The sequence below is a fragment of the Streptomyces sp. NPDC033270 genome (genome assembly GCF_055576575.1).
On sequence record NZ_JBVIRA010000005.1, the window covers coordinates 67,244 to 121,618 of the forward strand.

Genomic DNA, 54,375 nt, shown 5'->3' on the forward strand with positions numbered 1-54,375 from the left:
GGAGGGCGCTGTCCTCCTCTGCGGCCAGAGCGGGGGTGTGTTGTTTCCTCCTCCCCCCCCCCCCCCCCCCCCCCCGGCCCGTTCCAGCCCCCGCTCTCGGGCCGTTCGCCGTGGTGGACTGTCCGGGTGCGAAACGACTCGGATCAAGACTCGCGCGGCGCCGAGGGCGAACGGCCGCCGCCCGGCAAGCCGTTGCTGCCGATCGAGGCCCGCCGTGCCGCGGCCTGGTGCGGGGTGCTCCTGCTGATCGTGGCCGTGCTGGCCCTCGGGGTGTGGCTGTGCGTCGTCCTGAGCGCCGCGGTCACGCCCGTGCTGCTGGCACTGCTCGGCAGCGCGCTGCTCGGGCCGCTCTACCGGCGGCTGGTGGCGATGAAACTCAACCGTTCGCTGGCGGCCGGGCTGACCTGCGCGGTCCTGGTGGTGGTGGTCGGCGGTGCCGGATACATCGTCGTCAGCGCGCTGGTGGACACCGGCGACCAGATCATCGCCTCGCTCAAGGACGCCGCCAAGGGCCTCTCCCAGCACTTCGGTACGGCCGGCACCTCACTGGACGACCTCGCCTCCAACGCCAAGGGGCTGGTCACCAAGTTCGGTGGCACCGCGGCCTCCGGGGTACTGGCGGGCGTCAGCATCGTCGGCCAGTTCCTTGCCGCCTCGGTGCTCGCCCTGCTGCTGACCTTCTTCTTCCTGCGCGACTCCGACAAGGCCGTACGCGCCCTGCACGACTGGGCGCCCGGCAAGTCCGCACCCCAGCTGGAGCGGATGGCCCGCCGCGGCTTCCAGTCCATCGAGGGCTTTATGCGCGGCACCACCTTCATCGCGCTGATCGACGCCCTCTGCATCACCGTCGGACTGCTGATCCTCCAGGTGCCGGGCGCCGTCGGGCTGGGCGCGCTGGTCTTCGTCGGCGCCTATATCCCCTACCTCGGTGCGTTCATCTCGGGGGCGGTGGCGATCCTGGTGGCCTTCGCGGACCGCGGCTTTGTGATCGCGCTGTGGGCGCTCGGCGTCGTGCTGGCGGTGCAGGTGCTGGAGGGCCATGTGCTGCAGCCGATGATCCAGAGCCGCACGGTCCAGATGCATCCGGCGAGCGTGATGCTGGCGATCACCGCGGGCGCCAGCGTCGGCGGCATCCTCGGCATGCTGCTGTCCGTCCCGCTGACCGCGGCCGCCACCGGCGTGCTGCACGAGCTGCGCAAGCACTACGCGGCGGGCTCGGACTCCGACTCCGACGCGGGCTCCGGCGACACCGGGCCGGCCGCCTCCCCCGCGTCCTCGTAGAGCTCGAACCACGTCGACTTGCCGTCCCCGCGCGGGTCCACGCCCCAGGCCCCGGCCAGCAGCTCCAGCAGCACCAGCCCGCGCCCCGAGGACGCCAGCTCGCCGGGGCTGCGGCGGTGCGGCAGCTCATCGCTGCTGTCGGAGACGTCGACGCGGATCCGCCGGGCGCCCCGGGGGCCGGAGATCTCGGCGACCAGCAGCGCATCGCCGTCGGTGTGCATCAGCACATTGGTGACGACCTCGGAGACCATCAGCACCGCCGAGTCGACCTGGTCGGCGTCGGCCCAGTCGTGGAGCACGTCGCGGACCTGCCGGCGCGCCTCGGCTATCCGCTGCGGCTCGGCCTGGGCGACGGCGAGCACGGTGCGCCGTACGGGCCGCTGGGCCAGCGGGCCGCCGGTGCCCACCCCGCAGCTGGCGGCCTCGCGGCTGAGCAGCAGTACGGCGATGTCGTCCTCGCGGCGGTCCACCAGCGGTCCGGTGGTGTGGTGCGAGGACGGGCCGTGTACGGCCTGGACCAGGGCGTCGGCCAGCCGTTCCAGGCTCTTGTCGTCCTCGCCGACCTCATGCGCCTCGATGATGTCGCGCAGCCGGGCCCAGCCGGTCTCCAGATCATGGCCGCCGGTCTCGATCAGCCCGTCGGTGCACACCACCATGGTCTCGCCGGGCTCCAGGACGAGCCGGGTGGTGGGGTAGTCGGTGTCCGGGACGATGCCCAGCGGCAGCCCGCCCGCGGTGGGCCGGACCAGCATCGTGCCGTCGCTCAGGCGGATCGCCGGATCGGGGTGGCCGGCCCGCGCGATGTCCAGCAGTCCGGTCGCCGGATCCACCTCGATGTACAGGCAGGTCGCGAAGCGCTGGTCCTCGCCGTCGCCGCGCAGTGCGGTCTCGTTGATCCCGGCCAGAAAGCGGGAGGCGCGCGAGAGCACCGCATCGGGATGGTGGCCTTCGGAGGCGTAGGCGCGCAGGGCGATCCGCAGCTGCCCCATCAGGCCCGCGGCCCGCACGTCGTGCCCCTGGACGTCCCCGATGACCAGCGCGATCCGCCCGGACGGCAGCGGGATCATGTCGTACCAGTCACCGCCGACCTCCAGCCCGCCGCCGGTCGGTACGTAGCGGGCGGCGACCGTCATCCCCGGGATGTCGGGCTGCACTGTCGGCATCATGCTGCGCTGCAGCCCCAGCGCCAGCTCCTGCTGCTCCTCCTGCACGCCGGCCCTGGCCAGCGCCTGGGCCAGCATCCGGGCCACGGTGGTGAGCACCGAGCGTTCGTCGGGCGTGAAGGCGACCGGCTGGGCGAACCCGGCCATCCAGGCGCCGATCGTCCGGCCCGCGTTGACCAGGGGCAAAAACGCCCACGACGTACGGCCGAAGCGGGCGGCCAGCGGCCAGGTGGCCGGGTAGCGGCGGCTGTAGTCCTCGGGTGTGGGCAGATAGATGGCCCGCCCGGTGCGGATGACCTCGGCGGCCGGGTAGTCGGTCTCCAGCGCCATGTTGAGGAAGGGCTTCTCGTCGCCGGGGCGGTGGCCGTGGTGGCCGATGACCGAGATCCGGTCGCCCTCGATGCCGAAGACCGCCAGGCCGTCGGGCATGAAGCCGGGCATGGACAGCCCGGCCGCCACCCGCAGCACCTCGGCCGTGGACCGCGCCTCGGCCAGTGCCCGCCCCGCGTCCAGCAGAAAGGCCTCGCGGGAGCGGCGCCAGTCGCCGGTTATCGGGGTGATCGGGGCGGAGGTGCCGGGCTGCGGCTCGGGCACCTCCTGGAGCGTGCCGACCAGTTCGAGGCCGCCGTCGACGACCCGGGGGCGGGCGCGGGTGCGGACGATGCGCTGCACCCGCCCGCGCTCGTCCACGATGCGCAGCCGGGCCTCGGCGAGGGTCTCCTCGGACACCGCGAGCTGGATCACCCCGTTGATCTCGGCGAAGTCGACGGGATGAAAACGGGAGCGCACGGCGGCCTCGCTCAGCTCCGCCGGCGCGTCGGGGAGCCCGAGCAGCCGGGCCGCCTCGGCATCGAGGGTCACCCGTCCCGATGCGTTGTCCCAGCGCCACAGGCCGGTCGCGAGGGCGGCCAGGAGGTCCTTGGTGCGCATTGCATCACTTTATGTGTGTTTGGCGGAGGTCGACCAGCGAGCGGAACGTGACCGTCGTCCCAGCCGGGGGCGCCCGCCTCGGCCCGGCGAAGCACTGATGCGTATATGTCAACGAAGGGGCGGGGGCCGGGACGGTAACCTGGAGCGGTTATGTCAATCCTGGGGTGGCCTTTCGGGTGACCGCCGGGGAGAGCGACCGGGCGTACGAGCCCGTGTTCCGATCCCTCTCCTCCGCTCCCGTCAACTCCTCACCTCGACACTCGCGACGACTTGGATGAGCGATGCACCGGTACCGGTCCCATAACTGCGGCGAGCTCCGAGCCGCGGACGTCGACACGGACGTCCGCCTCAGCGGCTGGCTGCACAATCGTCGTGACCTGGGCGGCATCCTCTTCATCGATCTGCGCGACCACTACGGTCTCGTGCAGCTCGTCGCCCGCCCCGGCACCCAGGCCGCCGAGGCGCTGGACAAGCTGACGAAGGAGACGGTCGTCCGCGTCGACGGCAGGGTCGTCTCGCGCGGCGCCGAGAACGTCAACCCGGAGCTGCCCACCGGCGAGATCGAGATCGAGGCCACCGAGGTCGAGGTCCTGGGCGCGGCTCAGCAGATCCCCTTCACGATCAACGCCGACGACGGCGTCAACGAGGAGCGGCGCCTGGAGTACCGCTTCCTCGACCTGCGCCGCGAGCGGATGCACCGCAACATCATGCTGCGCTCGGCGGTCATCGCGTCCATCCGCCACAAGATGACGACCCTCGGCTTCAACGAGATGGCGACGCCGATCCTCAGCGCCACGTCTCCGGAGGGCGCACGCGACTTCGTGGTGCCCTCCCGCCTCCACCCGGGCAAGTTCTACGCGCTGCCGCAGGCCCCCCAGCAGTTCAAGCAGCTGCTGATGATCTCGGGCTTCGACCGCTACTTCCAGATCGCCCCGTGCTTCCGGGACGAGGACGCCCGCGCGGACCGCTCGCCGGGCGAGTTCTACCAGCTCGACATCGAGATGTCCTTCGTCGAGCAGGAGGACGTCTTCCAGCCCGTCGAGAAGCTGATGACCGAGCTCTTCGAGGAGTTCGGCAACGGCCGCCACGTCACCTCTCCCTTCCCGCGCATCCCGTTCCGCGAGGCGATGCTCAAGTACGGCTCCGACAAGCCGGACCTGCGCGCCCAGCTGGAACTGGTCGACATCACCGACGTCTTCGCGGACTCGGCGTTCAAGGCCTTCGCCGGCAAGCACGTCCGTGCGCTGCCGGTGCCGGCCGTGCAGGACCAGCCGCGCAAGTTCTTCGACCAGCTCGGCGAGTACGCGATCCAGCACGGCGCCAAGGGCCTGGCCTGGGTGCGCGTCGGTGCGGACGGCGCGCTGACCGGCCCGATCGCCAAGTTCCTGACCGAAGAGAACATCAAGGTGCTCACCGAGCGCCTCGGCCTGGAGGCGGGCCACGCGGTCTTCTTCGGCGCCGGCGACTTCGACGAGGTCTCGAAGATCATGGGCGCGGTGCGCGTCGAGGCCGCGAAGCGGGCCGGCCACTTCGAGGAGAACGTCTTCCGCTTCTGCTGGATCGTCGACTTCCCGATGTACGAGCGGGACGAGGAGACCGGCAAGATCGACTTCTCCCACAACCCCTTCTCCATGCCGCAGGGCGGTATGAAGGACCTGGAGGAGAAGGACCCGCTGGACATCCTGGGCTGGCAGTACGACATCGTCTGCAACGGCGTCGAGCTGTCCTCCGGCGCGATCCGGAACCACGAGCCGGACATCATGATCAAGGCCTTCGAGATCGCGGGCTACGACCGTGAGACCGTCGAGGAGAAGTTCGCGGGCATGCTGCGCGCCTTCCGCTTCGGCGCCCCGCCGCACGGCGGTATCGCCCCCGGCGTCGACCGCATCGTCATGCTGCTCGCGGACGAGCCGAACATCCGCGAGACCATCGCGTTCCCGCTGAACGGCAACGCGCAGGACCTGATGATGGGTGCGCCGACGGAGCTGGAAGAGGTACGGCTCAAGGAGCTGCACCTGAACGTCCGCAAGCCGCAGGTGAAGTAGGCGTCACCGGCGAGGCCGGGCCTCGAACAACCCGCTGAGGGTGGTGTTTCACGTGAAACACCACCCTCAGCGCGTGTGAGCCGGGTGCTCCAACCGCACCACACGTGTGGCCGGGTTCTTGCACCGCACGCAGGGTGGTGCTCATGCAGCAAGCCAGCCTCCTCCCCCGTGCGCCCGGTCTCGTCTCACGGCCCCGTACGGCGCACTTCGCCCAGGTCCGCGACCTGCCCTGGCTCATCGCCCTGGCCGTCGTCTTCACCGCCGGCCAGCTCTACCTCGCCCTCACCACGCCCGGCCTGGGATGGGACGAGACGGTCTATGTCAGCCAGGTCGACGCCCACGCCCCGGCCGCGTTCTTCAGTGCCCCGCGCGCCCGCGGCGTCACCCTCCTCCTCGCCCCGGCCGCCGTCCTGACGACATCGGCCACCGCCCTGCACTGCTACCTCGCGGTGCTCTCCGGCGCCGCGTTCCTGCTCACCCTGTGCCTCTGGCGGCGTCTGCTGCCCGCTCCCGTTCCGGCCCTGGGCGGCGCACTGTTCGCCGGTCTGTGGGTCACGCTCTTCTACGGCCCGCAGGTGATGCCCAACCTGTGGACCGGCTACGCCGCACTCGTCGCCACCGGCTGCTTCCTGCTGGCCGTACGCCAGCCGTCGGCACAGCTGGCTCCGCAGGCCGGGCGGGGCGCGGCGGTGGGCCTCGCCGCCGCGGTGGCCCTGGCCGCGCTGATGCGCCCCCTCGACGGGGTGTGGCTGGCCCTGCCGCTGTTCGCCGCGGCGGTGTGTGTGCCGGCTTGGCGGCGCTCGACCGTGCTGCTGGCGATCCCGGCCGGTCTCGCCCTCGGGTGCGCCGAGTGGGTCGTGGAGGCGTATGTGTCCTACGGCGGGCTGGTGGAGCGGCTGCGCCAGGCCGGGGGGATCCAGGGCGGTCTGGGCTGGCACCCGTCCTTCGGCGACCACGCACGGGCGCTGCAGGGAAAGACGCTCTGTCGCCCCTGCGACCTGGACTGGACGTACCCGGTGACGGCGGTCTGGTGGTGCGCGCTGCCGCTGGCGGTCGCCGGGGCGGTCTGGGCGTCGGCCCGCGCCCGCGAGCCCGGCGGCACGCTGCACCGGTACGGGCCGGTCTGGCCGACGCCGCGCGGCCGCGAGCCCGGCGGTCGTCGCGACCTCGGACTGGAGCCCGTGCGGATGGACACCTTCGGGCTGCATCCCCTCCGGGCGGTCGGCCTCGGGCTCGACGGCGCGCTGCAGCCGCATGCGCCGGTCTGGCCACCGAGCCTGCGCGACCCCGGCGGCGCGCGACACCGCTACGGTCCGGGCCCCATCGCCCTCCCGGCACTGGTCGGCCTCTGCCTCGCCGCCCCCTACCTGCTGACGGTGGACTACGCCGCGCCGCGCTTCCTGCTGCCCGCCTACGCGCTGCTGATGCTGCCCGCCGCGTGGTTCTTGTACTGGATGACGCTGCTGCCCCGCCGCCGGCACACCTGGGCGGTGGCCGTGCTGGTCATCGCGCTGCTCGGCCACGAGGCGATGCAGCTGGCGATCCTGCACAAGATGCAGCGGGGAACCGTACGCGCGCAGGCCGACATCGGCCGGATCGGCGACACGCTGCGCGCCGCCGGCGTACGGCCGCCGTGCGCGGTGAGCGGCCAGGAAGCGGTACGGGTGGCGTACCAGCTCGGCTGCGCCTCCCGGCAACCCGGCGGGCACGACGCCAGCATCACCCCCGCCGCTCTGACCCGGCTGGGCGCCCGCAGCCCCGCCGCCGTCGTCCTGACCGCCGGCGAGGCGCTGCCGGGCTACGCCCGCGGCTGGCGCCCGGTCCGTCTCCCCCCGACGCCGGGCCTGAAGCGGCTGAACGCCTACGTGTCCCCGGCGGCCCGGCCCTGAGCGGGCGCCGCGCCTCCCGGCGAGCGGCCGCCCCGCCTACGCGCGCGCCCGCCCGGCCCCAAGGACCGGACGGGCGCGCGTATGCCGAACTCGTCCCTGCCGACCACACGGCCGGGCTCTCGACGCTGCCGTGCTCAGTGCACCGCCGTGCCTACTGCTCCGCGCCGCCGAAGCGCTCGCGGTAGGACTCCAGGTCCTCTTCGGTGATCTTCGCGAAGAGCACCGGCGGCACCGTGAACGGGACCCCGGCCGGCACCGAGGCCAGCGCCTTCGCCTCGTCCCGCGAGACCCACACCGCGGTGTCGTTCTCCAGCGCGAACGCGCCCCGCATCGCCTTCGCCGTCGCCGGGATGAAGGGCTCGGAGACCACCGCGTACAGATGGATCAGGTTCATCGCGGTGCGCAGCGTCAGCGCCGCAGCGTCCTTGTCGGTCTTGATCTCCAGCCACGGGGCCTTCTCCTCCAGGTAGGAGTTGCCCGCGCTCCACAGGGCGCGCAGCGAGGCGGCCGCCTTGCGGAACTGCAGGGCCTCCATGTGGCCCTCGTACTCCGCCAGCAGCCCGGCGATCTCCTCGCCCAGCTTCTGCTCCGCGGCCCCGGCCTCGGCGCCCGCAGGCACCTCGTCGCCGAAGCGCTTACGGGAGAACGACAGCACCCGGTTGACGAAGTTGCCGAGGGTGTCCGCCAGGTCCTTGTTGACGGAGGACGCGAAGAGCTCCCAGGTGAAGGAGGTGTCGTCCGACTCGGGGGCGTTGGCGATCAGGAAGTAGCGCCAGTAGTCGGCCGGCAGCAGCTCCAGCGCCGCGTCCGTGAAGATGCCGCGCCGCTGGGAGGTGGAGAACTTCCCGCCGTAGTAGTTGAGCCAGTTGAAGGCCTTGAGGAAGTCGACCTTCTTCCAGGGCTCGCGGGTCCCCAGCTGCGTCGCCGGGAACATCACGGAGTGGAACGGGACGTTGTCCTTGGCCATGAACTCCGTGTAGCGGACGTCATCGGCCTCGTACCACCACGACTTCCAGTCGCGCTCCTCGGGCGCGACGTCCGCCCACTCCTTCGTCGAGCCGATGTACTCGATCGGGGCGTCGAACCAGACGTAGAAGACCTTGCCCTCGGCTGCCAGCTCCGGCCACACATCGGCCGGCACCGGAACGCCCCAGTCCAGGTCACGGGTGATCGCCCGGTCCTGGAGGCCCTCCGTCAGCCACTTGTGCGCGATGGAGGAGGCGAGCGTCGGCCACTCCTTGCTGCCGTTGCCCTCCAGCCAGCCCTCGACCTCGTGCTGCAGCTTCGACTGGAGCAGGAAGAGGTGCTTGGTCTCGCGCACTTCGAGGTCACCGCTGCCGCTGATCGCCGAGCGGGCGTCGATCAGGTCGGTCGGGTCCAGCACCCGGGTGCAGTTCTCGCACTGGTCGCCGCGCGCCTTGTCGTAGCCGCAGTGCGGGCAGGTGCCGACGATGTAGCGGTCGGGCAGGAAGCGGTCGTCGGTGACCGAGAAGACCTGGCGGATCGCCCGCTCCTCGATGAAGCCGTTCTCGTGCAGCTTGCGCGCGAAGTGCTGGGTCAGCTCGACGTTCTCGTGGGACGAGCTGCGCCCGAAGTGGTCGAATTCCAGGCCGAAGCCCTCGTAGATCGCCTTCTGCTTGTCGTGCTGCTCCGCGCAGAAGGCGTCGACGGACTGGCCCGCCTCCTTGGCCGCCAGCTCGGCGGGCGTCCCGTGCTCGTCCGTCGCGCAGATGTAGAGCACGTCGTGCCCGCGCTGCCGCAGATACCGGGAGTAGACGTCCGCCGGGAGCATGGACCCCACCATGTTGCCCAGGTGCTTGATCCCGTTGATATACGGAAGGGCGCTGGTGATGAGGTGTCGAGCCATTGCCGGCTGCTCCCAAGTCGCTACGGTGAGTGATGATTTGCTTTACGGAACGTCAATATCGTACTGGACGGGTCGGGGGCTCCGGCGCGGGCTTTTCGGGGAGCGCGGAGGCGGCGCCGGGCGCCTTCACCATCGTCCCGGCGACCAGGGCGGCGACCAGCATGATCACCGACCCGGCCCCGATGGCCGCGGTGAATCCGTGCACCACCCCGTCCTTGACCAGGCCCTCCCGGACCGCCGGGGGGAGCTGCTGCCCCGCGCTCCCGCGGGCCGCCTCGGCCAGCCGGTCCGCGAGATACGCCGCGCTCGCCGACGTGGCGATCGTGTTCAGCAGCGCCGTACCGATCGAACCACCGACCTGCTGTGCCGTGTTGACCGTCGCGGACGTGACGCCGGAGTCCTGCCGCGCGACCCCCGTCGTGGCCGTCGCCATCACCGGCATGAACGTCAGCCCCATCCCCAGCCCGACGAGGAGTTCCGCCGGCAGGACATGGGAGACATACGCCGGCCGGGCCGTCACGAACGTCAGCGTGAACAGCCCCGCGGCGGCGAGCAGCGCACCCGGAACCATCAGGAACCGCGGCGGGACGCGATGCAGCAGCCGCGCCGATATCTGCGTCGACCCGACCACGATCGCCGCCACCATCGGAAGGAAGGCCAGTCCGGCCCTGACCGGCGAATATCCGAGCACGGTCTGGAAGTAATAGGTGAGGAAGAGGAACGTCCCGAACATCGCGACCACCGCCAGCGCCATGGTCAGGAACGCGCCGCCGCGATTGGTGTCCCGCACGATGCGCAGCGGCAGCAGGGGATGCCGCGCCCGCGTCTGCCACCACGCGAAGACGGCCAGCAGCGCCGCGCCCCCCGCCAGCATCCCCACGACCAGTCCGTCGCCCCACCCCCGCGGCTGCGCCTCACCGCACCCGTAGACGATCGCCACCAGGCCGCCGCACCCCAGCACGGCACCCGGTACGTCCAGGAAGACCCGCTTTCGCTCCGGCCGGCCCCGCAGAAACACCGCCGCTCCCGTGAGGGCCACCAGGGCGACCGGCACATTCACATACAGACACCAGCGCCAGTCCAGGTACTCGGTCAGCAGCCCACCCGCGATCAGCCCGATGACCGCGCCGCCACCCGCGATGGCCCCGTATATCCCGAAGGCCTTGCTGCGCTCCTTGCCCCGGGGGAACGTCGTGGTCAGCAGCGACAACGCGGACGGCGCCAGCAGCGCCGCGAACGCCCCCTGCAGCGCCCGCGCCCCGAACAGCAGCCCGGAGCCGGTGGCCGCCCCGCCCAGCCCCGACGCGACGGCGAACCCCACCAGCCCGATCATGAACGTGCGCTTCCGCCCCACGAGATCGGCGATCCGCCCGCCGAGCAGCAGCAGCCCGCCGAACGCGAGGGTGTACGCGGTGATCACCCACTGCCGGTTGGCATCCGACATCCCCAGGGCCCGCTGGGCCGACGGCAGCGCGATGTTCACGATGGTCGCGTCCAGCACCACCATCAACTGCGCCGTCGCGATCACCACCAGCGCCCACCAGCGCCGGAGGTCGGGCTCCGCCGACGCGGCCCATCTGGGCGTCCCGGATCCGGGAGGCGGCGCGGCACCTCCCGCTCCGCGCAGGTGCTTCACGCATTCAGCCTAGGGAGCGGGGACACGGCTCGCCTGCTGTGCCGCCGCTGCCGTGGTCTCGGTGAAAGCGTCGGCCGCGGCGGGCCGTGGGGCCCGGCCGCGGCCGGTGGGGTGCTGGTGGCGGAGCCCGCGGGTCAGTTGTCCTTGAGGACGCCGGCGGTGCGGGCCTCGGTGAGCCACTCGGGGAACTCGACCATCAGCTGCTGGTAGAGCTCGTCGTGGGAGAGGCTGCGCGGGTCGCGGCCGGCGTGGAAGAAGCCGGCGTTGTCGACGGCGCGCTTCTCCGGGACGGCCAGGTCGTCGAGCTTGCGGAGGAAGTCGAAGCCCTTGGCTTCCGGGTCGCCGAAGCCGATGAACTGCCAGAAGATGGGGAGTTCGGCGGCCTCGCACAGGGCCCGCTCGGCGGCCGGCTTGGAGGTCGGGGCGCCGTCGGTCTGGAAGATGACGAAGGCCGGGGCGGTGCTGCCGGACTTCTTGTAGTGCTCGACGACGGCGTTGACGGCCCAGTGGTAGTTCGTGCGGCCCATGTGGCCGAGGCCGGCGTGCAACTCCTCGATGCGGCCCTCGTAGTTGGTGAGGTCGATCTCGGCGGTGCCGTCGACGTCGGTGGAGAAGAAGACGACGGGGACGGTGGCGTCGTCGTCGAAGTTGGCGGCGAGGCCGAGGGCCTGTTCGGCGAGGTTCTGGACCGTGCCGTCCTTGTAGTAGTTGCGCATCGAGCCGGAGCGGTCGAGGACCAGGTAGACGGCGGCGCGCTGGGTGGCGAGGCCGTGCTTCTCCAGCGTGGTGCCGGCGGACTTGTAGAGGCTGACCAGGCCGGGGGCGGTGGCGGCCAGGGAGCTCTCGGTGTCCTTGGTGCCCGCGGGGCTCTTGGCGTCCTCGGTGCTCTCGGTGCCCTTGGCGTCCGCGGGGCTCTCGACGGCCTCGCTGGTCTCGGTGACCGCGTCCTTGGCGGGCTGGGGCTCGGCCTTGGCCTCGGCTTCGGCCTGCGGCTCCGGCTGGGGCTCAGGCTTCGGCTGGGCCTCCGGCTCCGGCGCGGCCTCGGCGGTCGGCTCCTCCTCCGGGACGGCCTCGCCCTTCGGCTCGTCCTCGGCCTCGGCGGGGGCCTCGGTCTTGGCCGCGGCCTCAGCGCCCTCCTTGGCCTCGTCCTGGGCCGGTGCGGACTCCGTGGCGGACTCCGCGGCGGACTCGGTGGGTGCCGGCGCCGACGGGCTCGGGTTGTCGAAGGCCCGGCTCACGAGTTCGGAGACGGTGTCGGCCTTGTCCACGGCAGCGGTGTCGGGCTCGTCGCCGGCCGCGTCCGCCGTGGGCTCCTCGTCGGCCTTGGCCGGCTCGGTCGCGGTGGGGGCGTCGCCGGCGGACTCCTCGCGTACGGACGGCGTCTCGGTCCGTACGGGCGTCTCCGCGCGGTCCACCGGGCTGCTCTGGGCCGGCAGGGTCGCGGTCGTCGGCGCCGGGCTCGGGGCCGGGGTCTCCGGGGGCGCCGTGCGGGCGGCGGGGACTTCGGCCTCCGGGGCGGGGGCCGGGGTGGCTTCCTCGCGGGCCTCGGGGATGGTCGCGGACTCCGGCTTGTCGGCCGTGCCGCTCGGGGCCGCGCCGGATTCTTCACGGGCCGCCTTGGAGCGACCGAAAGCGTTGCGCAGCAGACTCCGAATGCCCATCGGCGAACCTCTCTTGCGTGTGGTGGGTGCGGCGTATGTCCGTGAAGCACGGACATGTCCCTGACCAGGACGGATACGTAAGCGTAGCGGCCGGGACCGGCCTCATCGTGGGACCCCGCGCCTCGCGTGGTGGGCTATCCGGGCAGTATCGCGGGGGAGGGGGTTTCAGTCAGGCCGCCGGTGTCCTGGCTGTGGGGCATCCGCCCTGCGTACGGGGCTGAACGGTGGTCCGTGCGGGGCCCCGTACGGCGTGCCGGGCGGCCACTCGCCGGGGTCTGCCGCGGCTCCGGATTCACTGCCTGTTCACGTGTGCCGTCTCGCGGCGGCCGGATGGGGCTGTGGGGGACGGGGATGTGGAGGTGGCGAATGGGGAGCATGTTGGCCGAGTTGGGGGTTTTGGCGAAGTTAGTGAAGTTGGGGGAGTTGGTAGAAGTGGTGGGAGGTGGGGGAGTTGGCCGGAGTGGGGAGAGTGCACCTTCGCGCGACGCCCTCACATCACGCCCCGGAAACGAAGTGGCAAGAGCTGGGTAAGAACTGAGTCGTTCAGGTATCCGATGCGCAGGTGTGCCCGTCTCCTCCGGTGACCATTGTCCTGAGCCGCCCGTTGTGCCTAGGCGGCCAATAAGAAGGCAAGAACCCTTCCGAGGGTGACGGGAGATGTGGGCGCATGGGGCTGACCAGTCAGTCGCTCGAATACACGGTGGTCGTGCTGGCGGTGGCCTGCGTGGCCGCCACGGTGTGGCTCTGGCCCCGGCTGGCCAAGCGCGGGCTCCGCGCCGTACTGGGCAGGCTGGGCGCCATCGTGGTCACCCAGGTGTCGATCGTGTGCGCGCTCGCCCTCGCCGTGAATGCGAACTTCGAGTTCTACGGCAACTGGGACGAGCTGCTGGGCAACAACGAAGAGGCGCCGGTGTCCGTGAGCCAGGGCGGCGGGCAGTACGCCTCGGTCGGCAACCTCAAGGGCGGGCTGATCCAACCGGCGGGCCCGCAGGGTCTCGATCGGGTGACCGGTCTGCCCAAGGGGCCCGCCGACAAGGTGGGCAAGGTCGAGTCCGTACGGATCGTCGGGCGCCGCACCCGGGCCATCAACCCGGGCTTCATCTACCTGCCGCCGCAGTACTTCCAGGAGCAGTTCCGCCGGCAGCGGTTCCCCGTCATGGTCGTCATCAGCGGCTACCCCGGCGGGATCATGAACCTCGCGCAGCACCTCCAGGTGCCGCAGAACGCGGGCCGGCTGATCGCCCAGGGCAAGATGCAGCCGACGGTGATCGTGATGGTGCGGCCGACGATCGCGCCGCCGAGGGACACCGAGTGCGTGGACGTGCCGGGCGGTCCGCAGGCCGAGACGTTCTTCACCAAGGACCTGCCGGACGCCATGAAGTCGGCCTACCGGGTGGGCCGTGACCCCAGTGCCTGGGGCGCGTTCGGCTACTCGTCCGGTGGTACCTGCTCGCTGCAGCTGGCGATGCGCAACCCGAAGGTGTACACCTCGGCGGTCTCGCTCTCCGGGGACTACGCCATCAAGGACGACCTGACCACCGGCAGCCTCTTCGGCGCCGGCGCGGCGGGCGCCCAGCGGGAGCGCGAGCACGATCTGCTGTGGCGCCTGAAGAACCTGCCCGCGCCGCAGGTCTCCGCACTGGTCGCCAGCAGCCGCAAGGGTGAGGCGAACTACGGCCCCACCATGAAGTTCCTCCATGCGGCCAAGTCGCCGATGGCGGTCGACTCGATCATCCTGCCGCAGGGCAGCCACCAGTTCGCCACCTGGCGGCGGGAGGTCGTACCGGCCCTGGAGTGGCAGAGCCAGCAGCTGACGTTCCCGCAGGACACCGAGGCCATCGTCCCGCCGGGCAAGCAGGGGGCCAAGCCGGGGCAGGGCGGTGCGCCGGGCCAGGCGCCGACGACGTCCGAGGAGAGCGCCCGCCGCCGCGTGGAGGCGGAGCGCCCGCAGGGCTGACCGCACTCCGTAAAACCGCACTCCGTGAAACCGAACGCGGTCGGCTAAAGGGAAGACCCTCCTAGGCCGCCCGCGAGCGCCGGATGTTCACGAGCCCGGCCCACGTCCCCTGTGCGTGGGCCGGGCTCGCGCGTATCCGCTTGTGGCCTCGCCGACGGTCGGGGGCCGGTGGGCGCCGTCACTCCGGCCGGTAGACCATTCCCGGCTCGGGCTTCGCCGGGGAGAGCAGCTGGGAGACCGTGACGACCGTGTAGCCGCGCTTCTTCAGTTCCTTGAGGATGCCCGGGACGGCCGGCACGGTGCCCTGGTAGATGTCGTGCAGCAGGATGACGCCGTCGCGCTCGGTCTGTTCGAGCACCCGCTTGGTGATCAGGGCCGAGTCGTTGGTCTGGTAGTCCTTGGCGGTCACGCTCCACAGAACCTGTGCCAGCCCGAGGTCCTTGCTGATCTTGGAGACCTCCCCGTCGGTCCTGCCCTGCGGCGGGCGCATCAGCCGGGGCGTCTTGCCGGTGATCTTGCGGACCGCGTCCTGGAGGCGGGACAGTTCCCGCTTCGCCTCCTCGGGCGCTATCTCGGTCAGGATCTGGTGCGACCAGGTGTGGTTGGCCAGCTCATGGCCCTCGGCGTCGATCCGCTTCACCTCGGCCGGGCGCTTGGCGACATGGTTCTTGCCGAGCATGAAGAAGGTCGCGTGCACCTTCTCCTTCTTGAGGATGTCCAGCAGGCGGTCGGTGTTCTCGCTGGGGCCCGCGTCGAAGGTGAGCGCGACGCACTTGGCCTTGGCGCAGTCGACGCCGCCGGCCTCCGTGGCCTTTCCGTCGCTCCCCTTCCCCTCGCTCGCCTTCCCGTCCGTCGCCTTCCCCTCCGCCGCCGAGGCTTCGGCGCGGGCGTCGGCCGGCGCGGTGACGTCGTACGTGGCGCAGCCGCTGAGGGCCAGGACCAGGGACGTGGCGGCCAGCAGCCCGGCGGTGGACAGGCTGCGGGCCGTGGACTTCTGCTTCGGCATGCGGGTCTCTCTTCGGGCGCGGGGCGGTCGGCAAGGAGTCCGTGACCTGCGCTTTCGGGCATGGCGAGGCCGGCGCGCACAGGGGCGTGCCCTGCCGCGCCGACCACCGGTCGCACCGGTCCCATGGACTCCGGGGAACTATACATAGGTAGTACACACTGCGTGTATACGTGGGGTGTCTACATCGGGTGTGCAGGTCTGCGCGGGGTGGGCGAAGCGGGAGCCCGATCGGACGCGTCCGCCGCGACACCCCGCCCCCGCCGGGGTGGACTCGTACCGTGACCGCACCGCCGCCGGACGACTGCCTGGCCCGTAACGACTGGATCTGCGGCGACTACCTGAGCACCCGCCGGCAGATCCTGCTCGACGCGGTCGTCCAGCACATCCAGCTGACGGTGGTCTCGGTGGCGCTGGGACTGGTGATCGCGGTCCCGCTGGCCGTGCTGGCCCGCCGCCGGCGGTGGACGGCCGGGCCGGTGCTCGGCATCACCACGGTCCTCTACACGATCCCGTCGCTGGCGATGTTCTCGCTGCTGCTGCCGGTCTACGGGCTCTCCGCCACCCTCGTCGTGGTCGGCCTCGCCCTCTACTCGCTCACCCTGCTGGTGCGGAACATCCTGGCCGGGCTGAACGGCGTCCCCGCCGAGGCCACGGAAGCCGCCCGCGGCATGGGGTACGGGCCGCTGCGCCAACTGCTGACCGTGGAGTTTCCGCTGGCCGTACCCGCCGCGATGGCCGGGCTGCGGATCGCCACGGTCTCGGCGGTCGCCCTCACCACGGTCGGTGCGATTGTCGGCTACGGCGGGCTGGGCAACCTCATCTACGCCGGGATGAACGGGTTCTTCAAGGCGCAGGTGCTCACCGCGTCCGTGCTGTGCGTGATCATCGCGGTCGTCTTCGATCTGCTGCTGCTCGGTGCGGAACGGCTGCTCACCCCCTGGCGGCGGGCCGGCCGGCGGGCGCGGGTGCGGATCCGGGCCGGCGCGGGGCTCAGACGGCCGGCCGCGGCTCCCGGGCGGCGGACATGAACACCCTCTTCGAGGTCTGGACATGGCTGACCGCCGGCGCCAACTGGTCCGGTGAGAACGGCGTCTGGCACCGCCTCGAACAGCACCTCGTCCTCACCTTCGCCTGCCTGGCCATCAGCGCCCTGATCGCGCTGCCGATCGCGCTGACTCTCGGCCACCTCGGACGCGGCGGCGCGCTGGCGGTCAACCTCGCCAACGTCGGGCGCGCGGTGCCGACCTTCGCCGTACTCGTCCTGCTGCTGCTCACGCCCCTCGGGCGGCACGGGCAGTGGCCGACGATCATCGCGCTGGTGCTGTTCGCCATCCCACCGCTGCTGACCAACGCGTACGTCGGGATGCGTGAGGTGGACCGGAGCGTGGTGCGGGCCGCGCGGGGCATGGGGATGACCGGGACGCAGCTGGTGTGGCGGGTGGAGGTGCCGCTGGCCTTTCCGCTGGTGCTGACCGGCGTCCGGATCGCCGCGGTCCAGCTCGTGGCCACCGCCACGCTCGCCGCGCTGGTCGGCGGCGGGGGCCTGGGCCGGATCATCACCGCGGGGTTCAACCTGGCCAGCACCCCGCAGGTGGTCGCCGGTGCGGTGCTGGTCGCGGTGTTCGCGCTGCTGATGGAGGCCGGCTTCGAGCTCGTGGAGCGGTTCGCGCCGGGGCGGGCGCGGGGGCGGGCCGGATGAGGGCCGCCGGCACGGTCCGCACGGCCGTCGCGGTCCTGGCGGTCGTCCAGCTCACCGGATGCGCCACCGGCCCCTCCCTGGAGACCCGCTCCGCGATCACCGCCTCGCCCGGGGACAGCAGCGAACTGGCCATCGGTTCGGCCGGCTTCACCGAGAGCGAGCTGCTCGCCCGGATGTATGCGGCGCTGCTCGACCACGCCGGCTACCGGACCCATGTCCTGACCGTCGGCAACCGCGAGCTGTACGAACCCGCGCTGGAGGCCGGGCAGATCGATGTCGTCCCCGAGTACGCCGCGACCTTCGCGGACTGGCTCAACGCCAAGGACAACGGCTCCAAGGCGGCCCCCGTCGCCTCGCCCGACCTCCGCATCACCATGACCGTGCTGCGCCGGCTCGCCGCCCGCCGTGGCCTGACCGTGCTCCCGCCCGGCCGGGCCGTCGACCAGAACGCCTTCGCGGTGAGCGCCGCATACGCCCGCAAGCACCACCTCAAGACCCTCAGCGACCTGGGCCGCGCCAAGCTGCCGGTGCGGCTCGCGGCGGGCGACGAGTGCGTCCAACGGCCCTTCTGCGCCCCGGGGTTGCGGAAGAAGTACGGAATCGACATCACCGCCATCGACCCGAAGGGGGTCGGCACCACGCCCGCCAAGCAGGCCGTGCAGAACGGACAGGACCAGCTGGTGCTGACCACCAGCACGGACGCCACCCTCGACCAGTTCGGGCTGGTGCTGCTCGCCGACGACAAGAAGCTGCAGAACGCCGACTACGTCCTCCCCGTCGTCAACCGCGCCCGCGCGGGCGGCCCGCGCGCCGCCGCCGCGCTCCATCGCCTCAACACGGTCCTGACCACCGGCGATCTGGCGCACCTCAACGAACAGGTGGACAGCTGGCGGCGACTCCCGGCGGACGTGGCGCGCAACTACCTCATGGCGAAGGGGCTGCTGCCGAAGAGCTGAGCCGCCTCCGGCGGGCGGCCCGGTGTCGCACGCGCATCGCCGCACCGGCGAGCGGGCCGCCGTTTCACGTGAAACGGCGCGCGGGCAAGCACCGTGGACGTTTCACGTGAAACACGCGCCGGACGACTCGCGGACAGCACCTGCCTCCCCTCCCCTCACTCCGTGGGCACCGAGTCCACCCGTGCCCGCTCCCGCGGCACCCCCCGCTCGTCCGAGTCGATGGTGCGGCGCAGCGCCTCATGGAGCTTGGTCGGGGTGAGGACGCCCAGGAAGCGCCGGCCGTCCAGGACCGCGATCCAGCCGGCGTCATGCTTGAGCATCTCGCTGAAGGCGGCCTTGAGGGTGCCGGTGACCGGCACCCAGGCCTCCATGCGGCGGGCGTGTCCGGCGACCGTGCCGGCGGTACCGGCCAGCTCCTCCGCGCCCACCCAGCCGTGCAGTTCACCGTCCTCGTCCAGGACCACCGCCCAGCGGGCCCCCTCGGCCCGTAGCCGTCCCGCCGCCTGCGCGGCCGGCTCGCCGAGCCGGGCGAACGGCGGGCGTTCGAGGTCACCGCGGTCGATGCCGGTCACCGAGAGCTGCTTCAACGCCCGGTCGGTGCCCACGAACTCGGCGACGTACGGCGTCGCCGGGGCGCCGAGGACGCTCGCGGGGGTGTCGTACTGCTCGATGCGCCCGGCCCCGTAGACCGCGATCCGGTCGCCGAGCCGGATGGCCTCCTCGATGTCGTGGGTGACGAGCAGCACCGTCTTGTGGAGGGTGGACTGCAGCCGCAGGAACTCCTTCTGGAGCCGGTCGCGCACGACCGGGTCGACGGCGCCGAAGGGCTCGTCCATCAGCAGCACGGGCGGGTCGGCGGCGAGCGCGCGGGCCACGCCGACGCGCTGGCGCTGACCACCGGAGAGCTGCTCGGGATAGCGCGTGCCGTAGACGGCCGGGTCCAGTCCGACCAGGTCCAGCAGTTCGGCCGCCCGCTCGCGGGCCGCCGCCTTCTTCCAGCCGGTCAGAACGGGCACGGTGGCCGTGTTGTCGAGGACCGTGCGGTGCGGGAAGAGGCCGGTCTGCTGGATGACATAGCCGATGCGGCGGCGCAGCCGGACCGGGTCGACGCCGGCGATGTCCGCACCGTCGACGTAGATCCTCCCCTGTGTGGGGTCGATGAGCCGGTTGACCATCATCATGGTCGTCGTCTTGCCGCAGCCGGACGGTCCGACGAGGGTCACCAGCTCCCCCTCGCCGACCTCGAAGGAGAGGTCGTCGACGGCGGTGGTCCCGTCGGGGTAGCGCTTGGTGACGGACTCGAACCGGATCATTGAGTCATTGAATCCCGCCACCCGTGACGGGTCCCGTCATGCGGGCAATCGGGTGTGGAGCGCTCCACGGGCCGTCAGGTCGCCCGCGGCGGAAAGGTGACACGGACCGTCAGCCCGCCGCCTGGGTTGGGGCGCGCGGTCGCGGAGGCGTCGTGTGCGCGGGCGATGGAGGCGACGATCGACAGGCCCAGCCCGGCGCCCTCCCCGGGCGCGTGCCGGCGCTCCTCCAGGCGGCGGAACGGCTCGAAGAGATAGGGGATGGACGCGGCGGGCACGGCCGGCCCGGTGTTGCTGATCTCCAGGGTGCGGCCGTGGACGCTGAGGGTGATCCGGCCGTCGGGGTGGTTGTGGCGCACGGCGTTGCCGACCAGGTTGCGCACGAGATGCGCGAGCAGGACGGGGTCGCCGTCGACGGTCGGTGGTGGGGGGCCGCCCTGCTCCTTCGGAGCGTGGGGGCGGATGTCGGTGGCGAGGGTCAGACCGCGCCGCCAGGCGACCTCGGCGTACTCGGCGGCGACGGACTCGGCGAGCTCCCCGAAGGCCACCGGCTCGCGGCGCTGCAGGCCCTGGTCGGAGACGGACAGCAGGAGCAGCCCCTCGATCAGCTGCTCACTGTCCTCGGCGACCTCGATCAGCTTGCCGCGGATCCGCCGTACGTTGGCCGGGTCCGGGTCGGCCAGGCCGATCTCGGCAGCGGCGCGCTGCACGGCGAGCGGGGTGCGCAGCTCATGGGCGGCGTTGGCGGCGAACCGCTGCTGGGCGGAGACCAGATGCTCGATCCGGTCGAGCATGCCGTCGAAGGTGTCGGCGAGTTGCTTGAGCTCCCCGGGCGGGGCGTCCAGGGCGATCCGCTCGTGCAGATTGGCGGCGGACAGCCGGCGGGCGGTGCGGGTGATCACGCCGACCGGACGCAGCACCCGGCCGGCCATCCACCACGCCAGCGCCACCGATATCACCGCGAAGACCAGCAGCGCGATCAGCGACACGGTCAGCAGCCGCCCGAGCGCGGCCGCTTCGGTGGCATCGGTGATGTCCCTGGTGACGCGGTAGCGGCCGCCGTCGCCCAGGGCCTGCTCGTAGCCGGGCAGCGGGGCGGCGGGCGCGATGGTCGGGCCGAGGGCAGGTGCGGACCCGGTGGCGTACGGGCCCTGACCGCGCGGTGCGGCGGTGGTGACGGCGGTGCTCAGACTGGAGTAGAGGCCCTGCCGTACGAGGACGTAGACCAGGCCGATGAGCATGGCGCCGGCCAGCACCAGCAGCCCGCCGTAGAGCGCGGTGAGCCGGACCCGTTCGCTGCCGGGCAGCCAGGCACGTTTCACCGTCGCTCGCCCGGCCCGTCGCTCATCCGGTATCCGGCGCCGGGCACGGTCTCGATCACCGGCGGCTCGCCGAGCTTGGCGCGCAGTTTGCTGAGCGTGACGCGGACGGCGTTGGTGCGGTAGCTGGTGTGCTCCTCCCACACCTCCTCGATCAGGTCGTCGCCGCTGACCACCGCGCCCTGGGCGCGCAGCAGGACCTCCAGCACCCCGAACTCCTTGCGCGACAGGGCCAGCGGACGGCCGTCGCGCACCGCCAGCCGACGCGCGGTGTCGACGGTGACGCCGGCCCGTTCGATGACCGGCGGCAGGGCGGGCCGGGCCCGCCGGCCCAGCGCCAGGACCCGGGCGAGCAACTCCTCGTACGCGAACGGCTTGGTCAGATAGTCGTCGGCGCCCAGCCCGAGACCGGCCACCCGGTCGTGGACCGTGCCGGACGCGGTGAGCATCAGCACCCGCGTCAGCAGCCCCTGCTCCACGACGTGCCGGCACACCTCGTCGCCGTGCAGCCCGGGCAGATCACGGTCCAGGACGAGCACGTCGTACGCGCCGAGCCGCAGCTTGGCCAGCGCCTCGCGGCCGTCATGAGCGATGTCCACCGCGAGCGCGTCGCGGCGCAAGCCCGCGGCGATCATGTCCGCGAGGAACTCCTCGTCCTCCACCACCAGAACACGCATGCGGTCATGTGTACCCGAGGGCCGCCTTTCCTCGACGTAAACCTCTTTCGCCGCGACGCCCCGGACCAGGGAATTCACCACGCTGGAGCCGGGCGCCGCCGAGCGGTTAGAGAAACGAAAGGCGGCCCGCTGCCAGCCTCTGCCGCATCGGGCACCTCCCGTGTGCCGAGGAATCCAGGAGGAACACCATGCGGCAGCGCAGTACGCGTCCCTCAGCCGGCCAGCGGCGTACGTCCCTGGCGGCGGGGCTGATGGCCGGCCTGGCCCTGCTCGCCACGGCCTGCTCCGGCGGCGACAGCGGCGACGGCGGCGGGGCGAAGGACAAGGGCGGCTCCGACGCGAGCGGCAAGGGCAAGGAGGCGGACGCGGCCTACAAGCACCGCCAGTGCCTGCGCGAGCACGGCGTACAGGTCCAGGAGCCCAAGCCGGGCCAGGACCCGCGCAGCATGGTCGTCGGCGGCGACAAGAGCGATCCGGAGAAGATGAAGAAGGCCTTCAAGGCCTGCCAGGAAGGCGGCCCGCAGTCCGGTGCGAACGGCCCGAGCCAGGCCGAGAAGGACAAGATGCTGAAGTTCGCCCGCTGTATGCGGCAGCACGGCTTCAACATGCCGGACCCGAAGTTCGGCGGCGACGGAATGCAGCAGGCGCAGCGCATCCCCCCGAGCCAGCAGAAGAAGTTCGAGAAGGCCAACGCGGCGTGCGGCGGCAAGAATGGCTGAGCCGGAAGCGGCCGGCCGCCCCGCCGGTGCCACGCGGCCCGCGCGCCGCGGCCGCCGCACCACCTACCTCGTCTCCGCGCTGGTCCTCGCCGCGCTGCTGGCCGGCGGCGGCGCGGCCCTGGGGACCGTTACCGGTCGCGCGGACACCGGCCGCCGGGCGCCGGGCGAGGGCCTGCCGCCGGCCACCGACACCGTCCGGCGGCAGGACCTCAGCAGCAGCACCCAGGTCGACGGCACCCTGGGCTACGCCAAGGAGCGCAAGGTCAACGCCGGTGCGTCCGGCACCCTGACCTGGCTGCCGGCCGGCGGCTCCACGGTGCGGCGGGACGGCGCGCTCTACGAGGTCGACGGCCACCAGGTGCGGCTGATGTACGGCGCCAAGCCGATGTACCGGCAGCTCAAGCAGGGCGACGAGGGCCGGGACGTCCGCCAGCTCAAGGAGAATCTGCGCGCCCTCGGGTACGGCGACCAGCTCGCCGTCGACGAGGAGTTCACCGCGGGCACCGCCGACGCCGTGAGGCGCTGGCAGCGGGCGCACGGCCTGAAGCAGACCGGCACCACCGGCCCGGACCAGATCTCCTTCCAGCCGGGCGCGGTGCGGATCAACAAGAAGGAGGCGGCGGTCGGCGATCCGGCCGCGCCCGGCCGCCCGGTGCTGACCGCCACCGGCTCCACCCGCGAGGTCCAGGTCAAGCTCGATGTCGCCCAGGCCGATCTGGCCCGGCCCGGTACCAAGGTGACGGTGAACCTGCCGGACGGCCGGACCGCCGAGGGCAAGGTCGACTCCGTCGACCGGACCGTCACCGAGGAGGGCACCGACCCGCAGAGCAAGACCCCCAAGATCACCGCCCGGGTCACCTTCACCGACTCCGGGGGCCGCACCGCCTTCGACCGGTCGCCGGTCACCGTCGACCTCGTCGGCGAGGTGCGCAAGGACGCCCTGACGGTGCCGGTAGGCGCGCTGCTGGCGCTGCCCGGCGGCGGCTTCGGGGTGCAGGTCGTCGAGGGCGGCCGGGTGCGGGACGTGCCGGTGAAGCTGGGCATGTTCGGGCAGGGCCGGGTCGAGATCACCGGCGGCCGCCTGAAGCCGGGCATGAAGGTCGGGGTGCCGAAGGCATGACCCTCACCACCGCACCCCGCGACGGCCTGCGCGGCCCGGACGGGTCCGCCGACCGCGTCGTCGAACTGGCCGGCGTCACCAAGGAGTACCCGGGCGGCGTCGCCGCGCTGCGCGGGGTGGACCTGCGGGTGGCGCGCGCCGAGCTGCTGGCCATCGTCGGCCCGTCCGGCTCCGGCAAGTCCACGCTGCTGCACATCATCGGCACCCTGGACCGCCCCACAGCCGGCACGGTCACCCTCGCCGGACACGACATCGCCACGCTCGGCGACCGCCGGCTCTCCGCACTGCGCAGCCGGCACATCGGCTTCGTCTTCCAGTCCTTCCACCTGGTGCCCGGCATCAGCGCCCGGGACAACGTCGCCGAGGGGCTGCTCTACTCCGGGCTGCCACGCGCCGTACGCCGCCGGCGGGCGGCCGACGCGCTGGCCCGGGTGGGGCTCGCGGACCGGATGACGCACCGCCCGCACGAGCTGTCGGGCGGGCAGAAGCAGCGGGTGGCGATCGCCCGCGCGGTGGTGGGCGAACCCGATCTGCTGCTGGCCGACGAACCCACCGGCGCCCTGGACTCCGCCTCCGGCGAGGCGGTGCTCGGGCTGCTGCACGATCTCAACGAGGAGGGCGCCACCATCGCCGTCATCACCCACGACAGCGAGATCGCCGCGGGCCTGCCCCGGCAGGTACGGATCCGCGACGGCCGGGTGGTCGCCGACGAGCGGGGCACTCCGGCCCGGGCGCGGAGCGTGACCCGATGAGCCGGGCGCCCGGACGATCCGGCGCACGAGCCGCGCGACGGGGCACCGGGCCCGGCCGGCTCTCCCCCGCCGCCCTGGGACCGCGCGACGTCCTGCACGTCGGCTCGGCCGGGCTGCGTACCCGCCCCCTGCGGGTGGTGCTCTCCGCCCTCGGTATCGCCATCGGCATCGCCACGATGATCGCGGTGGTCGGCATCTCCGCCTCCAGCAAGGCCCAGCTCCTGGCGAAACTGGACGCGTTGGGGACGAACATGCTGGTCGCCACGCCCGGCCAGGGCATGTTCGGCGAGGAGGTGAAGCTGCCCAAGCGCGCGCCCGGGATGGTGGGGCGGATCGCGGGCGTCGAGCGGGTCGGCGCCACCGGCGATCTGAGCTCCTCGGTACGGCGTACCGAGAAGGTCCCCGAGGAGGAGACCGGCGGCATCACCGTCAAGGCCGCCGACGAGGGGCTGCTCGGCACGCTGCGCGGCACCATGGCGTCCGGCACCTGGCTCAACGCCGCCAACGGCCGCTACCCGGCCGTCGTCCTCGGCCATGTCGCCGCCCAGCGGCTCGGCGTCACCCACCCCTCCCAGCAGGTCTACATAGGGGGCCGCTACTTCACCGTCCTCGGCATCCTCGACCCGCTGCCGCTGGCCCCCGAGATCGAGCGCTCCGCCCTCGTCGGCTGGGCGGCCGCGACCGAGCTGCTCTCCTTCGACGGCCACCCCACCTCGGTCTACGAGCGCTCCACCGACGCGTCCGTGCACGACGTACGCGACCTCATCGCGCAGACCGTCGATCCCGAGAACCCGCGCAACATCGAGGTCACCGACCCGTCGTCGGCTCTCCAGGCCAGGGCGGCCACCGAGGGCGCGTTCACCGACCTGCTGCTCGGACTGGGTGGTGTGGCGCTGCTCGTCGGCGGTGTCGGCGTCGCCAACACCATGATCATTTCGGTGCTGGAACGCCGTCACGAGATCGGGCTGCGCCGCTCCATGGGCGCCACCCGCGGTCAGATCCGGCTCCAGTTCGTCACCGAGTCGCTGCTGCTGTCGGGCCTGGGCGGCCTCGCCGGCATCGTCCTGGGCTCCGCCGCCACCTACGTCTTCGCGGCGTCGGGCCAGATGCCCTGGGTGGTCCCCGCCTGGGCGGTCGGCGGCGGCTTCGGCGCGACGCTGGTGATCGGCACGGTCGCGGGCCTCTACCCGGCGGTACGGGCGGCACGGCTGTCACCGACGCTCGCGCTGCAGGCGGTCTAGGGCCCGGGGCGGGAGCGACTTTCCGCCCGCCCCGGGGGGCCGTACGAGTTGCTTCCGCCGCACCGCCTCTGCTCCTGCCGCATCCGGCCGCACCGGCGTGCTTACGATCCACTTCGGCCACCGGTCGGAAGGGTGGAAGGGAACGCCACGATGAGAGCCGTAGCAGTCAGCGCATTCGGAGAACAGCCGCAGCTCATGGAGCTGCCGCAGCCCGATCCAGGGCCCGGTGAGGTCCTGGTGCGGCTGTCCGCCGCCGGACTCAACCCCATCGACTGGAAGCTCGCCGACGGGATGTTCGGGGACGCCGTCCCGGCCTCCTTCCCCCTGGTCCTGGGGACGGACGGGGCGGGCGAGGTGCTCGCGATCGGCACCGGCGTACGGCGGTTCACCGTCGGCGACGCGGTGTTCGGCCAGTTCCAGCGCCCGGAGCAGGGCGGGGGGTCGTACTGCGAACTGGCCATCGCCGACGAGGAGCGCATCGCGCACGCCGCCCGCAGCGTCACCTACGCGACCTCCGCGGCGCTGCCGACGGCCGGTATGACCGCGTACAACCTCGTCGAGGAGACCCGGATCGCCGACGGCAAGCGCGTGCTGATCGTGGGCGCGACCGGCGGCGTCGGCACCTTCGCCACCCAGCTCGCGGCCGGCCGCGGCGCCGAGGTGATCGCCACCGCCCGCCCGGCCATGGCGGAGCTGATGCGGAACCTGGGCGCGGCGGAGACCGTCGACCACACCGCCGGCCCGCTCGCCGACCAGGTCCTGGCGGCGCATCCGGACGGGGTGGACGTGCTGATCGACATGATCAGTGGCCCCGCGGAGTTCGGCGAGCTGACCCGGACCGTGCGCGACGGGGGCACGGCCGTCTCGCTGATCGGCTCGGCGGACGCCGACGAGCTGACCGAGCACAACCTGCGCGGCTTCAACTTCGTCAACCGGCCCTCCCCGCAGCTCCTGGAGATCCTCGCCGGCCATGTCGACGCGGGCCGCCTGACCGTCCTCGTGGGCCGCGAGGTCTCCCTGGAAGAGGCCCCGGAGGCGCTGGCGGCCAGCCGCACCGGCCGGGCGCAGGGCAAGACGGTCCTGGCGATCTGACCGGCCCTCAGCCGGGGCCGACGCCGCGCCGGGCGCCCCAGGCCCGGACCGCCGGCGGCCCCGCCGCGGCCAGCACCGCGGTCAGCGTTCCCGCGCCGACGACCAGCCAGACGCCGGTCCGCAGCGGCCCGATCAGCGCATCGGCGTACGCGTCCGCGGCGGGCCGGGAGACCATGGCGGGCAGCGCGTCCAGGGTGCGGCCGCGGACCAGCGCGAGCGCCACGGCCAACAGGGCGGCGGCCGCCGCGCAGCCCGCCCCGGCGCAGATCAGCGCCCGCCGCCGGCGCCGCGCCAGCAGCAGCCCGCCCGCCAGGCACAGCGCCGCGGCCGGCGGCAGCAGCAGCGCCCCGTGCTGGACGACGTCGTAGACGGCCCGGACCCGGGGTACGTACGCGGCCTCCAGCAGCACCACCTCCACGCCGGAGCGCGGCACCCGGCGGACGAAGTCCACCCCCATGCCGGAGCCGTTGTCGGACAGCTGGCGTTTGACCCGTTCCAGGACAGGTGTGAGGTCGAGGGTGACCGCCGAGTTGCCGGGGGCGGCCAGGGTGCCGTCCAGGGACCGGTGGGCGGTCCGGTGCACCCCGTTCCACATGGCGGGGAATCCGCTGCCGGTGACGACCTGGCGTACCTGTTTGGCGACGGATTCCCGGATGCCGTGGGTGAAGTGGCGGCGCACGGCCGGACGTTCCGCGCGCGGTACGGCTCTGAGCAGCCCCTTCAGCAGACCGTCGAGCTGGATGCGCGCCATCACCCCGTCCGTCACGTCGTCGACGACGGCCTGCTGTACGGCCGCGTCGCCGGCCAGCGGCGCCACCGTCTCCACATAGCTGTCGGTCTCGGTCAGTTCGGCGCGTGCCCAGGTGGCGGCCAGCCCGAGCGGCAGCAGGAGCGCACCGATCAGCAGCAGCACCCCGCCGGCCAGGCCCCGCGCCGACGCCGGGCCCCTCGCTGACATCGCCTCGTCCTCCCGTGAGCCCTGCCGTACGGCCACCTTCCAGGCAAGTCCGTAGGGCTGTCGCTCGCGAGCGGGGCCGGTGCCAATGGGTGACCCGGCGCGGGGACCGGGCTCAGCGCGGGGCCGTCGCCGCCCGCCGCCGGCGCACCGTGCGCACCACCCCGGGCACCAGCAGCGCCGCGGCCGCGGCGGCCACCGCCCACCATCCCCAGCCGTCGTTGCCGTCGCCCGCCGGGCCCGTCTGCGGCAGGTCGTCGAGATCGCCCGAGCAGGCCACCGGCGCGTAGGAGCCGCCCACGTAGACGCAGGCCGTGGCGGCGGCGCGCAGGGTGCCGGGGGCGGCGGTGGTGGTGCGGTCCGGGCGGTCGCCGAGTACGGCGGTGGCGGTGAAGACCTGGACGTCGTGCGCGGGCAGATCGGCGCGCCAGGTGACCTTCTGGCGGCCCGTCCCGTGGCCCTGGACGGTGCCGGCGGGTGCGGTGGCGGAGGTCGTGGTGGCCGGCATCCGCTGTTCGACCCGGGCCCCGTGGACCTGGTCGGCGCCCAGGTTGTGCACGGTGACGCGGTATTCGAGCCGTCTGCCGGTCTCGGTGTCGCCGGCGCCGTCGGTCACCGCGATCGACACCGAGACGGGGGGCGGTGCCTGCGGGGCGGGTACGGCGGCGATCAGGCCGGGGGCGGTGGCGGCGCACAGCAGCGCGCAGACAACGGCGGTTCTCATGCCGTCATCCGAGCACCGCGGCGCCCGCCACCGGCGGCACGCGGCCCCTTACCCGGGCCGGGTTCACCCGAGGGGCGGCGCCCGGCCGAGGGGCGGCGGGCCGGCACCGCCCGGCGGCCCGGCGCTCAGTGCCGATGCGGTCCCGGCCGGTGCACCGGGCCGTGCGCGTTCTCGCAGTGGTCGGCGGCGGGCTCCGGGGCGGCGCCGGGACCGGGGCGCGGCCCCAGCGTCAGCACCTCGTCGGCGTCGCCCTGCTCGCCGACGTGGTCGACCTGGAGCGTGGCGTGGGTGATGCCGTACTCCGCGCTCAGCAGTTCCTGAAGGTTCCGGCGGACCTTGTGGCAGTCGCCGCCCGGGGCCACCAGGATGTGCGCCGAGAGCGCGGGATGCCCGGAGGTGATCAGCCAGATGTGCAGATCGTGGACCTCGACGACCTGGTCCTCGGCGACCAGGTGGTCGCCCAGCGCGTCCGGGTCGATCCCGGCCGGCGCGGCCTCCATGAAGATCCGTCCGGACTCCCGCACCAGCCCCGTACCGGCCCGCAGCATCAGCGCGACGACCACCAGCGTGGCGATCGCGTCGGCCTGGGCGAAGCCCGTCAGCAGCACGACCAGGCCGGAGACGGCGGTGGCCACGAACCCGAACAGGTCGGTGAGGATGTGCTGGTAGGCGCCCTCGACGTTCAGGCTCGAGCGGTTGGCCCGGGACAGCAGCCAGGCGCAGATCAGGTTCACCACGATCCCGGACAGCGCGGTGACCAGCACCAGCCCGCCGGTCACGTCGGGCGGCGAGATCAGCCGCTGGACCGCCTCGTAGGCCAGCCAGACCGACAGCAGCAGCAAGGTGATGCCGTTGGCCTGCGCGGAGAGGATCTCGGCGCGCTTGAGCCCGTAGGTGTAGCCGCCGCGGGCCGGCCGCGCGGACAGCCGCATCGCGATCAGCGCCAGCACGATCGAGACCGCGTCGGTGAGCATGTGGGCGGCGTCGGAGATCAGCGCCAGCGACTGCGCCAGCACGCCGATGACGACCTCGACCGCCATGTACGCGGTGAGCAGGACGAGTGCGGCGCGCAGCCAGCGCCGGTCGGCGTCCGGCGAGACCCCGTGGCTGTGGTGGTGGCCGTGCCCGTGGCTGTGGGCGTGCTCGGTCATGGGCGCGCTCCTTCCTGGCTCCTGATTGCGAAGCAAACCGCACTTCGGCGAAAGATCCAAAGGCTGCACCGGTGACCGTTGTCATTACCGTCGAACGGCGGATCGTGCCTGGTCAGAGCGGTGCGAAGAGGCCGGCGCCGCAGTGCGCAAACGGAGGCCGACTGTCCGGTCGCCAGGGCCGCGGGGCCGTCCCCGGTCGCCGGCCCCACCCGACCGGTCAGTAGAGTTCGGCTCCCGCCACCGACCCCATCCGAGGTAAGAGGTAATCGGCAGTGAGCCCCGCACCACCCGCCCCGGCCGCTCCTGAACCCCTCTGCGTCGTCGGCATCGGAGCCGACGGCTGGGACGGACTGCCCGCCGCCTCCCAGGAGGCCCTGCGCACGGCCGAGGTGCTGATCGGCGGCGCCCGCCAGCTGGCGCTGCTGCCCGCGCACGTCCCGGGCGAGCGCGTCCCGTGGCCCTCGCCGCTGCGCCCCGCCGTCCCGGGGCTGCTCGCCGCGCATGCCGGGCGCCGGGTGTGCGTGCTGGCCAGCGGCGACCCGATGTTCTACGGGATCGGGCGGACGCTGACCGAGGTACTGGCGGACCAGGAAGCGCAGGAGGAGCAGGAGGCGCAGGAGGCGGGCGGCGCGGTCGCGCCCGGCGGCCACCGCCCGCCCGCCACGCGGCCCCGGCTCCGCGTCCTGCCGCACCCCTCCGCGGTCTCCCACGCCTGCGCACGCCTCGGCTGGCCGGTCGAGGACACCGAGGTCGTCACGCTCGTCGGACGGCCCACCGACAACCTGGCCCGCGCGCTGTACGACGGCCACCGCCTGCTGGTGCTGTCCGCCGGCGCCGGCACCCCCGCCGAGGTCGCCGCCCTGCTGCGGGCCCGCGGGTTCGGCCCGACCCGGATGCGCGTACTGGAGCAACTCGGCGGCGAGCGCGAACGGATGGTGGAGGGGGTGGCCGCCGACTGGGACGCGCCGCCCACCGACCCGCTCAACGTCATCGCCCTGGACTGCGTTCGCGAGCCCGGCACCCCGGCCCTGGCCACCGTGCCCGGCCTGCCCGACACCGCCTACGAACACGACGGCCAGCTGACCAAGCGCCAGGTCCGCGCCGCCACGCTCGCCGCGCTGGCCCCCGCCCCCGGCGAACTGCTGTGGGACATCGGCGGCGGCTCCGGCTCCATCGCCATCGAATGGCTGCGGGCGCACCGCGGCTGCCGCGCCGTCAGCGTCGAGCGCGACCCGGTACGGGCCGAGCGGATCGGCCGCAACGCGGGCGCGCTCGGCGTACCGGCGCTGCGCGTCGTGCACGGCGCCGCGCCCGCCGCGCTGGCGGGCCTGCCGGCGCCGGACGCGGTGTTCGTCGGCGGTGGCCTGACCGCCCCCGGGCTGCTGGCCGCCTGCTGGGAGGCGCTGCCCCCGGGCGGCCGGATCGTCGCGAACACCGTGACGCTGGAGTCCGAGGCGCTGCTCACCGAGTGGTACCGGCGGCACGGCGGCGACCTGATCCGCCTCGCGGTCTCCCACGCGGTGCCGGTCGGCGGCTTCACGGGCTGGCGGCAGGCGATGCCGGTCACGCAGTGGGCGGCCGTCAAACCCGCGGCGGTGCAGCAGCCGTGATGCCTCCGGCGCGGCTGACGTAGGGCCGGCGGCCGAGCCCCGCGGCCCACCACCCCGACCCGGCCGCCGCCCCACCCTGGCCCCGTTCCGTCCGCACTCCGTCCGCTCTGTGCCCGTCCTCCCCAGGAGTCCACCCACCATGACCGTCCACTTCATCGGCGCGGGTCCCGGCGCCGCCGACCTGATCACCGTGCGCGGCGCCCGTACGCTCGCCTCCTGCCAGGTCTGCCTCTACGCCGGCAGCCTGGTGCCGCGGGAGCTGCTCGCCGAGTGCCCGCCCGGCGCCCGGCTCGTGGACACCGCGCAGCTGGACCTCGACACCATCACCGCCGAGATGGTCCGCGCCCATGAGGAGGGCCACGACGTCGCCCGGCTGCACTCCGGCGACCCGTCCGTCTTCAGCGCGGTCGCCGAGCAGATGCGCCGGCTGGACGCGGCCGGAGTGCCCTACGACGTGGTGCCCGGCGTCCCCGCGTTCGCCGCCGCGGCCGCCGCCCTCAAGCGCGAACTGACCGTGCCCACCGTCGGCCAGACCGTCATCCTCACCCGCGTCGCCCAGCGCGCCACCCCCATGCCCGAGGGCGAGGACCTGGCCACCCTGGGCCGCAGCGGCGCGCTGCTGGTGCTGCACCTGGCCGCGATGTACGTCGACCGGGTCGTCGCCGAGCTCCTGCCGCACTACGGCGCCGACTGCCCGGCCGCCGTCGTCGCCATGGCCTCCCGGCCCGACGAACTCGTCCTGCGGGGCACGCTGTCCGACATCGCCGAGCAGGTGAAGGCCGCGGGCGTGGTCCGTACGGCCGTCATCATGGTCGGCCGCACACTGGGCGCCGAGCAGTTCCGCGACAGCCACCTGTACTCGGCGGACCGGGAGCGGCCGCACGGGCCCTGCGGCGTCTGACTGATCATATGACCGCATCGGGGTGAATATCCGTTATCCGCCCTCCGGATGCCGGTAGGGAGACGGTGCACACCTACGGGAACCCGCGTTACCCGAGTCAAAGGAGTACGCCACGATGCGCACCAGACTGGCCGCCGGATCGGTGGCCGCCGCAGCCCTGCTGACCCTCTTCGGCACCACCACCTCCGCCGGCGCCGACGACACCACCAGCCACACCCGCCCGAAGGCCGCCGCCGCGCCGGCGGGCGACCAGGCGCGCGTGGTGCACGACGACCCGGAGCGCAAGCACCACGGCAAGCGGCACGACGGCCGCGAGGAGCATCCCGAGCTGAGCGACAGCCCGCTGCGGCTGACCGCCTGCGCCCTCGGGACGGCGCTGGGTTCGCTGACCGGACTGGACAACTCCTGCGTGCACGAGCGGCTCGGCGTGAACTACCCGCCCTTCTCGAAGGAGGGGCAGGCCAGGACCGCCGAGTACCGCAGATGACGAACCGGCGCCCAGGGAACGGCCGGTAGGCGGAGCCGAGAGCGTCCGAGACCGGAACGGCCGGTGAGGGGAGAGGGGAAGCCCTCACCGGCCCACGGATCACCCTCGCCCGCCGCCGCCGCCGTCCCCCGGCCCCCGCGGCGCCGCCTGCCCCACCACCATCCCCGCCCGGTCGATGCAGATCACATCGACCGCGACCGGCGCGCCCCGCAGCACGGCCAGCGCCTCGTCGCGCGCCACCGTCGCCACCAGATCCCCCAGCGGAACGCCGGCCGCCGCGCACAACTGCAACGCTGCCAGCCCCGTGTTGGCCTCGGCCACCGCCGCCGCCAGCGCCGCGTCCGCCCCGCCCCGCCGGGCCAGCTCCGCGAGGAACTGCTTGTCCACCTGCGACCGCGCCGAGTGCAGATCCAGGTGCCCCGCCGCCAGTTTGGACAGCTTGGCGAACCCGCCGCAGATGGTGAGCCGGTCCACCGGATGGCGCCGGAGGTACTTCAGCACCGCGCCCGCGAAGTCCCCCATGTCCAGCAGCGCGTCCTCGGGGAGGCGGTGCAGCGCGACGGCGACCTTCTCCGACGTCGACCCCGTGCACCCGGCCACATGCGTCCGCCCCGCCGCACGCGCCACGTCCACCCCGCGCCGGATGGAGTCGATCCACGCCGAGCAGGAGTACGGCACCACGATCCCGGTGGTCCCCAGGATCGACAGCCCGCCCAGAATGCCCAGCCGCGGATTCCAGGTGCTGCGCGCGATCTCCTCACCGTGGTCGACCGACACCTCCACCTCGACGTCGGCCGCCGCCCCCGCACCGCCGTGCCGCCGCGCCACCTCCGCCAGGTGCTCCCGCATCATCTGCCGGGGCACGGGGTTGATCGCCGGCTCCCCGACGTCCAGGGGCAGCCCCGGCCGGGTCACCGTCCCGACCCCCGGACCGGCCTTGAAGCGCACCCCCGACCCGGCCGGCAGGGCCCGCACCCTGGCCCTGATCAGCGCACCGTGCGTCACATCCGGATCGTCGCCCGCATCCTTCACCACACCCGCCAGCGCGCTGCCGCCACCGGCGTCCAGCTCCTCCACCGCCAGCGCGAAGGACGGCGTCTGCCCCTTCGGCAAGGTGATCGTCACCGGGTCGGGGAACTCGCCGCTCAGCAGCGCCGTGTACGCGGCCGTGCTCGCCGCCGTCGCACACGCCCCGGTCGTCCAGCCGTGCCGCAGCCCGGTATGGGCGAGCTGCGCGCTGCGCCCGCCCGCGGCCGTGCCCTCGCCCGGGCCCGCACCCCGCGGCCCGCCTCCCGTACCCTTCGTTTGCTCTTCAGCCACGGAGGAACCCACATCCCATGCCCGACGCAGCCCGCCCGCCACGCCACGTACTGATCCTCGGCGGTACGACGGAGGCCCGCCGCCTGGCCGCCACCCTGGCACCGCAGTCGGCCCTGCGCGTGACGACCTCGCTCGCGGGCCGGGTCGCCGCGCCCCGGCTGCCCGCCGGGGAGGTCCGCATCGGCGGGTTCGGCGGCCCCGAAGGCCTCGCCCGCTGGCTGCGCGAGCACGCGGTGGACGCGCTCATCGACGCCACCCATCCTTTCGCCGGCACGATCAGTCACCACGCGGCCCTGGCCGCGGTCACCGCCCATGTTCCCCTGCTGGCCCTCCGCCGCCCCGGCTGGGTACCCGGACCCGGCGACACCTGGCACCAGGTCACCTCCCTGGCGGACGCGGCCGCCGCCCTCCCCGCCCTCGGCACCCGCGTCTTCCTCACCACCGGCCGCATGGGCCTGTCCTCCTTCGCCCACCTCACCGACCCGTGGTTCCTGGTCCGCTCCGTCGACCCGCCCGAGCCCCCGCACCCGCCCCGTATGGCGGTGCTGCTCGACCGGGGCCCCTTCACCCTGGAAGGCGAGCGCGAACTGCTGCGCACCCACCGCATCGACGTCCTGGTGACCAAGGACAGCGGCGCCGCAGCAACGGCCCCGAAGCTGACGGCCGCCCGCGAGGCCGGCATCCCCGTCGTCCTCGTCCGCCGCCCTCCGACCCCCCAAGGCGTACCGGAGGTGCCGGACCCAGAAGGCGCGGCCACCTGGCTGCGAAGCCTTTTCCCCGACCTCCCCGACCTCAACGAGGCCGGCACACCGAACTGAACCGATTCGCTTCCCGGACGCGCTCCTGCAATTCCATGCGGCGGCGCTGAGCGACACCGTCGGACGCCGCCTCCCGTTCATCCGCCATATTCGTGTCGTATGGCGGCCAGGATTCCGCTCCCTCCTCGCCCTCACCTTTCATGGCGCGCCCTTTCCCAGCGCCTCGGCGATCCGCCGGGCGAGTTCGGGCGTACATCGCCCCAGATGCACCAGCGGCCGCGGAAAGTCCCCGGCCAGCGAAACCCCGTCGAGCGACAGCGACGGCAGCGTGATCCCTGCCCTTTTCAGCGCAGTGCGCAACTCGTCCCGGGCCAGCTCGGCGTCCTTGATCAGCTCGGTGGCCGAGCCACGCTCCACATTTCCCATTCCTTCTCTTCTCCGTTCGAGTCCTGGCTGGTCTGTCAATTGCCTTGTACGGCCCTAGAGTTGTCGCTCCTACGCCACTCGCGAAAGGGGGTCGGCGTTGTCGCGGGAAAGGGCAACAAGGGACTCGAAGATGGTCGAAAAGAATTCCGAGACCGAGGATTCCGCACGCTGGGTCCTCGCCTGCGAACTCCGCCGGTTACGGGAGGCGTCCGGCAGGTCGCTGGCCCAACTGGCCGAGGAGACCAACTATGACCGCACGTACCTCCACCGCCTGGAGACCGGCGAACGCCTCTCCAAACTGCCGGTCATGGAGGCGCTGGACCGGGTGTACGGGACGGGTGAGCTGCTGGTGCGGCTGTGGAGGTTGGCGCGGCTGGATGCGTTCAAGGACAGGTATCGGGCGTTCATGCGGTACGAGGCCAAGGCCACGATCATCCACAAGTACTCATTGATCGTTCCTGGCCTGCTGCAGACCGAAGCCTTCGCCCGGCTCGCGTTGTCGATGGGGCCGACGCCCATAAGCCCTGACGAGCTGGATGAGAACGTTGCGGCCCGTTTGGGCAGGCAGGAACTGTTGCGCCGCACCCCATCGCCCAGCGTGCGGTTCATCCTCGACGAGTCGGTTCTACGGCGTCAGGTGCTCGATGCCGAGGTCTGGCATGCCCAGCTGGCTCGAATCGCGGATGTCGCCGAAGCGTCGGCTATCACGATTCAGGTGCTTCCGTTCTCTGCTGGGGTACAACGATTGTCGGGCAGCCCGCTCGCGCTCCTGTGGATGGCGGATGACAGTGCTGTTGCCTACCTGGAAGGCAACGGGTCGGGCGAACTGATCGAGGATCCGGAAGAAGTGCAGCGTTACCGACTGTCTTACGATCACCTGCGGGATGCGGCGCTGACGCCCCGTAACTCATTGTCGCTGATCAGGCAGTTGGTAGAGGAGAGCAGGCCATGAAGACGACGCCCGACCTGACTGGTGCGACATGGCGCAAGAGCAGCTACAGCGACGGCGGAGACGACAACTGTGTCGAGGTAGCGGACGGGCTGGCCACCACCATCCCCGTCCGCGACAGCAAGAACCCCGCCGGTCCGGTGCTGCTCATTCCGACCGGTGCCTGGTCGGCGTTCATACGCACCGTGAAGAGCGGCCGTATCGGGCCGACTTCGAACTAGACACAGGTTGGCTGGATCGCGCGCCATTGCGGCAAGGGATCCCCCGAAGCCATCACGTATGGTGACAGGTCGTCCAGCCCTGGGGGCGCTGGTGTGTGGCCCTCCCCGGTGCTGGGTCCAGAAGGCCGAAGAAAACGGGGAACCGGGGGAATCATGTCGACCACCAACGTCGACCCGTCTGCGCTACGCGCGGCAGCCGTCCATGGCGAAGAGATGCAAGCCGGCGTCGGAACTGCCCTGAGTAGTTTGAACGCGCATCATCAGGGCGTGCCGGGGCAGACAGGGGGCTTTGAATTCGCTGTAGAGCTGCTGAGAACGCACCAATCTTGGCATGAACGCCTCAACGATGTCCGGAAAGAGAGCGGCGAGGTAGCCCGCTCGCTCCGGTCCTCTGCGGACAACTACGAGAAGAACGACGAAGAAACCGCCAACGCGTTCACTCGGCCTGCTGCCGCGAGCTCTGTTTCCGTCCGCCCGGCGATGCAGAGCGCTGCCCGCCACGACAGCCCCTTTGGGTGATGCCTGATGAGTCTGACCGTGCGAGACCTGCAGAACCTCCGTTTTTCCGCTTTGGAGAGTGCCAAGGACGAGTGGGCGCAGATCGCCCATCGGCTCGGCGGCTACACCGACCGCGTGGACACCCACATGCGTCGGCCGTTGGGAAATTCCTGGTCGGGGGAATCAGCGACTTCCGCTCAGAAGCGCATGCTGAGGCTCAGCGACAACTTTCAGTTCGGTGGCGAGGAATGTGCACTGATCCAGACGACCCTGGACGGGGCCATCACCGAACTCCGGGCGCAGCAGAAGGCGCTCCAGCATGCGATGGACGAAGCCACCAGCAAGGGCTACAAGGTGGCCCCGACCGGTGAGGTCATGTACGCCGACGAGGGCGACATACCTACCGGAGACCCCGACGCGGGAATGCCGGCGAAGGAGCAGGAGCGGCAGTCCCTTGAGGCGTACATCTTTGATGCGCTGCGCGGCGCCATGGAGATAGACGCGCGTTACCGCGTCGCTCTGGCGCAACTGAGGGTTGGTCGAGGGCTCTCCGTGAACGGCCTGGAGTCACAGCGGGATGCCTCGGGCATTTCCAAGATTGCCGGAGTGGCCGTCGGACTCGACTCAGCTCCTGCGAAGGGCACCGACCCGAAAAAGGTCCGGGACTGGTGGAACGGACTGAGCAAGGAGGAGCAGGAGGAGCAGATGGCGCTGAACCCGAGCGTCATAGGTAACCTCGACGGAATCCCGGCGAAGACCCGCGACAAGGCGAATCGCGTCAACCTCGACCGATTGATCGCCATGTATCCGCCGGGGACACCTGTGTCACCGACTGTTCAGCGGCAACGTCAGGGCTTCGAGATGATCAGGGCCCGCCTGGAGCGCGACACCGGGAAGGAGCCGGAACCGCTTCTGCTCGGCATCGGGCCGGAGGGGCAGGGGAGGGCAATTCTGTCGTATGGAAATCCCGATACGGCGGACAACGTCGCGGCGTACGTGCCTGGGCTCAACACTCAGCTCAAGGATGTTGGGCATGAAGACGGGGATCGCGCCAAGAATGTATGGGATTCGGCGCAGTATGCTGACAGGCGTCAGAAAACAGCCTCAATTGTCTGGCTTGGATATGACGCTCCGCAAGGGGGGCCGGACAGGCTCTCTGAGACTGACCTTTCGGTTGCGGACCGGGAGCGGGGCGAGAAGGGCGGGGCAGCCTTCGGGCAGTTCCTCGATGGCATCCAGGCCACCCATCAAGGTGAACGGCCGCATGTGACGGCCATTGGGCACAGCTATGGCTCGTTCACGGTGGGGCAGGCTGCCCAGCGTGAGGGCGGAATCCCTGCGGACGACATCGTCCTTGTGGGCAGCCCCGGCACCGGAGCCCAGAAGGCTGAGCAGCTTGGCGTGGGCGCAGACCACGTGTGGGTGGGTGCGGCAGAGAATGACCCGGTTACTCATGCTCCATCACCGTACGAACTCGGCCCCGGCGCCACAATTGCGCATCTCATGGATCCGCACGAGCTGCATTTCGGTCAGGATCCAGCTAGCAAGGAGTTTGGTGGTCAGCGATTCGGAGTCGCAGACGGGAACATTGCGGGATCTCATTCTAATTACTTTGACGGTGAAAAGGGTGGCGACTCCCTGAATAATATGGGTGCGATTGTGGCCGGACACCCGGAACAGGTTACCCATCAAGGGAGGCGATGACGGCGATGAGGCGATGGGAAATCCTCCGGGTGGCGGCTAGTGTGATGCTTGTGTCCGGTTGTCTTGGTGGCTGTTCGGCCTTCCGGGGGGATGACCACGATCGAGCCAACGTGAAACAGGCAGTCAAGCGGATCGACTCTGTTCTGGACGACACCTTTAAGGCCATACGCCCCAGGATCAAATGGCGCGAGGGTCCTGCCCACATATCGGCGCACAGGAATTCCTTCACGAATACGGCGAATGGTGAAGTGGGTGTTGGCCGGAAACGCTATGTGCGCACCAAGGTGTCAAAATCGAAGCTTACCGAGCTGATCAAGGCCGTCTACAAGCACTGGTGGGCGACTGGGTATGAGATAGGTGAAATGAATACCCGAAGGCCTACGTTTTCCGCTACGGCCTCAGATGGTTGCGTTATTAATTTCAGCGTGGGTGGCTACGGCAACATTTCCGTCAGCGCCAGTGTTGATGTCTCATCTGACGCGGTCAGTGGTGACATTTGGGGAGAAGAAGGCGACAAGTTTCCCAAGGCGCCCAATGGCGGACCGGACTATGCGCCGGACGTGCGTGACCCCTACTGGTCCAAGTGACGTCGTGTGGCCCCTGCCCATCACAGGGGCGGGGCCACAACCCGGCTACTCCTCCGGATACCTCCGCGGTGTCCACACCACGTCCTCGTCGCGGCCGTCGTCGCGCCGTACCACCTGGGTCTGGGACGAGCCGATGATGAGGAGGGTGCGCATGTCGACCTGGTTCGGGTCCAGGTCGGTCAGGGCGACGGTGCGGACCGACTCCTCGGGGCCGCCGATGTCGCGGGCGAGGATGACCGGGGTGTCCGGGGCGCGGTGTTCCAGGAGGAGTTCGCGGGCCTTGGCGACCTGCCAGGTGCGGCTGCGGGAGCCGGGGTTGTACAGGGCGAGGGCCAGGTCGGCGCCCGCGGCGGCGCGGAGGCGGGCGGCGATGACCTCCCAGGGCTTGAGGCGGTCGGAGAGGGAGATGACCGCGTAGTCGTGGCCGAGCGGGGCGCCGGCGCGGGCGGCGGCCGCGTTGGCCGCGGTGACGCCGGGCAGGACGCGTACGGGCACGGAGCGGTAGGGGTCCTGGGAGGCGACTTCGAGGACGGCGGTGGCCATGGCGAAGACGCCCGGGTCGCCGCCGGAGACCACGGCCACCCGCCGGCCGCGGCGGGCCAGGTCCAGGGCGAGTTCGGCGCGTTCGGACTCGACCTTGTTGTCGGAGCCGTGGCGGCGCTGGCCGGGGCGTACCGGGACGCGGTCGAGGTAGGTGGTGTAGCCGACGAGGTCCTGCGCGGCGGCGAGGGCGCCGCGGGATTCCGGGGTGAGCCAGAGGGGGCCGGCCGGGCCGGTGCCGACGACCACGACCTCACCGGGGCCGGAGGGCTCGGCGGCGGCGCGGGCCGGTGCCGCCTCGGGGGCCTGGTAGGACTGCTCCGCGACGCGGCTGGCGACGACAGAGACGGAGAAGTAGGGGACGGTGTCGGAGTCGATGTCGGCCAGTTTGTCCGTGCGTTCGCCGGACATGGTGGCGCGCTCGACGTAGTGGGCCTCGGCGAGGCGGCCGGAACGCTCCATCGCCCGGCGGACGGTGGGGAAGGTGCGGCCCAGCTTCATGACGACCGCGGTGTCGGTCGAGGCCAGGCGGGCGGTCAGCTCCTCCTCCGGCAGCGTGCCGGGCAGGATCGTCAGGACCTCGTCGGCCTCGGCGAGCGGCTTGCCCAGGCGGGCCGCGGCGGCGCTGATCGAGGTGACCCCGGGGATCACCTCGGTCGGGTACCGGTGCGCCAGCCGCTTGTGCATGTGCTGGTAGGAGCCGTAGAAGAGCGGGTCGCCCTCGGAGATGACGGCGACCGTGCGGCCGGCGTCGAGGTGCACGGCGAGGCGGGCCGCGGCCTCCTCGTAGAACTCGTCGAGCGCACCGCGGTAGCCGCCGGGGTGGTCGGTGGACTCGGTGGTGACCGGGTAGACCAGCGCCTCCTCGATGTGGTCGGCGCGCAGGTGCTCGGCGGCTATCGCGCGTGCGATGGAGCGTCCGTGCCGGGCGCTGTGGTACGCGATGACGTCGGCCGCGGCGATGACCTGGACGGCACGTACGGTCATCAGGGACGGGTCACCGGGGCCGAGGCCCACGCCGTAGAGGCGACCGGTCAGTTGCTGCTCGCTCACGCTTACTCTTCCTCGCTTGCCAGGGCGTTGATCGCGGCCGCGGCCATGGCGCTGCCGCCCCGGCGCCCGCGCACCACGATGTGGTCCAGCTTCGACGGGTGGGCGATCAGCGCGTCCTTGGACTCCGCCGCGCCGATGAAGCCGACGGGTATGCCGAGCACGGCGGCGGGGCGGGGTGCCCCCTCCTCGATCATTTCGAGCAGTCGGAAGAGCGCGGTGGGCGCGTTGCCGACGGCCACCACGGCGCCCTCCATGCGGTCGCGCCACAGCTCCAGCGCGGCGGCGCTGCGGGTGGTGCCCATCCGGGCGGCCAGCTCCGGCACCGACGGGTCGGCGAGCGTGCACAGCACCTCGTTGTCGGCCGGCAGCCGCTTGCGGGTGACGCCGCTGGCGACCATGTTGGCGTCGCACAGGATCGGCGCACCGGCGCGCAGCGCCTTGCGGGCGTTGGCCACCACCTCGGGGGTGAACGCCAGATCGCGTACGAGGTCGACCATGCCGCAGGCGTGGATCATCCGGACCGCCACCCGACTGACGTCGGCGGGCAGCCCGGCGAGGTCCGCCTCGGCGCGGATCGTGGCGAAGGACTGGCGGTAGATCGCCGCACCGTCCTTCTCGTAGTCGAAGGCGGTCACTGGGGCCTCGTTTCTTGCGTTGCTGGTGGTGCATCCGGCCGTACGACCGATATCTGGTAGCCGTCCGGCGTTGCCAGGACGTCGACCCAGGTGCCGTGAGGGTGGCCGCAGCGGCGCTCGCAGCCGGACCAGTGGACGGGCGCCCCGCCCGCCCCGCTGGCCGGGCCGCCGTCCGGCGTCCGCGCGCCCGCGGCGACCGCGGCCGCGGCGTCCGCGCGGACGTCCGTAAGGGACTTGGCGCAGCCGGGGCGGCCGGTGCACGCGCCGAGCCGGTGCCAGGGGGAGGAGGGGTCGGTGACCAGGCCGGCGGCGGACAGCTCGGCCGACCGGGCGGCGGCCGCGGCGGCCGGCAGACCGGGCAGGACGATTCCGCGCCAGGGCGTCAGGCGCAGCGCGCCGGTGCCGTCCTGGGCGGCGATGGCGGTGAGCAGGCGCCACTGGGCGGTGCTCAGCCGGCCCAGCGGGGCCAGGACGCACAGGGCACGGCGGCCGTCGGAGCCCTCGACCTCCCCGGGGGCGGAGGAGTCCGGGAACTTCTCGGCGTACGCGGCCACCGAGCCGAGCGCCCCCGCCCCGTCCGCCACGTGCTCGGCCGCGATGCCCGCCGCCCGTAGCCGCTCGGCGACCTGCCGGGCCGTCAGCGCGTGCCCGTCCGGCAGTTCGCGGATCCGCCAGGCGCCGCTGCCGCTCGCCGCGGCGGCGTCCAGGAATGTCAGGGCGGCGGTGAGCGCGGCGCGCGGTGCGTCCGGGCCGGCGATCCGCAGGGCCGCCGGATCGTCACCGACCCGCAGCAGCGCGGTGCCACCGGCGCCGGCGTCGGTCCTCCCGGCCACCGCGGGTGGTTCTGCGACCAAGCTCACATCCCCGCCGAGCGCGGCCACATCGCCGCGTCCGTCGTCCAGGACGAAGAGGAAACGGCCGGACAGCGCGGTCGCGGGCTGGCTCGCACAGAGCGAAGAGTCCAGGTCACGGGCCCACAACCGCACGTCAGCAGGGGTGTGCCGGTCGAGCCCGGCCAGCGGGGAGGCGAGGATGTTGCGGATGCGTTCGTGGTGCTCGGAGGGCAGCAGACCGGCGTCGCGCAGCAGACCGGCGAGCCGGCCGCCGCAGCCCTCGGCGAGCCCGCGCAGCTCCACGTTCCCCCGGGACGTCAGGGAGAGCCGCCCGCCCCCGAGGGTGTCCGCGGCGTCGGCCAGCGCATCTGCCTGACGTACCGTCAAGTCGCCTGCGGGTACCCGCACTCGGGCCAGCCGGCCATCGGCCGCCGGGTGCAGCCGCAGCGCCCCCGGGCAGGCGTCACCGCGGTCCCGTATGGGCGGTTCGGACCCCTGGGGCCGGATGGAGGGGGAGGGCGGCATGGCGGCGAGCATACCCACGACGCCGGGCGGCCGATCCGGGGCGGATCCGGCCATGGACCGGTCGCCGACCGGCCACGCACTCGACCGCGGACCCGACCGTGGCGGAGCGGGGCGGTCCGCGGCGGCCGGCCCCCGGGCCCGCTTACCTCGGCCGCCCGCAGCCCTTACTATGCAGGTCGGTGGGTCGGCTGGCCCATCGGACGCCAGCGACGGCGCCGGGCCTTCGGCCCAGGGGAGGAAGCCCGGTGAGAATCCGGCGCGGTCCCGCCACTGTGAACCCGGCTGGTGCCGGGTGAGCCAGGAACTCCCGCCGTCCATACGACCACCCGGGGCGCGGACACCCCGAGGAAGGCCTGCGCTCGCATGCTTCTGCTGCTGTCGACCTCCGACACCGACCTGCTCAGCGCCCGCGCGGCCACGGGCCCGGTGCCATACCGCCTCGCCAACCCCGCCCGCCTCGACGTGGCCGAGCTGCCCGCGCTGCTGGAGGGCACCGACCTCGTCGTCGTACGCCTCCTCGGCGGCATCCGCGCCTGGCAGGAGGGGCTTGACCTGCTGCTCGCCGAGGACCAGCACCGGCCGGTCGTCGTGCTCACCGGTGAACAGGCCCCCGACGCCCAGCTCATGGAGCAGTCCACGGTCCCGGTCGGCATCGCGGCCGAGGCGCACGCCTACCTCGCGCACGGCGGCCCCGCCAACCTCGACCAGCTCGCCCGCTTCCTCTCCGACACCGTCCTGCTGACCGGCCACGGCTTCGAGTCGCCGGCCGCCGCGCCCAGCTGGGGCCCCCTCGACTGGGAGAGCCGCAACGACAGCGGCCCGCTGGTCGCCGTGCTCTACTACCGCGCCCACCACATGAGCGGCAACACCGCCTTCGTGCGGACCCTGTGCGAGCAGATCGAGGCGGCCGGCGGCCGTGCCCGCCCGCTCTTCGTCGCCTCGCTGCGCGCACCCGAGCCGGAGCTGATCGACGCCCTCCGCCCGGCCGACGCGATCGTCACCACCGTCCTGGCCGCGGGCGGGACCAAGCCCGCCGAGGCGTCCGCCGGCGGCGACGACGAGTCCTGGGACGCGGGCGCGCTCGCCGCGCTCGACGTGCCGATCCTCCAGGCCCTGTGCCTGACCGGGTCGCGCAGCGCCTGGGAGGAGAACGACGAGGGCCTGTCCCCGCTGGACGCCGCCAGCCAGATCGCCGTCCCCGAGTTCGACGGGCGCCTGATCACCGTCCCGTTCTCCTTCAAGGAGGTCGACGAGGACGGTCTGCCGGTCTACGTCGCCGACCCCGAACGCGCCGCCCGGGTCGCCGGCATCGCCGTGCGCCACGCCCGGCTGCGGCACATCCCGGCCGGCGAGAAGCGCCTGGCGCTGGTGCTCTCCGCGTACCCGACCAAGCACTCCCGCATCGGCAACGCCGTCGGCCTGGACACCCCGGCCAGCGCGGTCGCTCTGCTGCGCCGCCTCCGGGCGGACGGCTACGACTTCGGCGACGAGACCGCCGAGCCCGTACCCGGCCTGGAATCCGGTGACGGCGACGAGCTGATCTACGCCCTCATCGAGGCCGGCGGCCATGACCAGGAGTGGCTCACCGAGGAGCAGCTGTCCCGCAACCCGGTCCGCATCCCGGCCGCGGACTACCGGCGCTGGTACGCCACGCTGCCGCAGGAGCTGCGCGACTCCGTCGAGGAGCACTGGGGGCCGCCGCCGGGCGAGATGTTCCTCGACCGCAGCCACGCGGGCGAGCCGGGCCGCGACCCCGACGGCGACATCGTCCTGGCCGCCCTGCGCCGCGGCAATCTGCTCATCCTCATCCAGCCGCCGCGCGGCTTCGGCGAGAACCCGATCGCGATCTACCACGACCCCGATCTGCCCCCCTCGCACCACTACTTGGCGGCCTACCGCTGGATCGCGGCCTCCCAGGAGGACGGCGGCTTCGGCGCCGACGCCATGGTCCACCTGGGCAAGCACGGCAACCTGGAGTGGCTGCCCGGCAAGAACGCGGGCCTGTCCGCCGCCTGCGGCCCGGACGCCGCGCTCGGCGACCTCCCGCTCGTCTACCCCTTCCTGGTCAACGACCCGGGGGAGGGCACCCAGGCCAAGCGCCGGGTCCACGCCACCCTCGTCGACCACCTCGTCCCGCCGATGGCCCGCGCCGAGTCCTACGGCGACATCGCGCGCCTGGAGCAGCTCCTCGACGAGTACGCGGCGATCTCCTCCATGGACCCGGCCAAGCTGCCCGCGATCCGCTCCCAGATCTGGACGCTGATCCAGGCCGCCAAGCTCGACCACGACCTGGGGATGGACGAACGCCCCGACGACGAGGGCTTCGACGACTTCCTGCTGCATGTCGACGGCTGGCTGTGCGAGGTCAAGGACGCCCAGATCCGCGACGGTCTGCATGTCCTGGGCGGCGCGCCCACCGGTGAGGCCCGGGTCAATCTCGTGCTCGCCATCCTGCGGGCCCGGCAGATCTGGGGCGGCACACAGGCCCTCCCCGGTCTGCGCGAGGCGCTCGGCCTCGACGAGTCCGCCGCGACCCGCACGACCGCCGACGAGGCCGAGGAGACGGCCCGCGCCCTGGTCCAGGCGATGGAGGACGCGGACTGGGACCCGGCCGCGGTGGCCCGTGTCGCCGACGGCCACTCGGACGCGGTCGCCGACATCCTCGACTTCGCCGCCCGCCAGGTCGTGCCGCGCCTCGCCGCCACCACCGACGAGATCGACCACGCCGTCCACGCGCTCAGCGGCGGTTTCGTCCCGGCCGGACCCTCCGGCTCCCCGCTGCGCGGACTGGTCAACGTCCTGCCGACGGGCCGCAACTTCTACTCCGTCGACCCCAAGGCCGTCCCCTCCCGGCTCGCCTGGGAGACCGGCCAGGCACTCGCCGACTCCCTCCTGACGCGCTACCGCACCGACAACGGCGAATGGCCGCAGTCCGTCGGCCTCTCCCTGTGGGGCACCAGCGCGATGCGCACGAGCGGCGACGACGTGGCCGAGGCCCTCGCACTGCTGGGCATCCGCCCCGTCTGGGACGACGCCTCGCGCCGTGTCACGGGCCTGGAGCCGATCGCGCTCACCGAGCTGGGCCGCCCCCGTATCGACGTCACCCTGCGCATCTCCGGCTTCTTCCGGGACGCCTTCCCGCACGTCATCGGCCTGCTGGACGACGCCGTACGGCTGGCCGCCTCCCTCGACGAGCCCGCCTCCGAGAACTTCGTACGGGCCCACGCCCAGGCGGACCTGGCCGCGCACGGCGACGAACGCCGCGCCACCACCCGGATCTTCGGCTCCCGCCCGGGGACCTACGGCGCGGGCCTGCTCCAGCTGATCGACTCCCGCGACTGGCGCACGGACGCGGACCTCGCCGAGGTCTACACCGTGTGGGGCGGCTACGCCTACGGCCGCGGGCTGGAGGGCCGCCCGGCTCGTGACGAGATGGAGACCGCCTACAAGCGCATCGCGGTCGCGGCCAAGAACACCGACACCCGCGAACACGACATCGCCGACTCCGACGACTACTTCCAGTACCACGGAGGCATGGTCGCCACCGTCAAGGCACTCAAGGGCAAGGCCCCCGAGGCGTACATCGGCGACTCCACCCGGCCCGAGACGGTCCGCACCCGCACCCTTGTCGAGGAGACCTCCCGGGTCTTCCGCGCCCGGGTGGTCAACCCCCGCTGGATCGAGGCGATGCGCCGCCACGGCTACAAGGGCGCCTTCGAACTCGCCGCGACCGTGGACTACTTGTTCGGCTACGACGCCACCACGGGTGTGGTCGCCGACTGGATGTACGACAAGCTCGCGCAGACCTACGTCCTGGACCCCGAGAACCGCGCCTTCCTCCAGGAAGCCAACCCCTGGGCCCTGCACGGCATCGCCGAACGCCTCCTGGAGGCCGAATCCCGCGGCATGTGGGAGAAGCCGGACGCCGAGACGCTGGCGGCCCTGCGCGAGGCCTTCCTGGAGACGGAGGGCGAGCTGGAGGGCGAGGACTGAGCACCGGCGGGCGGGCGGACACGCCGGTCGCCGCCGGCCGCCGACCTTTCGGCCGCCGACCCGCCGGGCGGGCTCCGGCGGGCACGCCCGGGCCGGTCGGGCCCGGGCCGCCGGGCCCGCTAGCCGGCCGGGGCGGGCTCCGCGGTGATGTCCCCGTTGCTGGTGATCAGGTCCAGCCGGTACCGCGCCGCCGGGTCGCTCGCCACGTCGATGTTCTTGTCGCCGCTGCTGGTCTGTGCGGATATTCGGTACGGGGCCTTCGGCACCTTCACCGTGACCGAGCCGTTGGACGTCTTCGCCCGGATGTTCTGCGCGGTGGCGGGAGACAGCTCGATGCCCCCGTTGGAGGTCTCGGCGTCGATGTGCCTGCCCGACAGGCCGCGGCCGGTGATCTGGCCGTTGGAGGTCCGCACGTCGACCGGGCCGGTGACGCCGTCCAGCTCGACCTCCCCGGAGCTGGTGGTCACGTTCACCGCGCCCACCTTGCTCAGGCTCACCGAGCCGTTCGAGGTCTGCCCGCTCACCGGTAGGCCCGCCGGCACCTCGAGCGTGTAGTCCACCGTGCAGTCGTCGCCGCAGTCCCCGAGCACCAGCACACCGTCCTCGACGCGATGCGTCGCACCCTCCGGCCGGTCGCCGTGGTAGCTGACCGAGCGGTGCACCGACACCGTGGCCTCGCCCGCACCGCCGCCCTTGCCGCCGTGCACCGTGAGCCCGCCGGAGTCGCCGTCGAGCCGGATGGCGGTGATCTTCTTCGACACCACGGCGTCGTCCTTGAAGGTCTCGGCCGGCGACAGGCCGCAGGCGCCGATGCCCCACGCCCCGGCGCAGACCATCGCGACGGTCCCGATGACGCGGACGCGCTTGCTCATGAAGTCCCCCGATGTGCTGGAAAGTTGCTGAGGTGGGTGGCCCGGTCCCCATTCCGGCGCCACGAACCTCAGGCTAGGTCGCCCGCCGCGGCCCCCACCATGGGGAAAACCCCACACCTGAGGTGCGGTGATCCCCAGGTGCGGCCCGTCGGCGGTGGTGCGACGATTTTGGTGGGGGCAGGTCCTGTGCTGCGTATGGGGCATATGAGGAGGTTTCCGGTGACCACGAAGACATGGAATGCCGAGATCACCATCACCGAGACCGACAGCGAGGTCAGGGCCGAGGCCAGGCTGCGCGGCAAGGAGGGCGGGCAGATGGTCGGCCAGGGGACGGCTCGCTGCAACCCTGCCGATGAGAACGTCCCGGCCATCGGGGACGAGTTGGCGGTGGCCCGGGCGATGTCGGACCTCAGCCATCAGCTGGTGCAGCGGGCCGCGCACGACATCGAGGTGCACACGGCCCGGCCGGTGGAGCACCTGCGGGTCTGACGGCCTACGCCCTGCGCCTGCGGTGCCGTTGGTCTGCCGTGCGGCGGGCTGCCGCCGCACGGCCCGACCCGCCCCTACCCGCCGAACTTCGCCGCGAAGTCCGGCCCGATCGTCAGCGTCACCGCGCCCGGTGCCGCGCCGGCCGACTCGGTCGCCCTGGCGCCGGACAGGTGGGCGGCGAGCACCTCGCTCTGGACCTTGAGCCCGGCGGGGTAGGTGAGGGCGGTCTGGTCGGTCGCCGGGGCGTTGCCGGTGGCGATGACCGTGAAGCCGAGCCTGCGCAGCTGCTCGGCGGCCGAGGCGGCCTGGCCGGGGGTGCCGGTGCCGTTGAGGACGCGGACCTGGACGGAGCGCGCGGTGACGGGGTTCTTCGCGGCCTCGGCGAGCCGCTTCTTGCCGGCGGCGCCGAGCTCGCGGTCATGGGCGAGGTCGCTGAACAGCTGGCCGGCCTGCGGATACTGCCAGACCACATTGGCCTTGTCGGTGGGGACGTCGGCCTCGCGGTAGTAGTTGGGCACGGTCACGAAGGTGAGGCGGTCGCTGGGGATGTCCTTGACCGTCGAGGCGAGGTCGGTGAGGGCGTCGATGCTGTCCAGGTCCCTGTCGGTGGTCACGGACTTGGTCGCGGAGTCGAGGAAGTTGTAGAGCGCCCCGGGGCTGGTCAGCTTCTCCTGCGCCTTTTCGCCCAGCGCCTTCATGAACTCCTGCTGGCGGCCGATGCGGCCCAGGTCGGAGCCGTCACCGACGCTGTAGCGGGTACGCACGTACCCGAGCGCCTTCTCGTCCCGTACGGTCTGGCAGCCCGCCTCCAGGTCGAGGTGGGCCTTCTTGTCGTGGATGGCGTGCTGGGGACAGACCTTGATGCCGTCCAGGGCGTTGACCATGCCCTTGAAGCCCTGGAAGTCGATCGAGGCGAAGTTGTCGATGCGCAGTCCGGTGTTCCGCTCGACGGTCTTGATGGTGCAGGCGGCCGCCTTGGAGATGTCGCCGGAGTCGCCGCCGATCGAGAACGCCTCGTTGATCTTGAAGTGGTGCGGGGACGACTTCGTGCCGTTGCCGCGGGTGCAGGAGGGGATCTGCACCCAGGAGTCACGGGGGAAGGACAGTGCGGTGGCCCACTCGTGGTTGGCCGCGATGTGCAGCACCATCAGCGTGTCCGACTGCATGGTGGTCAGGTCCTTGCCGTACTTGGCGTTGGCGCCGGCGCGGCTGTCGGAGCCGACGAGCAGGATGTTCTTGGAGCCGGGGCTGAGGTTGGTCGGCCGCTTGCCGTCGATGCTGATGTCCGCGCCGCGGATGTTGCCGTCCAGCTGGACATAGGCCCAGACGCCGACACCCGCCGCGCCGAGCAGCAGCACGCCGAGCGCGCCGCCGGTCCAGGCGACGATGCGCCCGCGGCGGGTCATCCGCACCTTCCCGGTGCCGGCCGCCCGCCGGGATCCGCCGGCCGCGCGGGAGGAGCCGGCGGTCCTACGGCGGGACGCGGCACCGGACGCCCGGGAGCCGTCGCGGACCGCCCCGGAGCCGTCGCCGCCGGCGCGCGAGTTCTCGCCACGGGTACGTGAGCCGTCACCGGTACGCAACGAGCCGGGTGCGCCGCCGCCCCGTCGGGCCGTCTTCTGGTGCGTCTGCCTGTCATGCACGCCGATGGCCCTTCTGGTCCTTCTGTTGCTGGTGATGCGAGCGGTGCGGATAGTGCGAGTGGTGCTGTGCGGGGGACGGCGCGGTTTCACGTGAAACCGCGCCCGAGGCCGGCCTCAGCGGTAACCGGCGCAGGTGGCGGGTCAGATGCCCGTGCTCGGCAGGAGCCGGATGGAGTCGGGGTCGTAGCGATGCCACTGCGGACCCGTGCCGCCGGGAAGCGTGCGCAGCCGGCACCACAGCTCGCCCGCACCGTCGGTCCACCAGGCGCTGATGCGGCCCAACTCCCATGTCCCGTCCGGGTATTGGACCTCCACGGGCTGATAGACCCATCGCACCTCCGCCTCTGGAGGCGGGCAGTCCCAGGTCAGGAGTCCGCACCTCGTCGCCATCTCCCCCTCCGGACGCGCCTGTTGCGCATATGTCCGCGCAACTCTACCGGGGCGTCTACAGGGTTGTAGAAGTTGCCGGTTATGCGACCGCTCACAGCGGTCTGCGGGCGGTCCCGGTGAGGGCCAGGGATCAGTGTGCCGCTAGAGCGGGCTCGCCGCCCCGGGAACGGCGAACCGGGCGCACTCTGGCGTGTCCGGCCCGGTCCGCCGGCACACGGGCGACCCCGTCAGAGCGGTGTCGCCGCCTTGAGGACGACGAACAGCGCCACCGCCGCATTGAGCGCGGAGAGCGCGGAGGCGGCCGTGCCCGCGGCAGCTATCAGCGCCGCCAGTCCCGCCGGGGTCAGCGCCGGCGGCCAGTGCCGGGTCGGCGGCACGGGCCCGAGCAGCGCCGCCACCCGGCGCGGCACCGGACCCGGTGCGGGCGCCGCGAAGTGGGCCAGCTCCGGAGCCGGCCCGGGCCGCGAGATCAGCGCGGCCCGGCCCACGGCGCGCGCGGTCAGCCGCCGGTCGCCCACCACCCGCGCCGCCTCCTCGTCCGCCCAGCGCTCGGTGGCGAAGGCGACCGCGGAGCGCAGCGGCAGTAGCAGCGGGTTGACGCAGCCGGCCAGGCGCACCGCGAGCAGGTAGCGGTGGTGGTGGCAGCGCAGATGCGCGCGCTCATGGGCGAACAGGGCGCGCCGCTCATCGCCGTCCAGGCTGCGCAACATGCCGCGGGAGACCGCGATCCGGCCGGGCCTGGCGGGGCGGCCGGGGCGGCCCGGGGTGCCGGGCACGGCGTAGGCGTACGGATCGTCGTCGGGCAGCACCGCGGGGTCGGCCCCGGCGGGCAGGACGTCCAGCGCGCGGTGCGTACGGGTCCGGATCCGGTGGTGCCGGCGCAGCGCGGCAGCGCAGACGGTGAGCGCGACGGCCAGCAGCGGGATCGCGGCGGCGCCGGCCACCTCGGCGTAGGGGACCGCGGCCCGCACCTCGGGGTCCGACCAGCCGTCGGGCAGCGGATTGCCGGGCAGCTGGGCGGTGCCGACGACCATCAGCAGCGCCAGGCACAGGGTGCTGCACACGCCCAGGACGGTGGCGAGCAGGGTCAGCAGGCGGGTGGTGACGCGCGGGTGGAGGTGCTGCTCCGCGAGCCGGGCGATCGGCAGCGCGGTGAGCGGCAGGACGAGCGGCAGGAACACGAAGACACCCACCGGTCAGCCTCCGCGCGCTTCGTCCGAGGGGCGGTGCCGGGCGGGGGCCGCGGGTGGTTCCGCGGCCGCGGCCGGGGCGTCGGCCGGGTCGCTCTCGCCGCCGCCGGTCGTGGCGCGGTCGAGCAGGGTGCGCAGCAGCTGCTCGTCGTGCGCCGAGAGCGCGGAGACGAAGCTGGTCAGCACGGCGTCGCGGTCCGGTTCGCCGTCCAGGACGCGGCGCATCCGCAGCGCGGCGAGCCCGGCCTCGTCGGCGGCCGGCGTCCACAGATAGGCGCGGCCGGACCGCTCGCGGGTGACGGCCTGCTTGGCGTGCAGCCGGGACAGGATCGTCATCACCGTCGTGTACGCGAGGTCGCCGCCGAGCCGTTCCTGCACCCAGGCGGCGGACGCCGGACCCGGTGCGTGGTGCAGCGCGGCCAGCACCTGGCCCTCCAGCTCACCCTGTCCACGTCGGCGGGCACCCCCAGCACCCGGCGCCTTCCCGAAGGGCTTGCCGCCCATGCCGTCGCCTCCCATCACGCCGAGTGTCCCGCCGGCCGGGACATCGGGGCATTTTACGGCGTGGCCGGTCGTCGAGTGGCTGGATCCGGGCGGTCGGACATCGGCCGGTAGTCCGACGCCGCAGACCCGACCCCTTTACTTCTACACTCCTGTAGATTTTGGCCGATCCCGGAACGCAGGCAACACCTGGAGGAAGCCATGGGAGTCTCGCTGGCCAAGGGCGGCAACGTCTCTTTGTCGAAGGAAGCGCCCGGACTGACCGCGGTCACGGTCGGCCTCGGCTGGGACGTACGGACGACGACGGGCGCCGACTACGACCTGGACGCCAGTGCGCTGCTGTGCACCGAGGCGGGCAAGGTCGCCTCGGACGCGCACTTCGTCTTCTACAACAACCTCACCAGCCCCGACGGCTCGGTGGAGCACACCGGCGACAACCTGACCGGTGAGGGCGAGGGGGACGACGAGTCCCTCAACGTCAATCTGTCGGCCGTGCCCGCCGACATCGCGAAGATCGTCTTCCCGGTGTCGATCCACGACGCGGAGAGCCGGGGGCAGAGTTTCGGCCAGGTCCGCAACGCCTTCATCCGCGTCGTCAACCAGGCGGACGGGGCCGAGCTGGCCCGCTACGACCTGAGCGAGGACGCCTCGACCGAGACCGCGATGGTCTTCGGTGAGCTCTACCGGCACGGTGCGGAGTGGAAGTTCCGCGCGGTGGGCCAGGGATACGCGTCCGGTCTGGCGGGCATCGCCGCGGACTTCGGCGTCAACGTCTGAGCGCTTCCCGCACGGGCGGGGGAGGAGCGGCCGCCGCTGGGCGCCGCGCCTCCCCCGCCCTCCCGCTCCCGCCCGCCCGGAGGCCGGACGGCGCGCGTGCCCGGGAACCGGGCCGCGCGGGTCAGAGATCGAACTCGGCCGGCGCGATGCCCAGGGCGAAGCACACCTCGCGCACCAGCGCCTGCTCCGTCTTGTCGAAGTCCCCGTCCGCGCCGCCGATGACGATGCCGATCTGGATGACGGCGCGCGCCTCGGTCGGCTTCTTCTTCACCTTGCCGACCTCCTGGAGCACGCTGACCTTGCCGAAGTCGAAGTCGGCGGTCAGCTTGTCGAGGTAGCCGTCGAAGCGGCGCTGCAGATCGTCCGCGGCGAAGTTCTGCAGCACCTCGTTGGTCGCGATGAGCTGGGCGACCCGCCGCCGCTCGGTCGGGTCGACGGTGCCGTCGGCGGCGGCCACCAGGGCGCACATCGCCATGCTCGCGTCCCGGAAGGCGCCGCTCTTGAGGTCGTTCTTCTTGGCGACGAGCTGGGTCTGCATCGTCTGGGCGGAATCCTTGATCCGGTCCCACAGCGCCATGAGGGTCTCCTCCATGTGTGAAGCGATGGTCACGCGTGATGGTCATGCGTAAGTAAAATCTACAGTCTTGTAGAAGTTGCTGCGTCGCGCCCCCCGGGCCGGGGTGCATCGGGAGTCCACGGGGTATCACCACCCATAAGGGGATGTACCGGGCGGCCGAGGGGTACCTTGGAGGCACCGGAACACCGAACGACACCCGGGGACGCCCAGGGACCGACCACCCAGGGATTCGGTGAGGTGAGCACCATGCAGACTCTGTTGACCGTGGTCGTGCTGCTGGCGCTGGTCGCGCTGGGGGCGCTGTTCATCGTCCGGGTCAATGCGCAGCAGGCCGGACGGATGGCCACCCACCGGTACGCGGACTGGAAGCAGTCGGTGCGGCAGCGGATGCACAAGCGGCCGCGGGGCAGCCGCGCCGGACCACGGGTGGCCGGCCCGCCGCCCTCCGGTAAGGCGGGCAGCGACCTGTGACCTCGACCGCCCGCACCTTCCCGTCGGCGCGGGACTACGACGGGACCTCGCCGTTTCCCGACCGCGGCGCGGACACCCCGCCGAGCGGCGGCCGGCGGATGTACGTCACGGTCACCGGCATCATCGTCGTCGCCCCCTTCGTCGGCCTGGGCGTCGCCATCCCCCTCCTGTGGGGCAGCGTCGTCCACCTCACCGATCTCGTCCTGCTGGCGGTCTTCTACGTCATCTCCGGCCTGGGCGTCACCATCGGCTTCCACCGCGGTCTGACCCACGGCAGCTACACCGCCGCCCCCGCGCTGCGGATCGCGCTGGCCGTCGCCGGCTCGCTCAGCTTCCAGGGCGATGTCATCGACTGGGTCGCCACCCACCGCCGCCACCACGCCTACACCGACCGCCCCGGCGATCCGCACTCCCCCTACCGCTACGGCACCAGCCTGCGCGGGCAGCTGCGCGGACTGGTCCACTCCCACATCGGCTGGCTCTTCGGCAACGACCCCACCTCGCACCGGCGCTTCGCGCCCGATCTGCTCGCCGACCGCGGTATCCGCGCCGTGGACCGGGCCTTCCCCGCGCTGTGCCTGCTCACCCTCGGGCTGCCGTTCGCGCTGGGCTTCGCGCTCGGCGGCAGCTGGGTCACCGCGCTGACCGCCCTGCTGTGGGCGGGGTTCATCCGGATCGCGCTGCTGCACCACGTCACCTGGAGCGTCAATTCGCTCTGCCACGTCATCGGCGAGCGGCCGTTCCGCACCCGGCGCCACGACCGGGCGACCAACCTGTGGCCGCTGGCCCTGCTGTCGTTCGGCGAGAGCTGGCACAACCTGCACCACGCCGATCCGACCTGCGCCCGGCACGGCGTCGACCGCGGTCAGATCGATGTGTCGGCAGCCGTCATCCGGCTCTTCGAACGCCTCGGCTGGGTCTGGGACGTGCGCTGGCCCGACCCCGCCAGGGTCGCCGCCCGTCGCGTCAGGAGCACCGCATGACCACCGCCTCCGGGGACCCCGTCCACTCGGCACATCCCGGGCACCACGCCCCACCGCTCGTCGCCCGTCTGGCCATCGCGCCGCACGCCGGCACGGTGCGCCGCATCGACGGTGTCTGGTGGCCGCACTCCACCGACCTGCTGGCCGAACTCCCCGAGCTGCTGACCGCGTTGCCCTTCGACTGGCCGCGGATCACCCACGCCACGGTGAACGGCGCGGTCTGGCCCGCCCTCCCCGCCCACACCCTCGTCGGCGGCCATGTCGTCCGGCTCCGCAGAACCACCGGCCGCCC

49 protein-coding genes and 1 riboswitch (1 of these 50 running past the window's edge) are annotated in these 54,375 nt (G+C 72.3%); of the genes, 27 read left to right on the forward strand and 22 right to left on the reverse strand.

Annotation, left to right across the window (positions count from 1 at the left end):
- Positions 1-126: 126 nt before the first annotated feature.
- A complete protein-coding gene (locus ACZ5XZ_RS10240) occupies positions 127-1,281 on the forward strand; it encodes an AI-2E family transporter (RefSeq protein ID WP_468976128.1) in 1,155 nt (384 codons plus the stop codon).
- Here the strand turns inward: ACZ5XZ_RS10240 and ACZ5XZ_RS10245 are convergent.
- Positions 1,203-3,374 (reverse strand): ATP-binding SpoIIE family protein phosphatase, encoded by a 2,172-nt coding sequence (locus ACZ5XZ_RS10245; RefSeq protein WP_468976130.1) that lies wholly within the window; start codon positions 3,372-3,374, stop codon positions 1,203-1,205. The two genes, ACZ5XZ_RS10240 and ACZ5XZ_RS10245, sit on opposite strands and share 79 nt — an antisense overlap.
- A 281-nt stretch (positions 3,375-3,655) precedes the next feature.
- On the opposite strand from ACZ5XZ_RS10245, the gene aspS reads away from it, so the two are divergent.
- Both aspS and ACZ5XZ_RS10255 read left to right on the forward strand, forming a co-directional pair.
- Positions 3,656-5,419 (forward strand): aspartate--tRNA ligase, encoded by a 1,764-nt coding sequence (gene aspS / locus ACZ5XZ_RS10250; protein ID WP_468976133.1) that lies wholly within the window; start codon positions 3,656-3,658, stop codon positions 5,417-5,419.
- A 143-nt stretch (positions 5,420-5,562) separates the two neighbouring features.
- A complete protein-coding gene (locus ACZ5XZ_RS10255) occupies positions 5,563-7,308 on the forward strand; it encodes a hypothetical protein (RefSeq protein WP_468976136.1) in 1,746 nt (581 codons plus the stop codon).
- A 151-nt stretch (positions 7,309-7,459) separates the two neighbouring features.
- Here the strand turns inward: ACZ5XZ_RS10255 and metG are convergent, their stop codons facing one another.
- The 3 genes from metG to ACZ5XZ_RS10270 all read right to left on the reverse strand — a co-directional run bounded on the left by metG (position 7,460) and on the right by ACZ5XZ_RS10270 (position 12,472).
- Positions 7,460-9,175, reverse strand: coding sequence for a methionine--tRNA ligase (gene metG, locus ACZ5XZ_RS10260; RefSeq protein ID WP_468976138.1), 1,716 nt, complete (start codon positions 9,173-9,175; stop codon positions 7,460-7,462).
- 52 nt (positions 9,176-9,227) lie between these two features.
- On the reverse strand, positions 9,228-10,706 hold the full coding sequence (locus tag ACZ5XZ_RS10265; protein WP_468976605.1) for an MFS transporter: 1,479 nt from the start codon (positions 10,704-10,706) through the stop codon (positions 9,228-9,230).
- Positions 10,707-10,945: 239 nt separating this feature from the next.
- Positions 10,946-12,472 (reverse strand): vWA domain-containing protein, encoded by a 1,527-nt coding sequence (locus ACZ5XZ_RS10270; RefSeq protein ID WP_468976140.1) that lies wholly within the window; start codon positions 12,470-12,472, stop codon positions 10,946-10,948.
- A gap of 667 nt (positions 12,473-13,139) precedes the next feature.
- Between ACZ5XZ_RS10270 and ACZ5XZ_RS10275 the strand changes: the two genes are divergently transcribed.
- Complete coding sequence (locus ACZ5XZ_RS10275; RefSeq protein ID WP_468976143.1) at positions 13,140-14,429, forward strand: alpha/beta hydrolase; 1,290 nt, start codon at positions 13,140-13,142, stop codon at positions 14,427-14,429.
- A gap of 178 nt (positions 14,430-14,607) precedes the next feature.
- Here the strand turns inward: ACZ5XZ_RS10275 and ACZ5XZ_RS10280 are convergent, their stop codons facing one another.
- The gene (locus ACZ5XZ_RS10280) at positions 14,608-15,435 is read right to left on the reverse strand and encodes a polysaccharide deacetylase family protein (RefSeq protein WP_468976145.1); all 828 of its coding nucleotides are present in this window, start codon (positions 15,433-15,435) and stop codon (positions 14,608-14,610) included.
- Positions 15,436-15,713: 278 nt separating this feature from the next.
- Here ACZ5XZ_RS10280 and ACZ5XZ_RS10285 point away from each other — a divergent pair, with 278 nt between their 5' ends.
- Genes ACZ5XZ_RS10285 through ACZ5XZ_RS10295 form a run of 3 tightly spaced genes read left to right on the forward strand, consistent with a single transcriptional unit; the run spans position 15,714 to position 18,090 of the window.
- The gene (locus tag ACZ5XZ_RS10285) at positions 15,714-16,463 is read left to right on the forward strand and encodes an ABC transporter permease (RefSeq protein WP_468976147.1); all 750 of its coding nucleotides are present in this window, start codon (positions 15,714-15,716) and stop codon (positions 16,461-16,463) included.
- On the forward strand, positions 16,460-17,134 hold the full coding sequence (locus ACZ5XZ_RS10290) for an ABC transporter permease (RefSeq protein WP_468976150.1): 675 nt from the start codon (positions 16,460-16,462) through the stop codon (positions 17,132-17,134). Before ACZ5XZ_RS10285 ends, ACZ5XZ_RS10290 begins: the two co-directional genes overlap by 4 nt.
- Positions 17,131-18,090: an ABC transporter substrate-binding protein gene (locus tag ACZ5XZ_RS10295; RefSeq protein WP_468976152.1), complete on the forward strand. Its 960-nt coding sequence runs from the start codon at positions 17,131-17,133 to the stop codon at positions 18,088-18,090. Before ACZ5XZ_RS10290 ends, ACZ5XZ_RS10295 begins: the two co-directional genes overlap by 4 nt.
- Before the next feature lie 155 nt (positions 18,091-18,245).
- Here the strand turns inward: ACZ5XZ_RS10295 and ACZ5XZ_RS10300 are convergent, their stop codons facing one another.
- From ACZ5XZ_RS10300 to ACZ5XZ_RS10310, 3 genes are all read right to left on the reverse strand, one after another.
- Positions 18,246-19,403 carry an ABC transporter ATP-binding protein gene (locus ACZ5XZ_RS10300; RefSeq protein ID WP_468976154.1) on the reverse strand — a complete coding sequence of 386 codons (1,158 nt, stop codon included), beginning with the start codon at positions 19,401-19,403 and terminating at the stop codon, positions 18,246-18,248.
- Positions 19,404-19,477: 74 nt separating this feature from the next.
- Positions 19,478-20,722 carry a sensor histidine kinase gene (locus ACZ5XZ_RS10305; protein ID WP_468976157.1) on the reverse strand — a complete coding sequence of 415 codons (1,245 nt, stop codon included), beginning with the start codon at positions 20,720-20,722 and terminating at the stop codon, positions 19,478-19,480.
- On the reverse strand, positions 20,719-21,396 hold the full coding sequence (locus tag ACZ5XZ_RS10310) for a response regulator transcription factor (RefSeq protein WP_468976159.1): 678 nt from the start codon (positions 21,394-21,396) through the stop codon (positions 20,719-20,721). The genes ACZ5XZ_RS10305 and ACZ5XZ_RS10310 overlap by 4 nt, the downstream gene beginning before the upstream one ends.
- 188 nt (positions 21,397-21,584) lie before the next feature.
- On the opposite strand from ACZ5XZ_RS10310, the gene ACZ5XZ_RS10315 reads away from it, so the two are divergent.
- The 5 genes from ACZ5XZ_RS10315 (at position 21,585) to ACZ5XZ_RS10335 (ending at position 26,320) form a co-directional block, all read left to right on the forward strand.
- Entirely contained in the window at positions 21,585-22,115 is a 531-nt protein-coding gene (locus ACZ5XZ_RS10315; RefSeq protein WP_468976161.1) for a hypothetical protein, read from the forward strand.
- Entirely contained in the window at positions 22,108-23,235 is a 1,128-nt protein-coding gene (locus ACZ5XZ_RS10320) for an efflux RND transporter periplasmic adaptor subunit (protein WP_468976163.1), read from the forward strand. Before ACZ5XZ_RS10315 ends, ACZ5XZ_RS10320 begins: the two co-directional genes overlap by 8 nt.
- Positions 23,232-23,987, forward strand: a complete 756-nt coding sequence (locus ACZ5XZ_RS10325; protein WP_468976166.1) for an ABC transporter ATP-binding protein — start codon at positions 23,232-23,234, stop codon at positions 23,985-23,987. The genes ACZ5XZ_RS10320 and ACZ5XZ_RS10325 overlap by 4 nt, the downstream gene beginning before the upstream one ends.
- Positions 23,984-25,228: an ABC transporter permease gene (locus tag ACZ5XZ_RS10330; protein ID WP_468976169.1), complete on the forward strand. Its 1,245-nt coding sequence runs from the start codon at positions 23,984-23,986 to the stop codon at positions 25,226-25,228. Before ACZ5XZ_RS10325 ends, ACZ5XZ_RS10330 begins: the two co-directional genes overlap by 4 nt.
- 150 nt (positions 25,229-25,378) lie before the next feature.
- Entirely contained in the window at positions 25,379-26,320 is a 942-nt protein-coding gene (locus ACZ5XZ_RS10335) for an NADP-dependent oxidoreductase (protein ID WP_468976172.1), read from the forward strand.
- Between the two features lie 7 nt (positions 26,321-26,327).
- On the opposite strand, the gene ACZ5XZ_RS10340 is transcribed toward ACZ5XZ_RS10335, so the two are convergent.
- The 3 genes from ACZ5XZ_RS10340 to ACZ5XZ_RS10350 all read right to left on the reverse strand — a co-directional run bounded on the left by ACZ5XZ_RS10340 (position 26,328) and on the right by ACZ5XZ_RS10350 (position 29,150).
- Positions 26,328-27,278: a hypothetical protein gene (locus tag ACZ5XZ_RS10340; protein WP_468976174.1), complete on the reverse strand. Its 951-nt coding sequence runs from the start codon at positions 27,276-27,278 to the stop codon at positions 26,328-26,330.
- A 112-nt stretch (positions 27,279-27,390) separates the two neighbouring features.
- Complete coding sequence (locus ACZ5XZ_RS10345) at positions 27,391-27,999, reverse strand: hypothetical protein (protein WP_468976176.1); 609 nt, start codon at positions 27,997-27,999, stop codon at positions 27,391-27,393.
- 125 nt (positions 28,000-28,124) lie between these two features.
- A complete protein-coding gene (locus tag ACZ5XZ_RS10350) occupies positions 28,125-29,150 on the reverse strand; it encodes a cation diffusion facilitator family transporter (RefSeq protein WP_468976178.1) in 1,026 nt (341 codons plus the stop codon).
- A 272-nt stretch (positions 29,151-29,422) separates the two neighbouring features.
- Here ACZ5XZ_RS10350 and cbiT point away from each other — a divergent pair, with 272 nt between their 5' ends.
- The 3 genes from cbiT to ACZ5XZ_RS10365 all read left to right on the forward strand — a co-directional run bounded on the left by cbiT (position 29,423) and on the right by ACZ5XZ_RS10365 (position 32,148).
- Positions 29,423-30,760 carry a precorrin-6Y C5,15-methyltransferase (decarboxylating) subunit CbiT gene (gene cbiT / locus ACZ5XZ_RS10355; protein WP_468976181.1) on the forward strand — a complete coding sequence of 446 codons (1,338 nt, stop codon included), beginning with the start codon at positions 29,423-29,425 and terminating at the stop codon, positions 30,758-30,760.
- A gap of 139 nt (positions 30,761-30,899) precedes the next feature.
- Positions 30,900-31,661 (forward strand): precorrin-4 C(11)-methyltransferase, encoded by a 762-nt coding sequence (gene cobM / locus ACZ5XZ_RS10360; protein WP_384484691.1) that lies wholly within the window; start codon positions 30,900-30,902, stop codon positions 31,659-31,661.
- Between the two features lie 115 nt (positions 31,662-31,776).
- Complete coding sequence (locus ACZ5XZ_RS10365) at positions 31,777-32,148, forward strand: hypothetical protein (protein WP_468976183.1); 372 nt, start codon at positions 31,777-31,779, stop codon at positions 32,146-32,148.
- A gap of 99 nt (positions 32,149-32,247) precedes the next feature.
- Here the strand turns inward: ACZ5XZ_RS10365 and ACZ5XZ_RS10370 are convergent, their stop codons facing one another.
- Positions 32,248-33,468, reverse strand: coding sequence for a cobalt-precorrin-5B (C(1))-methyltransferase (locus tag ACZ5XZ_RS10370; RefSeq protein WP_468976185.1), 1,221 nt, complete (start codon positions 33,466-33,468; stop codon positions 32,248-32,250).
- A 17-nt stretch (positions 33,469-33,485) separates the two neighbouring features.
- Between ACZ5XZ_RS10370 and ACZ5XZ_RS10375 the strand changes: the two genes are divergently transcribed.
- Positions 33,486-34,286, forward strand: coding sequence for a cobalt-precorrin-6A reductase (locus tag ACZ5XZ_RS10375; protein WP_468976188.1), 801 nt, complete (start codon positions 33,486-33,488; stop codon positions 34,284-34,286).
- A gap of 138 nt (positions 34,287-34,424) precedes the next feature.
- Here ACZ5XZ_RS10375 and ACZ5XZ_RS10380 read toward each other — a convergent pair whose 3' ends face one another.
- Positions 34,425-34,652, reverse strand: a complete 228-nt coding sequence (locus ACZ5XZ_RS10380) for a hypothetical protein (RefSeq protein ID WP_468976190.1) — start codon at positions 34,650-34,652, stop codon at positions 34,425-34,427.
- Positions 34,653-34,782: 130 nt separating this feature from the next.
- Here ACZ5XZ_RS10380 and ACZ5XZ_RS10385 point away from each other — a divergent pair, with 130 nt between their 5' ends.
- The 5 genes from ACZ5XZ_RS10385 (at position 34,783) to ACZ5XZ_RS10405 (ending at position 38,611) form a co-directional block, all read left to right on the forward strand.
- Positions 34,783-35,604 (forward strand): helix-turn-helix domain-containing protein, encoded by an 822-nt coding sequence (locus ACZ5XZ_RS10385; protein ID WP_468976192.1) that lies wholly within the window; start codon positions 34,783-34,785, stop codon positions 35,602-35,604.
- Positions 35,601-35,822: a DUF397 domain-containing protein gene (locus ACZ5XZ_RS10390; RefSeq protein WP_468976195.1), complete on the forward strand. Its 222-nt coding sequence runs from the start codon at positions 35,601-35,603 to the stop codon at positions 35,820-35,822. The genes ACZ5XZ_RS10385 and ACZ5XZ_RS10390 overlap by 4 nt, the downstream gene beginning before the upstream one ends.
- A 153-nt stretch (positions 35,823-35,975) precedes the next feature.
- Positions 35,976-36,341, forward strand: coding sequence for a type VII secretion target (locus ACZ5XZ_RS10395; RefSeq protein WP_468976197.1), 366 nt, complete (start codon positions 35,976-35,978; stop codon positions 36,339-36,341).
- A 6-nt stretch (positions 36,342-36,347) separates the two neighbouring features.
- The gene (locus tag ACZ5XZ_RS10400) at positions 36,348-38,024 is read left to right on the forward strand and encodes an alpha/beta hydrolase (RefSeq protein WP_468976199.1); all 1,677 of its coding nucleotides are present in this window, start codon (positions 36,348-36,350) and stop codon (positions 38,022-38,024) included.
- 110 nt (positions 38,025-38,134) lie between these two features.
- Positions 38,135-38,611: a hypothetical protein gene (locus ACZ5XZ_RS10405; protein ID WP_468976201.1), complete on the forward strand. Its 477-nt coding sequence runs from the start codon at positions 38,135-38,137 to the stop codon at positions 38,609-38,611.
- Between the two features lie 45 nt (positions 38,612-38,656).
- Here ACZ5XZ_RS10405 and ACZ5XZ_RS10410 read toward each other — a convergent pair whose 3' ends face one another.
- The 3 genes from ACZ5XZ_RS10410 to cobG are packed head-to-tail and all read right to left on the reverse strand — an operon-like array spanning position 38,657 to position 42,197.
- Complete coding sequence (locus tag ACZ5XZ_RS10410) at positions 38,657-40,204, reverse strand: precorrin-2 C(20)-methyltransferase (protein ID WP_468976203.1); 1,548 nt, start codon at positions 40,202-40,204, stop codon at positions 38,657-38,659.
- Between the two features lie 2 nt (positions 40,205-40,206).
- The gene (locus tag ACZ5XZ_RS10415; RefSeq protein WP_399145961.1) at positions 40,207-40,839 is read right to left on the reverse strand and encodes a precorrin-8X methylmutase; all 633 of its coding nucleotides are present in this window, start codon (positions 40,837-40,839) and stop codon (positions 40,207-40,209) included.
- Complete coding sequence (gene cobG / locus ACZ5XZ_RS10420; protein WP_468976205.1) at positions 40,836-42,197, reverse strand: precorrin-3B synthase; 1,362 nt, start codon at positions 42,195-42,197, stop codon at positions 40,836-40,838. Before cobG ends, ACZ5XZ_RS10415 begins: the two co-directional genes overlap by 4 nt.
- 193 nt (positions 42,198-42,390) lie before the next feature.
- Positions 42,391-42,523, forward strand: a riboswitch (cobalamin riboswitch).
- A 37-nt stretch (positions 42,524-42,560) separates the two neighbouring features.
- On the opposite strand from cobG, the gene cobN reads away from it, so the two are divergent.
- On the forward strand, positions 42,561-46,190 hold the full coding sequence (gene cobN / locus ACZ5XZ_RS10425) for a cobaltochelatase subunit CobN (protein WP_468976207.1): 3,630 nt from the start codon (positions 42,561-42,563) through the stop codon (positions 46,188-46,190).
- Positions 46,191-46,309: 119 nt separating this feature from the next.
- On the opposite strand, the gene ACZ5XZ_RS10430 is transcribed toward cobN, so the two are convergent.
- Complete coding sequence (locus tag ACZ5XZ_RS10430) at positions 46,310-47,062, reverse strand: DUF4097 family beta strand repeat-containing protein (protein WP_468976210.1); 753 nt, start codon at positions 47,060-47,062, stop codon at positions 46,310-46,312.
- A gap of 219 nt (positions 47,063-47,281) precedes the next feature.
- Between ACZ5XZ_RS10430 and ACZ5XZ_RS10435 the strand changes: the two genes are divergently transcribed.
- Positions 47,282-47,551, forward strand: a complete 270-nt coding sequence (locus ACZ5XZ_RS10435) for a DUF1876 domain-containing protein (RefSeq protein WP_384424113.1) — start codon at positions 47,282-47,284, stop codon at positions 47,549-47,551.
- Between the two features lie 74 nt (positions 47,552-47,625).
- On the opposite strand, the gene ACZ5XZ_RS10440 is transcribed toward ACZ5XZ_RS10435, so the two are convergent.
- The 4 genes from ACZ5XZ_RS10440 to ACZ5XZ_RS10455 all read right to left on the reverse strand — a co-directional run bounded on the left by ACZ5XZ_RS10440 (position 47,626) and on the right by ACZ5XZ_RS10455 (position 51,278).
- Positions 47,626-48,957 carry an LCP family protein gene (locus ACZ5XZ_RS10440; protein WP_468976607.1) on the reverse strand — a complete coding sequence of 444 codons (1,332 nt, stop codon included), beginning with the start codon at positions 48,955-48,957 and terminating at the stop codon, positions 47,626-47,628.
- A 378-nt stretch (positions 48,958-49,335) separates the two neighbouring features.
- On the reverse strand, positions 49,336-49,584 hold the full coding sequence (locus ACZ5XZ_RS10445) for a hypothetical protein (protein ID WP_468976213.1): 249 nt from the start codon (positions 49,582-49,584) through the stop codon (positions 49,336-49,338).
- 227 nt (positions 49,585-49,811) lie between these two features.
- Positions 49,812-50,777 carry a M56 family metallopeptidase gene (locus ACZ5XZ_RS10450; protein ID WP_468976216.1) on the reverse strand — a complete coding sequence of 322 codons (966 nt, stop codon included), beginning with the start codon at positions 50,775-50,777 and terminating at the stop codon, positions 49,812-49,814.
- A gap of 3 nt (positions 50,778-50,780) precedes the next feature.
- Positions 50,781-51,278 (reverse strand): BlaI/MecI/CopY family transcriptional regulator, encoded by a 498-nt coding sequence (locus ACZ5XZ_RS10455; RefSeq protein ID WP_468976609.1) that lies wholly within the window; start codon positions 51,276-51,278, stop codon positions 50,781-50,783.
- Between the two features lie 198 nt (positions 51,279-51,476).
- Between ACZ5XZ_RS10455 and ACZ5XZ_RS10460 the strand changes: the two genes are divergently transcribed.
- Positions 51,477-52,052, forward strand: a complete 576-nt coding sequence (locus tag ACZ5XZ_RS10460; RefSeq protein ID WP_384424110.1) for a TerD family protein — start codon at positions 51,477-51,479, stop codon at positions 52,050-52,052.
- 121 nt (positions 52,053-52,173) lie between these two features.
- On the opposite strand, the gene ACZ5XZ_RS10465 is transcribed toward ACZ5XZ_RS10460, so the two are convergent.
- On the reverse strand, positions 52,174-52,629 hold the full coding sequence (locus ACZ5XZ_RS10465) for a tellurite resistance TerB family protein (RefSeq protein WP_384424604.1): 456 nt from the start codon (positions 52,627-52,629) through the stop codon (positions 52,174-52,176).
- Between the two features lie 246 nt (positions 52,630-52,875).
- Here ACZ5XZ_RS10465 and ACZ5XZ_RS10470 point away from each other — a divergent pair, with 246 nt between their 5' ends.
- The 3 genes in view from ACZ5XZ_RS10470 to ACZ5XZ_RS10480 are tightly spaced (each overlapping or abutting the next) and all read left to right on the forward strand, a layout consistent with a single transcriptional unit that may run on beyond the window.
- Complete coding sequence (locus tag ACZ5XZ_RS10470) at positions 52,876-53,100, forward strand: hypothetical protein (RefSeq protein ID WP_468976219.1); 225 nt, start codon at positions 52,876-52,878, stop codon at positions 53,098-53,100.
- The gene (locus tag ACZ5XZ_RS10475) at positions 53,097-54,083 is read left to right on the forward strand and encodes an acyl-CoA desaturase (protein ID WP_468976222.1); all 987 of its coding nucleotides are present in this window, start codon (positions 53,097-53,099) and stop codon (positions 54,081-54,083) included. Before ACZ5XZ_RS10470 ends, ACZ5XZ_RS10475 begins: the two co-directional genes overlap by 4 nt.
- Positions 54,080-54,375, forward strand: the 5' portion of a protein-coding gene (locus ACZ5XZ_RS10480; RefSeq protein ID WP_468976224.1) for a DUF5994 family protein. Its footprint extends 139 nt past the window's final position; only the first 296 of its 435 coding nucleotides appear in the window; its start codon is at positions 54,080-54,082; the stop codon falls past the right edge of the window. The genes ACZ5XZ_RS10475 and ACZ5XZ_RS10480 overlap by 4 nt, the downstream gene beginning before the upstream one ends.

What these genes read in the sequence shown, in the direction of transcription:
- ACZ5XZ_RS10245 (WP_468976130.1), bottom strand. Translation starts at nt 3,374, where the DNA reads ATGCGCACCAAGGACCTCCTGGCCGCCCTCGCGACCGGCCTGTGGCGC.
- aspS (WP_468976133.1), top strand. Translation starts at nt 3,656, where the DNA reads ATGCACCGGTACCGGTCCCATAACTGCGGCGAGCTCCGAGCCGCGGAC.
- ACZ5XZ_RS10255 (WP_468976136.1), top strand. Translation starts at nt 5,563, where the DNA reads ATGCAGCAAGCCAGCCTCCTCCCCCGTGCGCCCGGTCTCGTCTCACGG.
- metG (WP_468976138.1), bottom strand. Translation starts at nt 9,175, where the DNA reads ATGGCTCGACACCTCATCACCAGCGCCCTTCCGTATATCAACGGGATC.
- ACZ5XZ_RS10270 (WP_468976140.1), bottom strand. Translation starts at nt 12,472, where the DNA reads ATGGGCATTCGGAGTCTGCTGCGCAACGCTTTCGGTCGCTCCAAGGCG.
- ACZ5XZ_RS10275 (WP_468976143.1), top strand. Translation starts at nt 13,140, where the DNA reads ATGGGGCTGACCAGTCAGTCGCTCGAATACACGGTGGTCGTGCTGGCG.
- ACZ5XZ_RS10280 (WP_468976145.1), bottom strand. Translation starts at nt 15,435, where the DNA reads ATGCCGAAGCAGAAGTCCACGGCCCGCAGCCTGTCCACCGCCGGGCTG.
- ACZ5XZ_RS10290 (WP_468976150.1), top strand. Translation starts at nt 16,460, where the DNA reads ATGAACACCCTCTTCGAGGTCTGGACATGGCTGACCGCCGGCGCCAAC.
- ACZ5XZ_RS10295 (WP_468976152.1), top strand. Translation starts at nt 17,131, where the DNA reads ATGAGGGCCGCCGGCACGGTCCGCACGGCCGTCGCGGTCCTGGCGGTC.
- ACZ5XZ_RS10300 (WP_468976154.1), bottom strand. Translation starts at nt 19,403, where the DNA reads ATGATCCGGTTCGAGTCCGTCACCAAGCGCTACCCCGACGGGACCACC.
- ACZ5XZ_RS10310 (WP_468976159.1), bottom strand. Translation starts at nt 21,396, where the DNA reads ATGCGTGTTCTGGTGGTGGAGGACGAGGAGTTCCTCGCGGACATGATC.
- ACZ5XZ_RS10315 (WP_468976161.1), top strand. Translation starts at nt 21,585, where the DNA reads ATGCGGCAGCGCAGTACGCGTCCCTCAGCCGGCCAGCGGCGTACGTCC.
- ACZ5XZ_RS10320 (WP_468976163.1), top strand. Translation starts at nt 22,108, where the DNA reads ATGGCTGAGCCGGAAGCGGCCGGCCGCCCCGCCGGTGCCACGCGGCCC.
- ACZ5XZ_RS10325 (WP_468976166.1), top strand. Translation starts at nt 23,232, where the DNA reads ATGACCCTCACCACCGCACCCCGCGACGGCCTGCGCGGCCCGGACGGG.
- ACZ5XZ_RS10330 (WP_468976169.1), top strand. Translation starts at nt 23,984, where the DNA reads ATGAGCCGGGCGCCCGGACGATCCGGCGCACGAGCCGCGCGACGGGGC.
- ACZ5XZ_RS10335 (WP_468976172.1), top strand. Translation starts at nt 25,379, where the DNA reads ATGAGAGCCGTAGCAGTCAGCGCATTCGGAGAACAGCCGCAGCTCATG.
- ACZ5XZ_RS10340 (WP_468976174.1), bottom strand. Translation starts at nt 27,278, where the DNA reads ATGTCAGCGAGGGGCCCGGCGTCGGCGCGGGGCCTGGCCGGCGGGGTG.
- ACZ5XZ_RS10345 (WP_468976176.1), bottom strand. Translation starts at nt 27,999, where the DNA reads ATGAGAACCGCCGTTGTCTGCGCGCTGCTGTGCGCCGCCACCGCCCCC.
- ACZ5XZ_RS10350 (WP_468976178.1), bottom strand. Translation starts at nt 29,150, where the DNA reads ATGACCGAGCACGCCCACAGCCACGGGCACGGCCACCACCACAGCCAC.
- cobM (WP_384484691.1), top strand. Translation starts at nt 30,900, where the DNA reads ATGACCGTCCACTTCATCGGCGCGGGTCCCGGCGCCGCCGACCTGATC.
- ACZ5XZ_RS10365 (WP_468976183.1), top strand. Translation starts at nt 31,777, where the DNA reads ATGCGCACCAGACTGGCCGCCGGATCGGTGGCCGCCGCAGCCCTGCTG.
- ACZ5XZ_RS10375 (WP_468976188.1), top strand. Translation starts at nt 33,486, where the DNA reads ATGCCCGACGCAGCCCGCCCGCCACGCCACGTACTGATCCTCGGCGGT.
- ACZ5XZ_RS10380 (WP_468976190.1), bottom strand. Translation starts at nt 34,652, where the DNA reads ATGGGAAATGTGGAGCGTGGCTCGGCCACCGAGCTGATCAAGGACGCC.
- ACZ5XZ_RS10385 (WP_468976192.1), top strand. Translation starts at nt 34,783, where the DNA reads ATGGTCGAAAAGAATTCCGAGACCGAGGATTCCGCACGCTGGGTCCTC.
- ACZ5XZ_RS10390 (WP_468976195.1), top strand. Translation starts at nt 35,601, where the DNA reads ATGAAGACGACGCCCGACCTGACTGGTGCGACATGGCGCAAGAGCAGC.
- ACZ5XZ_RS10395 (WP_468976197.1), top strand. Translation starts at nt 35,976, where the DNA reads ATGTCGACCACCAACGTCGACCCGTCTGCGCTACGCGCGGCAGCCGTC.
- ACZ5XZ_RS10400 (WP_468976199.1), top strand. Translation starts at nt 36,348, where the DNA reads ATGAGTCTGACCGTGCGAGACCTGCAGAACCTCCGTTTTTCCGCTTTG.
- cobG (WP_468976205.1), bottom strand. Translation starts at nt 42,197, where the DNA reads ATGCCGCCCTCCCCCTCCATCCGGCCCCAGGGGTCCGAACCGCCCATA.
- cobN (WP_468976207.1), top strand. Translation starts at nt 42,561, where the DNA reads ATGCTTCTGCTGCTGTCGACCTCCGACACCGACCTGCTCAGCGCCCGC.
- ACZ5XZ_RS10430 (WP_468976210.1), bottom strand. Translation starts at nt 47,062, where the DNA reads ATGAGCAAGCGCGTCCGCGTCATCGGGACCGTCGCGATGGTCTGCGCC.
- ACZ5XZ_RS10440 (WP_468976607.1), bottom strand. Translation starts at nt 48,957, where the DNA reads ATGACCCGCCGCGGGCGCATCGTCGCCTGGACCGGCGGCGCGCTCGGC.
- ACZ5XZ_RS10445 (WP_468976213.1), bottom strand. Translation starts at nt 49,584, where the DNA reads ATGGCGACGAGGTGCGGACTCCTGACCTGGGACTGCCCGCCTCCAGAG.
- ACZ5XZ_RS10455 (WP_468976609.1), bottom strand. Translation starts at nt 51,278, where the DNA reads ATGGGCGGCAAGCCCTTCGGGAAGGCGCCGGGTGCTGGGGGTGCCCGC.
- ACZ5XZ_RS10460 (WP_384424110.1), top strand. Translation starts at nt 51,477, where the DNA reads ATGGGAGTCTCGCTGGCCAAGGGCGGCAACGTCTCTTTGTCGAAGGAA.
- ACZ5XZ_RS10465 (WP_384424604.1), bottom strand. Translation starts at nt 52,629, where the DNA reads ATGGCGCTGTGGGACCGGATCAAGGATTCCGCCCAGACGATGCAGACC.
- ACZ5XZ_RS10470 (WP_468976219.1), top strand. Translation starts at nt 52,876, where the DNA reads ATGCAGACTCTGTTGACCGTGGTCGTGCTGCTGGCGCTGGTCGCGCTG.